General features: G+C 69.8%; 53 protein-coding genes (2 of these 53 cut by a window edge). 25 read left to right on the top strand and 28 right to left on the bottom strand.

All coding sequences use genetic code 11. The features are described from left to right. Positions 1-1,109: the 5' portion of a UDP-glucose dehydrogenase family protein gene (locus ACFWY5_RS08650; RefSeq protein WP_379630953.1), read on the bottom strand. It extends 205 nt beyond the left edge of the window; 1,109 of the gene's 1,314 nt are visible here — the first part of the coding sequence; the start codon lies at positions 1,107-1,109; the stop codon falls past the left edge of the window. A 124-nt stretch (positions 1,110-1,233) separates the two neighbouring features. On the opposite strand from ACFWY5_RS08650, the gene ACFWY5_RS08645 reads away from it, so the two are divergent. Both ACFWY5_RS08645 and ACFWY5_RS08640 read left to right on the top strand, forming a co-directional pair. Beyond that, positions 1,234-2,397: an acyl-CoA dehydrogenase family protein gene (locus tag ACFWY5_RS08645; RefSeq protein ID WP_379630952.1), complete on the top strand. Its 1,164-nt coding sequence runs from the start codon at positions 1,234-1,236 to the stop codon at positions 2,395-2,397. Positions 2,398-2,537: 140 nt separating this feature from the next. After that, positions 2,538-2,960, top strand: a complete 423-nt coding sequence (locus ACFWY5_RS08640) for an HIT family protein (protein ID WP_379609928.1) — start codon at positions 2,538-2,540, stop codon at positions 2,958-2,960. 6 nt (positions 2,961-2,966) lie between these two features. Here ACFWY5_RS08640 and ACFWY5_RS08635 read toward each other — a convergent pair whose 3' ends face one another. After that, on the bottom strand, positions 2,967-3,590 hold the full coding sequence (locus tag ACFWY5_RS08635) for a class I SAM-dependent methyltransferase (RefSeq protein ID WP_379630951.1): 624 nt from the start codon (positions 3,588-3,590) through the stop codon (positions 2,967-2,969). Then, positions 3,583-4,350 (bottom strand): hypothetical protein, encoded by a 768-nt coding sequence (locus ACFWY5_RS08630; protein WP_379609926.1) that lies wholly within the window; start codon positions 4,348-4,350, stop codon positions 3,583-3,585. The genes ACFWY5_RS08635 and ACFWY5_RS08630 overlap by 8 nt, the downstream gene beginning before the upstream one ends. A gap of 159 nt (positions 4,351-4,509) precedes the next feature. On the opposite strand from ACFWY5_RS08630, the gene ACFWY5_RS08625 reads away from it, so the two are divergent. Further along, positions 4,510-5,184 (top strand): HIT family protein, encoded by a 675-nt coding sequence (locus tag ACFWY5_RS08625; protein WP_379630950.1) that lies wholly within the window; start codon positions 4,510-4,512, stop codon positions 5,182-5,184. 24 nt (positions 5,185-5,208) lie between these two features. Further along, a complete protein-coding gene (locus ACFWY5_RS08620) occupies positions 5,209-6,267 on the top strand; it encodes a thiamine-monophosphate kinase (protein WP_379630949.1) in 1,059 nt (352 codons plus the stop codon). Positions 6,268-6,271: 4 nt separating this feature from the next. Here ACFWY5_RS08620 and ACFWY5_RS08615 read toward each other — a convergent pair whose 3' ends face one another. The 9 genes from ACFWY5_RS08615 to ACFWY5_RS08575 form a co-directional block, all read right to left on the bottom strand. Further along, complete coding sequence (locus ACFWY5_RS08615) at positions 6,272-6,703, bottom strand: hypothetical protein (protein ID WP_379630948.1); 432 nt, start codon at positions 6,701-6,703, stop codon at positions 6,272-6,274. A gap of 36 nt (positions 6,704-6,739) precedes the next feature. Next, complete coding sequence (locus ACFWY5_RS08610) at positions 6,740-7,171, bottom strand: nitroreductase/quinone reductase family protein (RefSeq protein WP_379630947.1); 432 nt, start codon at positions 7,169-7,171, stop codon at positions 6,740-6,742. Positions 7,172-7,206: 35 nt separating this feature from the next. Next, complete coding sequence (locus ACFWY5_RS08605) at positions 7,207-7,734, bottom strand: hypothetical protein (RefSeq protein WP_379630946.1); 528 nt, start codon at positions 7,732-7,734, stop codon at positions 7,207-7,209. Next, positions 7,731-8,288 carry a TetR/AcrR family transcriptional regulator gene (locus tag ACFWY5_RS08600; RefSeq protein WP_379609920.1) on the bottom strand — a complete coding sequence of 186 codons (558 nt, stop codon included), beginning with the start codon at positions 8,286-8,288 and terminating at the stop codon, positions 7,731-7,733. Before ACFWY5_RS08600 ends, ACFWY5_RS08605 begins: the two co-directional genes overlap by 4 nt. Before the next feature lie 21 nt (positions 8,289-8,309). Then, positions 8,310-9,029, bottom strand: coding sequence for a hypothetical protein (locus tag ACFWY5_RS08595; protein ID WP_379630945.1), 720 nt, complete (start codon positions 9,027-9,029; stop codon positions 8,310-8,312). Positions 9,030-9,105: 76 nt separating this feature from the next. Beyond that, positions 9,106-9,945 (bottom strand): LLM class flavin-dependent oxidoreductase, encoded by an 840-nt coding sequence (locus ACFWY5_RS08590; protein WP_379630944.1) that lies wholly within the window; start codon positions 9,943-9,945, stop codon positions 9,106-9,108. Then, positions 9,942-10,772, bottom strand: coding sequence for a GNAT family N-acetyltransferase (locus tag ACFWY5_RS08585; RefSeq protein ID WP_379609917.1), 831 nt, complete (start codon positions 10,770-10,772; stop codon positions 9,942-9,944). The genes ACFWY5_RS08590 and ACFWY5_RS08585 overlap by 4 nt, the downstream gene beginning before the upstream one ends. 38 nt (positions 10,773-10,810) lie before the next feature. Then, positions 10,811-11,158: an STAS domain-containing protein gene (locus tag ACFWY5_RS08580; protein ID WP_379609916.1), complete on the bottom strand. Its 348-nt coding sequence runs from the start codon at positions 11,156-11,158 to the stop codon at positions 10,811-10,813. 28 nt (positions 11,159-11,186) lie between these two features. Then, entirely contained in the window at positions 11,187-12,641 is a 1,455-nt protein-coding gene (locus ACFWY5_RS08575) for an LCP family protein (RefSeq protein WP_379630943.1), read from the bottom strand. Positions 12,642-12,723: 82 nt separating this feature from the next. On the opposite strand from ACFWY5_RS08575, the gene ACFWY5_RS08570 reads away from it, so the two are divergent. After that, positions 12,724-13,740, top strand: a complete 1,017-nt coding sequence (locus ACFWY5_RS08570; RefSeq protein WP_379630942.1) for a glycosyltransferase family 2 protein — start codon at positions 12,724-12,726, stop codon at positions 13,738-13,740. On the opposite strand, the gene ACFWY5_RS08565 is transcribed toward ACFWY5_RS08570, so the two are convergent. Further along, positions 13,703-15,430 (bottom strand): CDP-glycerol glycerophosphotransferase family protein, encoded by a 1,728-nt coding sequence (locus ACFWY5_RS08565; RefSeq protein WP_379630941.1) that lies wholly within the window; start codon positions 15,428-15,430, stop codon positions 13,703-13,705. The genes ACFWY5_RS08570 and ACFWY5_RS08565 overlap by 38 nt on opposite strands. Before the next feature lie 20 nt (positions 15,431-15,450). Continuing rightward, on the bottom strand, positions 15,451-16,842 hold the full coding sequence (locus tag ACFWY5_RS08560) for an SDR family NAD(P)-dependent oxidoreductase (protein WP_379630940.1): 1,392 nt from the start codon (positions 16,840-16,842) through the stop codon (positions 15,451-15,453). Positions 16,843-16,937: 95 nt separating this feature from the next. Here ACFWY5_RS08560 and ACFWY5_RS08555 point away from each other — a divergent pair, with 95 nt between their 5' ends. The 6 genes from ACFWY5_RS08555 (at position 16,938) to ACFWY5_RS08530 (ending at position 22,706) form a co-directional block, all read left to right on the top strand. After that, on the top strand, positions 16,938-18,392 hold the full coding sequence (locus ACFWY5_RS08555; protein WP_379630939.1) for a CDP-alcohol phosphatidyltransferase family protein: 1,455 nt from the start codon (positions 16,938-16,940) through the stop codon (positions 18,390-18,392). A gap of 11 nt (positions 18,393-18,403) precedes the next feature. Next, a complete protein-coding gene (locus tag ACFWY5_RS08550; RefSeq protein ID WP_379609910.1) occupies positions 18,404-19,012 on the top strand; it encodes a DUF5941 domain-containing protein in 609 nt (202 codons plus the stop codon). A 78-nt stretch (positions 19,013-19,090) separates the two neighbouring features. Then, the gene (locus ACFWY5_RS08545; RefSeq protein WP_379609909.1) at positions 19,091-19,822 is read left to right on the top strand and encodes a sugar phosphate nucleotidyltransferase; all 732 of its coding nucleotides are present in this window, start codon (positions 19,091-19,093) and stop codon (positions 19,820-19,822) included. 11 nt (positions 19,823-19,833) lie between these two features. Further along, on the top strand, positions 19,834-20,892 hold the full coding sequence (locus ACFWY5_RS08540) for an iron-containing alcohol dehydrogenase family protein (RefSeq protein WP_379609908.1): 1,059 nt from the start codon (positions 19,834-19,836) through the stop codon (positions 20,890-20,892). After that, positions 20,870-21,637, top strand: coding sequence for a CDP-alcohol phosphatidyltransferase family protein (locus tag ACFWY5_RS08535; RefSeq protein ID WP_379609907.1), 768 nt, complete (start codon positions 20,870-20,872; stop codon positions 21,635-21,637). The genes ACFWY5_RS08540 and ACFWY5_RS08535 overlap by 23 nt, the downstream gene beginning before the upstream one ends. Positions 21,638-21,824: 187 nt before the next feature. Continuing rightward, complete coding sequence (locus ACFWY5_RS08530) at positions 21,825-22,706, top strand: glycosyltransferase family 2 protein (RefSeq protein WP_379630938.1); 882 nt, start codon at positions 21,825-21,827, stop codon at positions 22,704-22,706. Here ACFWY5_RS08530 and ACFWY5_RS08525 read toward each other — a convergent pair. Further along, entirely contained in the window at positions 22,703-23,410 is a 708-nt protein-coding gene (locus tag ACFWY5_RS08525; RefSeq protein ID WP_379609905.1) for an acetoacetate decarboxylase family protein, read from the bottom strand. The genes ACFWY5_RS08530 and ACFWY5_RS08525 overlap by 4 nt on opposite strands. A gap of 89 nt (positions 23,411-23,499) precedes the next feature. On the opposite strand from ACFWY5_RS08525, the gene ACFWY5_RS08520 reads away from it, so the two are divergent. Both ACFWY5_RS08520 and ACFWY5_RS08515 read left to right on the top strand, forming a co-directional pair. Beyond that, a complete protein-coding gene (locus ACFWY5_RS08520; protein ID WP_379610118.1) occupies positions 23,500-23,955 on the top strand; it encodes an RNA polymerase sigma factor in 456 nt (151 codons plus the stop codon). Next, positions 23,955-24,872, top strand: a complete 918-nt coding sequence (locus ACFWY5_RS08515) for a hypothetical protein (RefSeq protein ID WP_379609904.1) — start codon at positions 23,955-23,957, stop codon at positions 24,870-24,872. The genes ACFWY5_RS08520 and ACFWY5_RS08515 overlap by 1 nt, the downstream gene beginning before the upstream one ends. On the opposite strand, the gene ACFWY5_RS08510 is transcribed toward ACFWY5_RS08515, so the two are convergent. The 4 genes from ACFWY5_RS08510 to ACFWY5_RS08495 all read right to left on the bottom strand — a co-directional run bounded on the left by ACFWY5_RS08510 (position 24,869) and on the right by ACFWY5_RS08495 (position 30,513). Continuing rightward, positions 24,869-25,777 carry a glycosyltransferase gene (locus tag ACFWY5_RS08510; RefSeq protein WP_379609903.1) on the bottom strand — a complete coding sequence of 303 codons (909 nt, stop codon included), beginning with the start codon at positions 25,775-25,777 and terminating at the stop codon, positions 24,869-24,871. The two genes, ACFWY5_RS08515 and ACFWY5_RS08510, sit on opposite strands and share 4 nt — an antisense overlap. 108 nt (positions 25,778-25,885) lie before the next feature. Further along, entirely contained in the window at positions 25,886-27,028 is a 1,143-nt protein-coding gene (locus ACFWY5_RS08505; RefSeq protein WP_379609902.1) for an acyltransferase family protein, read from the bottom strand. A gap of 171 nt (positions 27,029-27,199) precedes the next feature. Continuing rightward, positions 27,200-28,798: an LCP family protein gene (locus tag ACFWY5_RS08500; protein ID WP_379630937.1), complete on the bottom strand. Its 1,599-nt coding sequence runs from the start codon at positions 28,796-28,798 to the stop codon at positions 27,200-27,202. A 233-nt stretch (positions 28,799-29,031) separates the two neighbouring features. Continuing rightward, the gene (locus ACFWY5_RS08495; protein WP_379630936.1) at positions 29,032-30,513 is read right to left on the bottom strand and encodes a hypothetical protein; all 1,482 of its coding nucleotides are present in this window, start codon (positions 30,511-30,513) and stop codon (positions 29,032-29,034) included. 214 nt (positions 30,514-30,727) lie between these two features. Between ACFWY5_RS08495 and ACFWY5_RS08490 the strand changes: the two genes are divergently transcribed. Genes ACFWY5_RS08490 through ACFWY5_RS08475 form a run of 4 tightly spaced genes read left to right on the top strand, consistent with a single transcriptional unit; the run spans position 30,728 to position 36,059 of the window. Then, a complete protein-coding gene (locus ACFWY5_RS08490) occupies positions 30,728-33,136 on the top strand; it encodes a hypothetical protein (RefSeq protein WP_379630935.1) in 2,409 nt (802 codons plus the stop codon). A gap of 34 nt (positions 33,137-33,170) precedes the next feature. Further along, positions 33,171-34,031, top strand: coding sequence for a hypothetical protein (locus ACFWY5_RS08485; protein WP_379630934.1), 861 nt, complete (start codon positions 33,171-33,173; stop codon positions 34,029-34,031). A gap of 42 nt (positions 34,032-34,073) precedes the next feature. Next, positions 34,074-35,003, top strand: a complete 930-nt coding sequence (locus ACFWY5_RS08480; RefSeq protein ID WP_379609897.1) for a glycosyltransferase family 2 protein — start codon at positions 34,074-34,076, stop codon at positions 35,001-35,003. After that, the gene (locus ACFWY5_RS08475; protein ID WP_379630933.1) at positions 35,004-36,059 is read left to right on the top strand and encodes a glycosyltransferase family 4 protein; all 1,056 of its coding nucleotides are present in this window, start codon (positions 35,004-35,006) and stop codon (positions 36,057-36,059) included. Here the strand turns inward: ACFWY5_RS08475 and ACFWY5_RS08470 are convergent. From ACFWY5_RS08470 to ACFWY5_RS08460, 3 genes are read right to left on the bottom strand one after another with little or no spacing between them, the layout of a single operon-like run. Then, positions 35,966-36,919 carry a YbhN family protein gene (locus tag ACFWY5_RS08470; RefSeq protein ID WP_379630932.1) on the bottom strand — a complete coding sequence of 318 codons (954 nt, stop codon included), beginning with the start codon at positions 36,917-36,919 and terminating at the stop codon, positions 35,966-35,968. The genes ACFWY5_RS08475 and ACFWY5_RS08470 overlap by 94 nt on opposite strands. Before the next feature lie 9 nt (positions 36,920-36,928). Beyond that, the gene (locus tag ACFWY5_RS08465) at positions 36,929-37,999 is read right to left on the bottom strand and encodes a hypothetical protein (RefSeq protein WP_379630931.1); all 1,071 of its coding nucleotides are present in this window, start codon (positions 37,997-37,999) and stop codon (positions 36,929-36,931) included. A 20-nt stretch (positions 38,000-38,019) separates the two neighbouring features. Next, a complete protein-coding gene (locus tag ACFWY5_RS08460; RefSeq protein WP_379630930.1) occupies positions 38,020-39,096 on the bottom strand; it encodes an SPFH domain-containing protein in 1,077 nt (358 codons plus the stop codon). 175 nt (positions 39,097-39,271) lie between these two features. Here ACFWY5_RS08460 and ACFWY5_RS08455 point away from each other — a divergent pair, with 175 nt between their 5' ends. The 4 genes from ACFWY5_RS08455 (at position 39,272) to ACFWY5_RS08440 (ending at position 43,304) form a co-directional block, all read left to right on the top strand. Next, positions 39,272-40,087 (top strand): methyltransferase domain-containing protein, encoded by an 816-nt coding sequence (locus ACFWY5_RS08455; protein WP_379609892.1) that lies wholly within the window; start codon positions 39,272-39,274, stop codon positions 40,085-40,087. Next, positions 40,084-40,980, top strand: a complete 897-nt coding sequence (locus tag ACFWY5_RS08450; RefSeq protein WP_379609891.1) for a lysylphosphatidylglycerol synthase domain-containing protein — start codon at positions 40,084-40,086, stop codon at positions 40,978-40,980. Before ACFWY5_RS08455 ends, ACFWY5_RS08450 begins: the two co-directional genes overlap by 4 nt. A 93-nt stretch (positions 40,981-41,073) precedes the next feature. Further along, complete coding sequence (locus ACFWY5_RS08445) at positions 41,074-42,192, top strand: glycosyltransferase family 4 protein (protein ID WP_379609890.1); 1,119 nt, start codon at positions 41,074-41,076, stop codon at positions 42,190-42,192. A gap of 20 nt (positions 42,193-42,212) precedes the next feature. Next, positions 42,213-43,304 (top strand): sugar phosphate nucleotidyltransferase, encoded by a 1,092-nt coding sequence (locus ACFWY5_RS08440; RefSeq protein WP_379630929.1) that lies wholly within the window; start codon positions 42,213-42,215, stop codon positions 43,302-43,304. 229 nt (positions 43,305-43,533) lie between these two features. Here the strand turns inward: ACFWY5_RS08440 and ACFWY5_RS08435 are convergent, their stop codons facing one another. Next, complete coding sequence (locus tag ACFWY5_RS08435; RefSeq protein WP_379630928.1) at positions 43,534-44,430, bottom strand: DNA-3-methyladenine glycosylase family protein; 897 nt, start codon at positions 44,428-44,430, stop codon at positions 43,534-43,536. 73 nt (positions 44,431-44,503) lie between these two features. Continuing rightward, positions 44,504-46,030 (bottom strand): alpha/beta hydrolase, encoded by a 1,527-nt coding sequence (locus ACFWY5_RS08430; protein ID WP_379630927.1) that lies wholly within the window; start codon positions 46,028-46,030, stop codon positions 44,504-44,506. A 137-nt stretch (positions 46,031-46,167) separates the two neighbouring features. Here ACFWY5_RS08430 and ACFWY5_RS08425 point away from each other — a divergent pair, with 137 nt between their 5' ends. Beyond that, positions 46,168-48,714 carry a bifunctional FO biosynthesis protein CofGH gene (locus tag ACFWY5_RS08425; RefSeq protein ID WP_379630926.1) on the top strand — a complete coding sequence of 849 codons (2,547 nt, stop codon included), beginning with the start codon at positions 46,168-46,170 and terminating at the stop codon, positions 48,712-48,714. 81 nt (positions 48,715-48,795) lie between these two features. After that, the gene (locus ACFWY5_RS08420; RefSeq protein ID WP_379630925.1) at positions 48,796-50,523 is read left to right on the top strand and encodes a substrate-binding and VWA domain-containing protein; all 1,728 of its coding nucleotides are present in this window, start codon (positions 48,796-48,798) and stop codon (positions 50,521-50,523) included. A gap of 57 nt (positions 50,524-50,580) precedes the next feature. Here the strand turns inward: ACFWY5_RS08420 and ACFWY5_RS08415 are convergent, their stop codons facing one another. The 4 genes from ACFWY5_RS08415 to cofD form a co-directional block, all read right to left on the bottom strand. Further along, positions 50,581-51,036, bottom strand: coding sequence for a DoxX family protein (locus tag ACFWY5_RS08415; protein WP_379630924.1), 456 nt, complete (start codon positions 51,034-51,036; stop codon positions 50,581-50,583). Further along, positions 51,008-51,748, bottom strand: a complete 741-nt coding sequence (locus tag ACFWY5_RS08410) for a lytic polysaccharide monooxygenase (RefSeq protein WP_379609884.1) — start codon at positions 51,746-51,748, stop codon at positions 51,008-51,010. The genes ACFWY5_RS08415 and ACFWY5_RS08410 overlap by 29 nt, the downstream gene beginning before the upstream one ends. Positions 51,749-51,845: 97 nt before the next feature. Further along, positions 51,846-53,018, bottom strand: a complete 1,173-nt coding sequence (locus ACFWY5_RS08405; protein WP_379630923.1) for a coenzyme F420-0:L-glutamate ligase — start codon at positions 53,016-53,018, stop codon at positions 51,846-51,848. Then, positions 53,015-53,953: a 2-phospho-L-lactate transferase gene (gene cofD / locus ACFWY5_RS08400; protein WP_379630922.1), complete on the bottom strand. Its 939-nt coding sequence runs from the start codon at positions 53,951-53,953 to the stop codon at positions 53,015-53,017. The genes ACFWY5_RS08405 and cofD overlap by 4 nt, the downstream gene beginning before the upstream one ends. A 166-nt stretch (positions 53,954-54,119) precedes the next feature. Between cofD and ACFWY5_RS08395 the strand changes: the two genes are divergently transcribed. Together ACFWY5_RS08395 and ACFWY5_RS08390 are read left to right on the top strand one after the other, a co-directional pair. Then, the gene (locus ACFWY5_RS08395; protein ID WP_379630921.1) at positions 54,120-56,036 is read left to right on the top strand and encodes a hypothetical protein; all 1,917 of its coding nucleotides are present in this window, start codon (positions 54,120-54,122) and stop codon (positions 56,034-56,036) included. 317 nt (positions 56,037-56,353) lie between these two features. Continuing rightward, positions 56,354-56,463: the start of a WhiB family transcriptional regulator gene (locus ACFWY5_RS08390; protein WP_184957754.1), read on the top strand. 151 nt of this gene lie beyond the right edge of the window; the window shows 110 of its 261 coding nt (coding positions 1-110); it begins with the start codon at positions 56,354-56,356; the stop codon falls past the right edge of the window.

Genomic DNA, 56,463 nt, shown 5'->3' with positions numbered 1-56,463 from the left:
AGCTCGGGGTGGGCCTTGCGGGCGTTGTCGAGGGCGATCGGGTCGTAGACGGTGACGGCGCCGCCCTGCTCGCCGATCGTGACCGCGACGTCGAGCGCGGGGGAGTCGCGGATGTCGTCGGAGTTGGGCTTGAACGCGGCGCCCAGCACGCCGACCGTGCAGCCGCGGAACGAGCCGCCGGCCAGTTCGCGCGCCAGGTCCACCATGCGGGCCCGGCGCCGCATGTTGATCGCGTCGACCTCCCGCAGGAACGTCAGCGCCTGGTCGGCGCCCAGCTCGCCCGCGCGGGCCATGAACGCGCGGATGTCCTTGGGCAGGCAGCCGCCGCCGAACCCGAGCCCGGCGTTGAGGAACTTGCCGCCGATCCGGTCGTCGTAGGAGAGCGCGGTCGCCAGCTGCTGGACGTCCGCGTGGGCCGCCTCGCAGACCTCGGCCATCGCGTTGATGAAGGAGATCTTGGTGGCGAGGAACGAGTTCGCGGCGGCCTTGACCAGCTCGGAGGTGGCGAAGTCGGTGACGACCATGGGCACTTCGCCCAGCGGTTCGTAAACCTCGCGCAGGATCTTCTCGGCCCGCTCGGAGCGCACGCCGACGACGATGCGGTCGGGGTGCATCGTGTCCTGTACGGCGTGGCCCTCCCGCAAGAACTCGGGGTTCCAGGCCAGCTCCGCCTGGGCGCCGATCGGCGCGAGCCTGGCCAGCTTGTCGGCCAGCCGGGCGGCGGTGCCGACGGGCACGGTCGACTTGCCGACGATCAGGCAGTCCCGCGTGAGGTACGGCGCCAGCGACTCGACGGCCGCGTCGAGGTAGGAGGTGTCGGCCGCGTACTCGCCCTGCTTCTGCGGCGTGCCGAGGGCGAGGAAGTGCACGTCGCCGAACTCTCCGGCCTCCTCGTAGGAGGTCGTGAAGCGCAGCCGGCCGGATTCGAGCCCGCGGCGCAGGACGGGTTCCAGCCCGGGTTCGTGGATGGGAAGCTCACCGTTCTGGAGGCGGCGGATCTTGTCCGCGTCGATGTCTAGGCCCAGGACGTCGAATCCGAGGTCGGCCATGCACGCGGCATGCGTGACACCCAGGTATCCGGTCCCGATCACCGTGAGGCGATATGGCACGAGTGAGCTCCTTTCGATCGCCAGGCATGCTACCGGCCCTCACTACCTCGTCTGTGCCACCTGCATAAACCGGCAAACCGTACCCGCTGGTAACAAGTTGCTCGGACGTCCTAGTATTTGTGCTATGAGCTTCCCTCTCTACGCGCCGGCCGAAGAGCACGACATGCTTCGCGAGACCGTCCGCGCCCTGGCCGATGAGAAGATCGCCCCGCGTGCGGCGGAGGCCGACGAGAACGAGGAATTTCCCTGGGACGTCTACAAGGCGCTCGTGGCGGCCGACCTGCACGCCGTACACGTGCCCGAGGAGTACGGCGGAGCCGGCGCCGACGCCCTCGCCACGGTCATCGTCATCGAGGAGGTGGCCAGGGCCTGCGCGTCCTCGTCCCTGATCCCCGCGGTCAACAAGCTGGGCACCGTACCCCTGCTCCTGTCCGCGTCGGAGGACCTCAAGTCGCGCTACCTGGCCCCGGTGGCCACCGGTGAGGCGATGTTCTCCTACGCCCTGTCAGAGGCCGAGGCCGGCTCGGACGCCGCCGCCATGAAGACCAAGGCCGTGCTGGACGGCGACCACTACGTCCTCAACGGCGCCAAGATGTGGATCACCAACGCCGGCATCTCCGAGTACTACACGGTGATGGCTGTAACGTCCCCCGGCGAAGGCGCAAGAGGCATCTCCGCCTTCGTCGTAGAAAAGTCCGACGAAGGCGTCTCCTTCGGTCCCAAGGAGAAGAAGCTCGGCATCAAGGCCTCGCCCACCCGCCAGGTCATCCTGGACAACGTCCGCATCCCCGCGTCCCGCATGATCGGCGACCCCGGCACCGGCTTCAAAACCGCCCTGGCCACCCTGGACCACACCCGCATCACCATCGCCGCCCAGGCGCTCGGCATCGCCCAGGGCGCCCTGGACTTCGCCGTGGGCTACGTCAAGGACCGCAAGCAGTTCGGCAAGCCGATCGGGGACTTCCAGGGCGTCCAGTTCATGCTCGCCGACATGGCGATGAAGCTGGAGGCCGCCAGGCAGCTCACCTACCACGCGGCCGCCAAGTCCGAACTCGCCATGCACGGCACCCCCCAGAAGGACCTGACCTTCCTGTCCAGCGCCGCCAAGTGCGCCGCCTCGGACGCCGCCATGGAGATCACCACGGACGCCGTCCAGCTGCTGGGCGGATACGGCTACACGCGCGAGTTCCCGGTGGAGCGCATGATGCGCGACGCCAAGATCACCCAGATCTACGAGGGCACCAACCAGATCCAGCGCATGGTCATGGCCAGGCAGTTGCTCAAGTAGCGATTGACGCACCCGGTCCTCTCGTCGTGGGGACCGGGTGTGAAAGTCCCCGAATCGACGTCCCTCAGTATGCGTCAGCAGTACGGTAGTGGGCAGTTCGAAATATCTCGATGGCGCATATTATGGTGACAGGGGACGCAATGCTCATTGCGGACAGTTCAGGGGACGGCGCTAATGTCGACTGTATTTTCTGTAAGCCGGACGACCCCTCGCTCAATACAACTCTGTGTGAGAACGAGTTGTTCTATGCGCGGTTCGACAATTACCCCGCCAACCCCGGCCATGTCGAGGTCGTACCCAAACGACATGTCGAGTCCTTCTTCGAGCTCGATGAGCGAGAGATGCTCAGTGCCTATGCGCTGATGCGCGAAGCGAAGGACCTGCTCGACGACAAACATTTCCCCGAGGCGTACACGATCGGGATCAACGACGGAAAGGCCGCCGGCCGGACCATTGATCACCTGCACATTCACTTGATCCCCCGGCATCACGGCGACGTCGACGACCCCAGGGGCGGCATCCGCAGGGCCGCCCCGAACTGCGACCCGGACGCCTGGACGTAACGGGAACTATCGCTCACCCAGCGCCACATACCATCCCGAGCGGCCCGAGAATCGGACGCGGATATCGGAGAATCCCGCCGCCTCCATGTACCCGGTGAAGGTCTGCGGGCCGACGAACGTGAACCAGCGTTCCCCCTCCAGCGATCCGCCGTTCCGCCAGCCCTCGCCTTCGCCGTCGCGCATGCTGATCACGGTGATCCCGCCCGGAACCAGCACCCGGTACGCCTCGGCCAGCGCCCCGCCCATCAAGGCCAGCGGCAGGTGCAGGAGGGAACCCGAAGCCCACACGCCCGCGACACAGCGGTCGCGGAGAGGGAGCGAGAGCGCGTCCAGCCGAAGGAAACCCGACGAACCGGCCGAACGGCTCCGCGCCCAGGTGAGCATGCCAGCGGCGTAGTCGCCCGCGATCACCCGGCGACCCAGGGCCGCCAGCAGGCGGGTGTCGCGCCCGCCGCCGCATCCCAGGTCGAGGACGGGTGGGCCGTACGGCGCGCGGTCCGCGAAGCCGGCGACCTCCTGCCGGAGTCCGGGAAACCGGCCGTAGTCCTCGGAAATCTCACCATAGGCATCGGCATTGGCGTCATAAGTGGAGCAGGTGGCGCGGGTGATGTCACGGCGGAGATCAGGCATTTTCGAATCCGTCCTGCCCGAGAACGAAGCCCAGTGAATTCAGCACGTGCCAGACTCGCTGCACGTCCACGTCATGGTATCCGTGGGAGACGTCGATGCTCACGCAACCGATGAATTTTGAGTGGGAATTTCTGACCGGGCTGGAGAAGACCGCACCGCGATGGTTGTAACGCTGGAACTCCTCCCACGTGAATCCCATGACGGCATCCACGCCGGCCGTCCCTTTGAAGGCTTCGAACGCCGCTTTGTCGGTCAGATTCCGGGCGAGTTCCTCCACGTTGACGCTGGTCTCCTGATCGTGCTTCCAGCACAGTCCGACCACCCCGACCCCAGGCGTGGGACGGATTTTCCTGGTGGCCGGGGCCGAGCCGAGGCGATAGGTGGCGACGCGGGTGAGTTCTCCCCGAAGCGGATGTTGCACGGTGCGCTTCTTCTGCCAGATATGCAGCCCGAGGTCGCTCACGGAACTGGGCGGGTTGATGGCCCGGCAGATCTCCAGCAGTTGCCCGAATGCCGTGAGTATGTGCCGGCGCATGACCACGCGGCGTTCGATGCGCAGGCGTAGGGAGAAAGACTCGAAGGGCGTCGCCACGCCGAAGAATCCGGCGATGAGAATCAGGCCGATCAGGACGTGCGAATATTCACTTTCGAGGTTCTTCCAGATGGCGGCGGACGGAAATCCGTACTGCTTGCAGGCGAGTGTGACCGTCGCGGCGAGGATAACTCCACGGTCCAAGGCGCGAGCCGCCGACAGCTTCATCGGGAAATCACCCTGTCTCGACGACGCGTACTTGCCGAACAGTATCGTGCAGACTATACATGAACGGACAATTCTCTAACGGTCAGCTGCACTTGATCTGCTTTTCGGTCGCCCGACAGTCGTTGAATTGTGCCGACTGGATTGATGATGGGATGGTCAGTGCCTGAGCCAGCAGGGTTCTGCGTCGGCTCCGACTTCTGTCAGGAGCTCGGCGGGGCGGCGGACACCACCTTTCGCCGCGTCTATGGCGGGCGGCCCGCAGAAAGGGTCGTCAGCCAGGGCGCGACGGTCAGCCTGCTGGCCGACATGTCGCCGCTGACCTATGGACACCTGCTGCTGGTTTCCAATAGGCACTACGTCAGTTTCGGCGAGGTGATGGCGGAATGCGCGGAAGCGGTCACGCAGGCGCTCGGCGAGATTCTTCCGCAGTACCAGAAGAGCTTTGGCGAACCGGTCATCATGGAGCATGGTTCAACAAAGAGGATGAACGGCTCCGCCTGTATCACTCATGCTCACCTTCACCTGTTGCCGCTACGGTTCGCGCAGGTCGATGCGGTGATGAAACGGGACGGGCTCGCCTCGGCCCCGATAGACGGGATCGCCGGTCTGCGGCGGCTCGGGCTGGCCGGCCTGCCGTACTTCTATTGCGGGGACGGCGACACGCATCGGGTGTACGGTGTGGCACAGGCAACGCCGCGACAGTATCTCCGTTCAGTGGCTGGGCGATTACTCGGCATAGATGCTCCTGAATGGGATTACGCGGTCGTCGTCAGAAAGCATCTTCTCAGCGCGACCATAGAAGAGACGGCCGACTGGCTTGTTCCATTGCCGTGAAACGCCGACTGAGGGTGTGATCTCATGCAGGACGCCGGCACCACATCAGATGAGCCGACACGGCTGGCCAACATCATCGGTCCCATGTTCATCGGGCAGTCCGGCTGGACAAAGGAACTGCCTGGCGGCGCAAGGGTCGAACTCATCGCCGGCGCCGACGCGCAGGACGACTGCGCGGTCTTCCGGGTGGACGGGCCGATGGAAATTGTTCTCGGCTCGGATTATGTACGCGGGCCGAAATTCCATCTCTATGAACTGGGCCATCTGTCGAACTACGACATCGGCTATTACCTGGCGATGGCCAACCTCAGTGATGTCGCGGCCATGGGCGCTCTGCCGATCGCGCTCCTGTCGGTCATCAGGTATCCCAAGTCGCTCTCGGACGCGGATTTCGCCGTGGTCATGGAGGGCATCAGGGACGCCTGCCGCGAGGTCGGCACGCTGAACGTGGGCGGCGACATCGGCAGTGCGGAAAGGATCATTCTGTCCGCCTCGGCCGTGGGGATCGTCGAGCAGGGAGGGTCTCTCCTGCGGGGTGGCGCCCGGCCGGGTGATCGTCTCTGTGTCACCGGGCCGACGGGGATCGCGGCGTCGGCGCAGCGGTACTTCAGCGGTGACGGATCGACCAGGCTGTTGCCCGAGCAGGAGGAGCTGCTGATCTCCGCGTGGCGGCGGCCGCGGGCGCTGGTGGGGCACGGGCGCTGTCTCAGCAGGAGCGGTGTGGTGACGAGCTGCCAGGACACCTCCGACGGTCTGAAGGCGGGCGTTCAGTCGCTCGCGGCGGCCAGCGGGGTGGGGTTCGTGGTGGAGGAGGCGGAGCTGCCGGTCGCCGACATCGTGGCCAAGGTCGCCGCGCTCACGGGGGGCGAGGTCACCTCGACCGTGCTGGGGGACTCCGTGGACTTCCAACTGGTCTTCACCGTCGGGGAGGACGACGTGTTGCGGCTCGCCAAGCTCTTCGCCGACCAGGGCTTCCAGCTGTTCGACATCGGCTACGCCACCGAGGAGCGAGAAGTCCGCCTGCGCCGCGCCGACGGCACGGTCGAGGATCTTCCCGGCGTCCCCTGGCGACACGCCACCTGAAGGGTCAGGCCTGGTTGTCTCGGGTCCAGATCTGGGTGGCTCGGGGGAGGTCCTTGATGGTGCCGCCTTCCGGGATCATGCCCCAGAGGAAGGGGATCAGGTATTTGGGGGGTTCGCCCAGGTGGGTGGTGAGTTCGTCCTCGGTGAGCTTGAGGGTGAAGACCGGGCCGCGTTGAGTGGCGTTCCAGCCTTGTTTCACGGCCTGGCGGATGCAGCCGGCGACCAAACCAGGGCGGACCGCTATGGTGCGTTCGCCCACGTGGTTGTCCGGGCGGCCGCAGGGGAGTGACACCATCAGGACGCTGCCGGGGTTCTCGGCTCGCTCGACGGCGAAGGTCAGCGGGGCCCGGTCGTCGCCGGGCCGGTGGCTGAGCTGCCAGCGGAAACCGGTGCCGTCGACGGTGATCGGTCGCGAGCCCTTCTTCGACATGGTCATGGCCTCGGTCTCCGTCCTCTCGATCGGGGTCGGAGACTATCGGACGCGCTCAAGGACCACGATCGGGATCTCCTGGATCGCGGCGACGGCATAGGGACGGTACGCGGGGGCGACGGCGAGCATCATCGCCCACAAGCGGGCGCGTTCGGCGCCGGTGGTGGTTCTGGCGCGGGCTGTGAAGCGCTCGGCGAGGATCTGGACGTCCACCTCGGGGTTCGCCACCGTGTTCAGGTACCAGTCCGGGAGCGGCGCGCCGTAGGCGCTGCCCGACGCGACCAGCACGTAGGTGTCGCCGTCCCGTCCGAAGAACAGTCCGGTACGGCGCCGCACCCCGCTCTTCCTGCCCACGGTCGTCAGGACGAGGTTGGTCACGCCGCCTTCCATGTAGCCGTCCCGGCCGTCCGTCGCCAGGTAGCGGCGGACGTGCTCGGCGACGGATCGGTCCCTGCTGTCGGTGGTCTCGGTCATGCGGCCATGGTGCGCCCCGGAGCTTCGGATTTTCTTCAGATCGGTTGGAGGTGGGCGAGCAGCAGCTTGACGAACAGCACGGGCGCGAGCCACCCGATCGCCGCCGGGATCGCCAGCGGCAGTGCCAGCCCGATCGCGAGCACGGTGCAGCCGAAGGCGACCGGCCGCCGTATGTCCGCGGGCACGCTGACGGTGATGACGGCGCCCCCGAGGGCCAGCGCGTAGACGACGGCGGCCGCGGTCCACGTGAATCCCGGTACGACCAGGGCGAGCAGGAACGGCTGCACATGGATGGCGACAAATCCGACATGGTGCCGCCAGGTACGGCCCGGCCGGTGGAAGTGCCGCTTGGCGGCGGTGGTGGCGTTGACGGCGGCCCCGCCGTACAGGTCGAAGGCCACGATCGCGACCAGCACGAGCGGCAGCGCGGACAGCCCGGCGCCATAGGCGAGCGCGGTGGCGAGAACGGCACCGGCCACCGCGGTGGTGTAGACGACGGTGCGGTCGCGCGGGGTGGCGCCGGGGGCGATGAGGCGCTCGTCGAGCGTGCGGAGGGTGCTCATGCGCGCTCCCTCAGGCCCTCGACCACGACTTCCAGGACGGGTCCCGCCAGGTCGGCGATCGGTACCTCGGGGTCGACGAGCCACTGCAGCACCACGCCCTCGATGGCGCCGACGATGACGGTGGCGTGCGGCAGGCCGAGGCCAGGGCGGATCTGGCCGATCAGCTCGGCGATGGCCTCGCGGTAGGCCTTGTACGCGGGGCGCATGTGATCGGTCGCCCACAGGTCGAGCAGGGTTCTGGCCAGATCGGGCGCGCCGGCGATCACGTCGATGGTGCCGCGGACCAGCAGGCCCAGGCGTTCCAGCGGCGGATCCGTGCTGTTCAGGGCTTGGCGGAGGACGGCGTCGGCGTCGGCTGTGTACTGGGAGAAGGCGGCTTCGAGGAGGGCGTCGCGGCTGTCGAAGTACAGGTAGACGCTGCCCTTGGCGATGCCGGCCTCCTCGGCGACGTCGTCGATGCGCGAGGCGGCGAAGCCCTTGCGCGCGAAGACGCGGACGGCGGCGGCCAGGATCTCCTGCTTGCGGGCCGCCTTGTCCACTCGTTTCGGTGACATGAGCCTATTATGACTGACTGGTCAGTCACTGTAAAGGACTTTGATGTTGCCGCTTCCGCTTCTGGCCGTGATCGTGTCCGGGCCGTCGCCCTTCTTGACCTTGGTGCTGACCGAGCCGTCCTGGCTCTTGGCCACCACCTTGTACACCCCGTCGGGCACCGAGGTCACCACCCCGCCGTCCCGGGAAAGGACGTCCACGTTCGTCGGCCGTACCGCGAACTGCAGGTGGATGGCGCCGAAGTCGGTGCGCACGCGCACCCGGCCCGAACGCAGGCGCTCCCCGGTGACCGCGCCCTCGGTCCGCAGGCGCAGGGCGCCAGCCATGTCGATCACGCGGATCGTTTCCGTCGCCGCGATGTCGACGTCCTGCGACAGGCCGGTGGCGATCACCCCGTCGCTGCCCTCGACCACGAGCTTGATGTCGGGCGGCACCGTGATCAGGTAGCGCCCGCCGCAGTCGCCCATGACCATGTTGCAGTTGGCGCTGAGCCGCAGCACGTCCCCGGACAGCGACCAGGAGGAGTTGCCGGCTTCGGCCGCCTTGCCCTTGAGCCACCGGTCGACCTTGACCGCTCCGGGCGAGCCCTTCTCGACCCGGAGCCCGCCCAGCGACGACTTGATCGTGAGCGTGCCACCGGTGTGGGTGAACGTCTGTGCCGAATGCTGCTCGGGCGCATCGAGTTCCACGCCGCAGCCCGCGAGGAGCGCGATGCCCGCGGCCATCACCGCGATTCGTCTCATGGAAGAGATCGTCGCGCGGCCGCCGCCGCCCGCCATCGGCCGCGCGACCGACCCGGCATCGGCCGAACGGCCAGATTCACAGGGCCTTGAGAACCTCGTGCACGTGCCGCAGCGGGGAGGAGCCGACCGGGCGCAGCACGACGGTGTCCACGCCTGCCGACCACAGCGCCCGGATGTGGGCCACGGCCTGCTCGACGCCGCCGACCGCCATGGCCACCTCCTCCGGCGCCACCTTCAGGAACTCGCTGTACTCGGCCACGATCGGCCGCGCCACCTGCTCGGCGTCGTCGCCGACGTACAGGTGAGTGAAGGCGACCAGCTCGTGCGGCCCGTCCGCGGCGATCCGCGCGCGCACCCACGGCACCCGCGCCGCGCCGAAACCCTCGGGGATGATCGTCCCGTCGGCCACGCGCCCCGACAGCGCGAGCGACCGGGGGTTCAGCACCCCGGCCAGCACGGGCGGCGGCTCGGCGGGCGGGTGGACGAGGGAGACACCGTCGAGGTGGACGGTCTTGCCGTCCACGACCACGCTCTCGCCGCGCAGCAGCGCCCGCACGCTCGTGATCGTCTCCTCCAGCAAAGCCAGCGGAGACGGTACGGCCGCGCCGGCCTGCCGCATCCACGCCTGGACACCGTGCCCGACCCCCGCGGCCAGGCGACCGGGGTGGAGCCTGGCCAGGTTGCCGAACTCCATGGCCAGCAGGGCCGGGTTCCGCAACGGCGCGGGCGCGATGCCGAGCCCGACGCGCAAGCGCGAGGTGGCGGCCAGGGCGGTGGCGGCCGAGGAGATGCCGCCGGTCCAGCCGAGGTCCTCCACGACCCACAGGTCGTCCACGACGGTGGCGTCGAGCTCGCGGGCGAAGGGGACCAGCCGCTCGGGCGGCAGGTCGCGGTCGAACATCACGCCGAGTCTCACGGGGCCCTCCAGTAGTAGCGGAACAGCCTGCCGACCTCGGAGTACCCGGCCCGCAGGAAGGCGTTGGACGTGGGGGTGTTGGCCACGTCGGTGGCGGCCACGATGCGCTCGACCCCGGCCTCGGCGAGCGTGCGGGTGCCCTGGGCGAGCAGGTCGGAGACGTAGCCCTTGCCGCGGTGCTCGGGTACGACGCCGATGTAGGCGATGGAGTGGTCGTCGGGGGCGACCAGGCCGACGGGCTCCTCGGCCGCGTAGCCGATGACGAACCAGTCGGGCTTGCCCTTGCGGTTGATCAGGTCGTCGTACATGGACCTGGCCTCGTGCTCGGGGCCCGCGGTGGCCAGCTCGACCTGGGTGTCGTGGTCGAGTGAGCCTTCGGAGACGCGTACCAGCACGTCGAGCACCTCGCGCTCGGTGTGCTTGCGGGCGGGGCGGTAGGTGAGCCGGCCGGAGTCGGCGGGGATGTCGCTGCCCGAGCGCCATTCCAGCCGCACCCGCTCGACCTCCAGCGTGAAGCCGGCGCCCATCAGCGCGTCGTGCTCGACCGGCCGGTCCACGGTGGGGGTCATCCCGGGGGAGAGGGCGATGTCATGGAAGATCTTGGTGATGCCGACGCCGGCCAGGCCGCGCCGTAGCAGCGCCGCGCCGGTGGCCGGGTCGGGGCCGGGGGAGAAGTGCCACGTGATCACCGGCTCTGCGCCCCGGTAGGGGGCCCAGAAGCACACGCGAGCGTCGCCGTCGGTGAAGCACCACTCGGGCCTGACCTTGCCCTCGTCATGGGCGGCGATGAGCTGGGAGCGCGCGGGCTCGGGGAACTGATCGAACAATGCGAAAGCCTCCACGGACAAAGAACGTCAGTGGGAGCTTAGGCCGCTGTGGTCATCGTGGCGCGCGCGGCCGTGACGGTGGCGCTGGTCTCGAAGTGCCGGTCGAGGTTGGTGATGGTGAGCAGGTGTGTGATCATGCCGGGTTCCACGACCAGGACGAGCCGCCCCGACATCTCCCGCACGTGGTTGAGCGCGCCCACGAGCACGCCGAGTCCGACGGAGTCGCAGAACGGGACCTGTGTCAGGTCGATCACGAGATGTGGAGGATCGGCGCCGCTCCACACCGCGTCGAGGGCCTCGCTGAGACGGGGCGCCCCGGAGACGTCCAGATCTCCACGGGCTTGGACGACCGTACAGCCTTCCTCGTGCCAGGACCTGACCTCCATGCCCGTCACCTGCCCGGATTGCTGGCTCTTATGCTTGTTTCCGGCAGATGTTCTGGGATGCGGTCTTCGTCGTAGGGGTCACGGTGGAGCTCGGCTTGGGGCTCGGCTCGCCGGACGGCTTGAGCTTCTTGATCTTCGGCTGGTCCGCGCCGATGACCACTTCGATGCCCGGGATATCGGCCTCGCGCAGCTCGGCGCCGGGGATGGCCGCCGCCACCGTACGCGCGGAGTCGGCCCGGCCGGGGCCGTACCGGATGATCGTCTTCTTGTGGTCCTTCTTCGTCGTGTTGCCCGGCTCGCCCGGCACCTGGAAGCCCGACTCCTTCAGCGCGGTCTTGGTACGCGCGCCCAGGCCGGTGATCAGCGTGCCGTTGAGCACCTTGACCGAGATGCGCTCCGGCGGGACGGTCGTCGTGGCGGACGGCGTCGCGCTGGGCGTGGGCTTGGGCGTGGGCTTGGCGAGGTCCTCGTCGGCGGCGATGCGGCGGAACAGCTCCTTGGCCGCGTCCTTCTCCCACAGCACGGCAGACTCGCCGGTCGGCGTCTTGAAGTCGAGGTTGGCCAGAGGGACGGTGGCGAAGCGCACGTCGTCGAGCGACACGTCGCGCATCTGCGTGGCCAGCCCCAGCAGCCCGTCGTCCGGATCGATCTTGATGGTCCTGAGCGTGGAGTTGACGAACGCGGCCAGCCGCGCCGGGTTGCCCAGCGTGCCGGCGCTGAGCGCCTTGTTGAGCAGCGCCGAGATGACCTGCTGCTGGCGGTCGATGCGGTCGAGGTCGGAGCGGACGGTGGCGCGGGTGCGCGCGTAGCCGAGCGCCTGGGTTCCGGCCAGCTCGTGGGTGCCGGCGGCGAGGTCGAGCCCGGTCTTGGGGTCGTTGATCGGCACCGGTGTGCACACGGTCACGCCGCCGAGCGAGTCGACCACGTCGATGAAGCCGAGAACGTTGACCTCGATGTAGCGGTGGATCTTCAGCCCGGTCGCCTGTTGCACCGCCTTGACCGCCAGCGGCGCGCCGCCGAACTGGTAGGCGGAGTTGATCTTGTGCTGGCCCTTGCCGGGGATCTCGGTCCAGGTGTCGCGGGGGAGGCTGACCACGGTCACCTTGCGGTGGTCGGCCGACAGATGGATCACCATCATCGTGTCGGTGCGCTCGCCGCTCTCCCGGCCCAGTTTCAGCTGGTTCTGCTGGCGGCGGGTGAGGTTGTCGCGCTTGTCCACGCCGACCAGCAGGATGTTCATGGCGCTCGTGGGTGCGGACTCGGTGATGCCGGCGTCGACCCCGGCGATCTGGCGCGGCGTCGCCCACACCACACCGGTGCCGACCAGCACCGCCGTCGACAGCGCCCCCGCGATCAGCAGGTTGCGCCGCCGGGCCTTGGCGCTCTTGGGAGGCTTGCGCTTGCGGCCGCTCGCGAGCCTGACGCCGCCGTAGGCGTCGCCGCCCACATGCACTCCCGCGTCCTCCTCGCCCGGCCCGCCCATGCACTGCCCCCTTTATCCTGCCGGAGGGATCTGGCTTTCGATTGCCTTCCTCCCCTGCTCGTACAGTAGCGTGAGGCCCGCCATGAAGCAGTTGCCCGACTCGCCGCACGCGCACGCGGATACGCGCGCCTGGCCACCCATCTCCGTCGTCATGCCCATCCTCAACGAGGAGCGGCACCTCCAAGAGGCCGTCGACATGATCCTGTCCCAGCGATACCCGGGCGAGATCGAGGTCGTGCTGGCCGTAGGACCCTCCCATGACCGGACGCAGGAGGTCGCCGACGCCATCGCGGCGGCCGACCGGCGGATCACGGTCGTCCCCAACCCCACCGGGCGCACCCCCAACGCGCTCAACGCCGCCATCGGCGCCTCCCGCAACAAGATCATCGCCAGGGTCGACGGGCACGCCATGCTGCCCGACGACTACCTGCGCGTGGCCGTGGAGACGCTGGAGGAGACCGGCGCCGACAACGTCGGCGGCATCATGGCCGCCGAAGGGATCACGCCGTTCGAGCAGGCCGTCGCGTGCGCGATGACCTCCAAGATCGGCGTCGGCGCCGCCGCCTTCCACGTCGGCGGTACGGCCGGCCCCGCCGACACCGTCTACCTGGGCGTCTTCCGCAGGGAGGCGCTGGAGCGGGTCGGCGGCTACGACGAGCACTTCCAGCGTGCCCAGGACTGGGAGATGAACCACCGCATCCGCCAGACCGGCGGGCTCGTGTGGTTCCAGCCCAGGATGCGGGTCTCCTACCGGCCGAGGCCCAACGTGAAGGCCCTGGCCAAGCAGTACTTCCACTACGGCCGCTGGCGCCGGGTGGTCTCCCGCACCCACGAGGGCACGATCAACCTGCGCTACCTCGCCCCGCCCTTCGCGGTGCTGGCGATGGCGCTCGGGCTGATCGTCTCGCCGTTCTTCCCCCTGGCGCTGATCGTCCCCGGCGGCTACGCGCTGGCCATCGTGGCCGGCTCCGCGCTGACCGGCAGCGGCCTGCCCGGGGCGGCCAAGCTCAGGCTCCCGGTGGTCTACGCGACCATGCACGTCTCCTGGGGCTGGGGCTTCCTCACGAGCCCGAGAAAGCTCGCTCGACCGCAGCGTTGAACCGCGTGCGGGCATCCGGCTCGTCCGGGCCCAGCAGGTAGGCGCGCAGCTTCCGCCGCGCGCCCGCCAGCGCGTCCTCCCCGTCCAAGAACCCGGCCAGGGCCGCGAGGTCCTGGCCAAGCAACACCCCGGCGCCGGTCGTCGGATAGCGCTCGTGGAAGGCCTTCTCCGCCATCCCCGACACGTTCGTCACCGCGTACGGCTTGCCGCTGGCCAGGAAGTCGGCCACCACGCTGGAGATGTCGGTGATCATCATGTCCGCCTGGTTGAAGCACGCGTACAGGTCCGGCTTCGTCACCACGAGGTGCTTGACCGGCGCCCTGGTCGTCCCGCCCGACGGGTGCCTGGCCTTCGACCTGGCCAGTTCGGCGGCGTCCAGCATCGCCACGATCTCCGCGTGGGCCCGCGCGGCCGCCTGGTCCCGGTGCCCGGTCAGCGGATGCGGCTTGTAGATCACCCGCAGCTCCGGCTGGTGGTCGAGCAGCGCCCGCACGATCCGCGGCCCCATCGTGGTCAGCGAGGTGTGGTGCAGGTCGTCCGTCCATCCCTCCCAGGTCGGCGCGTACAGCACCGTCCGGTACGGCAGGCCGGGCCCCTCGGCCGAGATCCCCTCCAGCTGGGGCCGCCCCACCTCGTGCACGTTCTCGTCCCGTACCCCGACCCTGGCCCGCCGGTACCGGTCGCGCCCGGCGGGACCGGCCACCCACACCTCGTCGTAGACCCGCGAGAACGGGTTGAACGACGCCTCCTTGTCGCTGTCGCCGTGCCCGACGAAGACGCTGCGCAGGCCGGGGATGCGCAGCATGTGGATGTTCTTGCCGACGTTGGCCACGTACAGGCACACCCGGGCGCTGCCCAGCGCGTGGAAGCCCATGAGGTCGGCCGACGACGGGATGCACAGGACCGGCAGCGTGGTCTGGCCCAGCCGGTCGGCCAGGCCGCGCTCGCGCAGGACCACGATGGCCCGGCGGTCGATCCGCTCCAGCGTGGCCAGCCACATCCTGGCCTGGTAGGCGGCCTCGTTGGCGCCGCTGAAGTAGAGGATGACCTCGGGGTGGTAGTCCCTGACCTGCTTGCCGACGACGGCCAGGATGCGGGGGGCGTCGGTCAGCGGGGCGGCCCGCCGTACGTAGGGGATGAGGAGCAGCACTCCGGCGCAGCCCAGCAGCAGGCCGAGACCCGCGCCCGCGGCGGCGGCCAGCCCGCCCAGGGCGGCGCCGAGCACGGGCAGGACGTCGAGGTAGAGGAAGCGCACGCCGCGGTAGTTGGTGAGGAACCCGGGCGGCGTCTTGGGGAGGTTGAGCGCGGTGACGTCCAGGTGGCGGGTGGTGACCGGCATGGTGGCGACGGTCTGGCGCAGGCGGATGGCCAGGCTCGTCTGCACCGCCCGGACCCCGTGCATCGCGAACAGCCCGGCGGCCAGCGCCGCGAGCCACGGCGAGCCCGGGGCCGTGGTCTTGGCCACGAGGATCACCGCGGCCATCTCCCTGATCACGAAGCGCACCGTGACGCCCAGGTGCACCCGCGAGAGCATGTCCACGAACGGCCTGGCGACCCGGGCCGCGAGGTGCTCGGCGAGGTAGGAGAGCACGGCCACGGCGGCGAACAGCAGCGGGTGCGGCCACAGGGCGGCCAGCAGCAGGACCGGGTAGCTGCCCAGAAGCACGGCCTTGACACAGAGTCTCCGCATGCGTTCGGACAGTAACAGCTTTAGGTCCCGTCGAGCCGGACGTCGATCACCTGGCCCGTCAGATCGGAAATCAGCACGTCGAGTGAGGTCTGGGCGACGGCGCGCGGAGACAGCAGGGTGTGGGCGGGTTCCTCCCCGAAGGCGCGCTCGCGCATGGGCGTGCTGGTGCGCTCCGGGTTGACGCAGTTGACCCGGATGCCGTCGTCCGCCCACTCGTCGGCCAGCGCCTGGGTCAGGTTGACCACCGCCGCCTTCGTCGAGGAGTAGAGGCTGTAGTCGGCGCGGCCCCTGGTGTAGCTGGAGGAGGTGTAGAGCAGCAGGCAGCCGTTGCTGTCGCGCAGGTACGGGTAGGCGGCGCGGGCCACGTTGACCGGGCCCAGGTAGTTGACCCCGACCGTCTCGGCGATCGTCTCGTCGGTGACCTCGGCCAGCTTGCCCATGTGCAGCACGCCCGCGGTGTTGACCACGTAGTCGACCCTGCCGACCTGGGCCAGCGCCTTGGCCACCGAGGCGAGGTCCTCGACCCGCACGCCGTTCTGGGTGCGCGAGAAGGAGTGCACGTCGGCGCCGTGGCCGCGCGCGAGGTCCACCACGTCGGCGCCGATGCCGTAGCTGCCGCCGAAGACGACCACGCTCCGCCCGGACAGCGCCTCGCGGTAGTCGCGCGGCTGCGGCGCCGGCGCGCCGGCCGCGGCGAGCTGGAAGAGCTTGTCTGCGATGTACACGTCGACCGGGTGCGTCACCTTCATGTTGTGCTCGCTGCCCGGCACGATGTAGATCGGCACGTCCGGCAGGTAACGCAGCACCACGCCGCAGTCGTCGGTGGCCGGCTGCTTGTCGAAGTCGGGGTCGGCGAAGGCCCGCTCGTACGCCTCGCGGATCACCGACAGCCGGAAGCACTGAGGCGTCTGCCCGCGCCGCAGCCGCGACCGGTCGGGGATGTCGCGGATGATCTCCCCGCGCGGTCCCGGCACCGCCACGACGACCGTGTCGGAGCTCGGGATGGCCACGTCCACGGCCGAATACGTCTCCAGGGCCCGAACACACTCGGTGAGGATCCGGGGCTCCAGGAGCGGTCTCACAGCGTCGTGCAGGAGCACGTTGCACTCCTGCGGGCCGAGCGCCTTCAGCGCCCGCCACGTCGTCTCCGTACGGCTGGCGCCACCCTCAATGATCTTGCTGACCTTGCCGTAGCGACCCCGTGCCACGATCTCCTCGACCTGGTCGGTGAAGCCGGGAGTCATCAGCACCACGATCTCGTCGATCTCCGGCGCGGAGTCGAACAAGGCCAGCGTGTGCTCCAGGATCGTCCGCCCGGCGATCTTGATCAGCTGTTTGGGCGTGTTCAGCCCGACACGCTGACCGACCCCGCCGGCGAGAACCACCCCTACAGAGCGCAACCGAGAGTCCATGCCGCGAGCGTAACGGTCTTGTTCCGTGATATCGCGTCGTCAGGTCGCTACGCTGTGTCCACGCACTCCCTCGCGACTGGGAGGAGACCTGCGCTTTGCCCGATTCACTCACGCGAGAGACCACCGCCGCATCCGTGGTCGTACTCGCCACGACACCGGCCGCCACGCTCTCCTGCGCCGACGGAACCCTGCTCGACCGGATCAGCGACCAACTCGTCACGTTGCCCGTGCGCGACGTGCAGGTGCTGTCGTCCGGCAACGGGCTCAGCTCCGACCTGCGCGGCGTGGCCAAGCTGGCGCGCGTCTCCACCGGTCCCGTCGCGGTGCTGCCCGCCGACCTGGTCGCCCACACCGAGGCGCTCGCCCTGGTGCTCGAACATCCGGCCCGCGACTCGGCGGCGCTGGTCAGCCACGACCCGTCCGCCGCGCCCATGCGCCCGCCCGTGCGCGTCGAGGGCGGCAAGGTCGTGGCCGCGGGCAGTTCCTTCCACCTCGTCCCCGAGGCCAACGCCACCTTCCGCGGCGTCCTTCAGGCCGGCGAGGCCGACCTCGGCTGCCTGGCCGAGGTCGCGGAGGAGCTCGCGGAACTGGCCGAGACCGGCAGGCTCGGCCCGGTCAGCCCCGTCGAGGCGATCGACCTGCTGCTGGTCGGGCTGGTCCGCTACGGCGTGCGGATGCGCGCGGCGGCGATCGGCCCGCTGCACAGCGATCGGGTCACCGCGCAGTCCTCGGCCGACAGCGCCATCGAACGGCTGTCGGAGGTGGACGAGTCGCGGGTGCGGCTCAACTTCGCGGTCAAGGACGACGACGGCTTCTTCTCCACCCACTTCGTCTCCGTCTGGTCGCGCTACCTCATCAGGCCCGCGGCCCGGCTCCGGCTCACGCCCAACGCCATCACCGGGATCTCGATCGGGCTGGCCGTACTGGCCGCCGTGTGGTTCTCGGCGGGCACGCGTGAGGCGCAGGTCGCCGGAGCGGTGCTGCTCTACCTCTCGTTCGTGCTCGACTGCCTCGACGGGCAGGTGGCCCGCTACACGCGCACCTTCTCGCCGCTCGGCTCGTGGGTCGACGCGATGGCCGACCGGCTGAAGGAGTACGTCGTCTATGTCGGGCTGGCCATCGGGTACGCGGCCGGGCTGCCCTGGACCGGCGGCCCCGGCGGCATCTGGTACCTGGCGGCGGCCGCGATGATCCTCCAGGTGGTCAGGCACACCATCGACTTCGCCTTCGGCGGCGCGGTCTCCGACGCCGCGCGGATCGGCTCGTCCTTCGCCCGCCCGGCGCGCTCGCTGCTGGAGTCGGCCGACGGCGGGCGCTACGCCGTGCCCAAGCAGGGGGTGCTCGGCCTGGCCCAGCGCATGGAGCGGGAGAGCGTCCTGCGCTGGCTGAAGAAGATCATCGTCCTGCCGATCGGGGAGCGGATGGCGCTGATCGCGATCACCGCCGCGGTGTTCAACGCCCGCGTCACCTTCCTCTGCCTGCTCCTGTGGGGCGGCGTGGCCGCCCTCTACTCGCTCGCCGGGCGGATCGCGAGGTCGATGGCGAAGTGATCACCATTCACATGACCAGGGTTCCCGCCAGCACCGTCGTCGCCTACCGCGACGACGGGCCGCTCTCGCGCGGCATGGGCGCGCTCGTCGCCGGGCAGCTGCCGCCCCTGCCGCCGCTCATCGCCGGCGCCTTCGTCACCGGCATCCTGCTGGTGGTCGGCGTCGGCGGCGCCAACGGTCTCGCGGTGTTCGCGCCGGCGGTCACGCTGCTGCTGGCCGGCCCCGGCAGCAGCGCGCCGCACGACGGCCGGCTCGACTGGCTGTGCCCGCCGATCCTGCGGGTCATCGAATACGCCTTCGTGGCCAGCTGCGGGTTCGGCCACGGGGTCCACCCCGTGCTGATCTTCATGCTGCTGGGCGCGATGGCCTTCCACCACTACGACCTGGTCTACCGGATCAGGCAGCGGGTATATCCGCCGCCTTGGCTGACGACCTTCGGCCTCGGCTGGGACGGGCGGATGATCGCCGTCTCGCTGGCCGTACTCGTGTCGCTGCCGACGGCGGGGTTCGCGCTGCTGGCCGTCTATCTCTGGTTGCTGTTCGGCTGGGAAAGCGTGACCTGCTGGCTCGCCGCGCCCCGGTCTGGGGTGGAGGCAACGGATATGGGAACACAGGACTAAGAGCGGATTACCCTCGCAGGGCGAAAAGGCAACTAACCTTTGGGGCCTGGAGAATCACGCTCGACTGAGGAGTGCACGTTGCTGGGAATGGTGCTGGCCGCTGGAGCCGGACGACGCCTGCGCCCGTACACCGACACGTTGCCTAAAGCGCTCGTGCCGGTCGACGGTGAGACCACGATCATGGACATCTCGCTGCGCAACCTCGCCGAGGTGGGACTGCGCGACGTCGTGGTGATCATCGGTTACGCGGCAGGGGCGGTCGAGGAGCGCAAGGCCGCGCTGGAGGAACGCCACGGCGTCAACCTCACGCTCGTGTACAACGACAAGGCCGAGGAGTGGAACAACGCCTACTCCCTGTGGTGCGCGCGCGACTACTTCGCGCAGGGCGCGCTGCTGGTCAACGGCGACACCGTCCACCCCGTCTCGGTCGAGAAGACGCTGCTGTCCGCGCCGGAGACCAGCGACATCCTGCTGGCCGTCGACGACGTGAAGAAGCTGGCCGACGAGGAGATGAAGGTCATCCTGGAGGGCGGCTCGCTCAAGCGCATCACCAAGCTGATGGACCCCGCCGAGGCCTACGGCGAGTACATCGGCGCCACGCTGATCCGCCCCGCCGCCGCCGACCGCCTGGCCGACGCGCTCAAGACCACCTTCGAGCGCGACCCGCAGCTCTACTACGAGGACGGCTACCAAGAGATGGTCAACCGCGGCGAGCAGATCCACGCCGCGCCCATCGGCGAGGTCGACTGGGTCGAAGTGGACAACCACGACGACCTGGCCAAGGCTCGCACCATAGCCGTCAATTACTGAGGGAGGCGCAGATGCCGCTTCTCGCGAGGATGCTGCCCGCGCCGCTCACCATGGAGGTACGGCGCGGCGCGGTCGCCCAGCTGGGCGCGCTGCTCAACGACAGCCGGGTGGCCACCTCCGGCAGGGTCGCGGTCGCCGTCGGCCCCGGCCAGGGCGACCACATCGAGGGCCTGATCGCCCCCACGCTGGATCAGGCCGAGGTCTTCCGCGTGGCCGACGGCTCCGTAGACGCGGCCGTCTCGCTCGGCGCCGACCTGCGCAAGGGCGCCTACGAGGTGGTCGTGGGCGTCGGCGGCGGACGCACGATCGACGCCACGAAGTACGCCGCGTCGCTGGCCGGCATCCCCATGGTCGCGGTGGCCACGAACCTCTCGCACGACGGCATCTGCTCGCCCACCGCCTCGCTGGTCTACGAGGGCGGCAAGGGGTCGTTCGGCGTGCCGATGCCGCTGGCGATCCTGGTCGACCTGGACTTCGTCCACGCCGCGCCCGAGTCGCTGGTGCGCTCGGGGGTGGGCGACGTGATCAGCAACCTGTCGGCGATCGACGACTGGCAACTGGCCAACGTCGAGCGCGGCGAGCCGATCGACGGGCTGGCGTGCTCGATGGCGCGTACCGCGGCGGAGGCTCTGATCGGGCGTAGAGACTCCATCGAGACCGACGCCTTCCTGACGGTTCTGGCCGAATCCTTGATCTTGTCGGGCATGTCGATGGTAATCGCAGGGTCATCCCGTCCTTCCAGTGGCGGGGATCATGAGATCCTTCATGCCGTGGATCAGCTTTTCCCCGGCACTTCCAATCACGGCGAGCTCGCCGGGATCGGCACCGCGTTCTGTTATTTCCTGCGGGATGACGCCGGCCGACTCCAGCAGGTCGTCGACTGCCTGCGGCAGCACCGGTTGCCCGTCACGCCCGGTGACATCGGGCTGAGCGCTGAGCAGTTCACCGAGGCCGTCATGCTGGCGCCCTCCACCCGCCCGGGTCGCTACACGATCCTGGAGCACATGCGGCTGTCGGAATCCGAGGTGCGTGGACGGGTGGCGGACTATGTCCGGGCCTTCGGTAGCTGAGCTGCGCGCGGTAGCCCAGCCGGAGGGCCACCTCGACCGCAAGAACGGCGAGCACTGGGCGGGCGTGCTCTACATGCGCGCGATCTCGATCCGGGTCACCTGGCTGCTGGCCAAGACCCGGGTCACGCCGAACCAGCTCACCTGGGTGATGACGATCGCCGGCGTGCTGGCGGGCTTCGCGATGGCCCTGCCCGGGATCTGGGGGGCCTTCCTGGCCGCCCTGCTCGTGCAGGTGTACCTGCTGCTCGACTGCTCCGACGGCGAGCTGGCCCGCTGGACCGGCAAGACCTCGCTGACCGGCGTCTACCTCGACCGGGTCGGCGCCTACTTCACCGAGGCGGCCGTGCTGGCCGGCCTGGGCTGGCGGGCCTCCGAGGTGCTGCCCGACTGGTACACCGTGATGGGCTTCGCCGCCGCCCTCGGCGCGATCCTCATCAAGGCCGAGACCGACCTGGTCGACGTGGCCCGTGCCAAGGGCGGGCTGGATTCGGCCAGTGAGGCGTCGGTGGGGCAGTTCCGCTCGGGGCTGCTCGGGCTGGGCCGGCGCATCCTGTCGGCCACGAAGTTTCACCGGATCGTGCAGCCGATCGAGCTGTCCCTGCTCGCGCTGGGCACCGCCGTGATCGACCAACTGGCGGGAAACCTGACGGCGACCCGTGTACTCACCGTAGCCTGCCTGATAGCCGCGGGACTCCAGATGGTGTTGCACCTGGTGAGCATCTTGGCATCGAGGCGGCTTGCGTGAGCCCCCTTCGGAACCGCTCAGGCTCGGCGTCCGTCGTATTGATCGGACGTCCGCCGTTCGGTGGGGGTTCACCCACGGTTCCGATACGCTTAGCTCCACCAATATCAGGAAATATGCATACCAGCAGACTCGGTGATCATGAAAGAATGCTCCGCTCGTGCTCTCAACGCGTCAAGGTGATGACCCGTTGAAGATCTCGTGCGTCATCCTCACCATGGGCAACCGGGTCGCGGAGCTGAACCGGGCGGTCGATTCCGCGCTCAACCAGGTCGACGGCGACGTCGAGGTGGTGATCGTGGGCAACGGGGCCGACGTGCCCGAGGTGACGGCGACGCCACCCGAGGGCTCGGCCGCGATCGTGAAAGCGATCCGCCTGGAGCACAACACCGGCATCCCGGCCGGACGTAACCGGGGCGTCGAGGAGTGCTCGGGCGACGTCGTGCTGTTCCTCGACGACGACGGCTGGTACGCCAACCAGAAAGTCGTCGCCCACGTACGCGACCGCTTCGCCACCGAACCCGATCTGGCCGTCATCTCCTTCCGCGTCATGGACCCGGAAGGCGGCGTCGGCCAGCGCCGCCACGTGCCGCGCCTGCGCGCCGGTGACCCGCAGCGCTCCTCGCCGGTCACCACGTTCCTGGGGGGCGCCTCGGCCATCCGCCGTTCCGCCTTCCTCCAGGTGGGCGGGCTGCCCGAGCGCTTCTTCTACGCGCACGAGGAGACCGACCTGGCCTGGCGGCTGCTCGGCGAGGGCTACCGGATCGAGTACGACGCCGAGACCGTCATGTACCACCCGCAGGTGCCGCCGACCCGCCACGCCGACTTCTACCGGCTCAACGCGCGCAACCGCGTGTGGCTGGCCCGGCGCAACCTGCCCTGGCCGCTGGCCGCCCTCTACCTGGTCAACTGGGTCGTGCTCACGCTGGTGCGCGAACGCTCCGGCACGGCCCTGAAGGCGTGGTTCACCGGCTTCCTTGAGGGCCTGCGCACCCCCGCGGGCGAACGCCGCCCGATGGCGTGGAAGACCGCCTGGCGCATGGTGAAGCTGGGCCGCCCGCCCATCGTCTAGAGGTCCACCGCGGCTCCGAACGACATGCTCGCCCGCTCCACCGTCGTGCTCAGCAGCGCCCGTTTCGGCAGGCCCAGCTCGCTCAGCTCCTTGGCGATCGGGTGGTTGCCCAGCCTGACCAGGGCGCCTCCCGGCCGCAGCCGTACGCCCCTCGCCGACATCTCTGCGGGGATCTTCCTCGTGACGCCGTCGCGGTGGGTGTAGGCGGTCAGGGGTACGGCCGGCCTCGGCACCGGGAAACCCGGCTTCAGCAGCAGGTCGATGACCAGGCGGCCGTCCTTGCGGACGATGCAGCGCTTGTAGGGGGAGGACAACCTCAGGTCGATCTCGGCCAGCTCCTTGGGGAATCCCCACATCGAACGGCCGGCCTCCATCGTGAACGACTGGTCCACGGGTAGCCAGTGGATGAACGCCGCGGCGTTCCGCAGATCGGACAGGCCCGCCGCGCCCGCCGTACCTGGTTGGCGGACCAGGAACGCCACCCCGAACTCGTGGTAGGTGTCCAGGTCGCCGTCACGGTAGTCGACGAAGATCAGCGTGCAGATGGCCTTGCCGGGGAAGACCTCGGCCACGTCCAGTCCCGAGTAGGCGATCACCGCGCGGGCGGCGTCGGCGCGTACCGGGTACATCGTGCTGCAGACCGTCGCGTCTCTCACCCGGACGGGCAGAATCACCGTTCGGCCCTGGATCAGATGCGATGCCATGCCTCCAGTACATCAATCACGAAGCGATGTGACCATTCCTGTCCGGATCCCGTCTGGTGTGATGTGACTGTCCCAGGAACGCGGAGGCCATCATCATCGAGGAGCTCTATCGCGAGCACTGGCCGCTCGTGTGCGGGTTCCTGCTGCGCCGGACCCGCGACCCCCACCTGGCCGAGGACCTCGCCCAGGAGACCTTCGTCAAGGCCACCCGGGCGATGCTCGGCTGGCGCGGCGAGAACCCGGCGGCCTGGCTGCTGGTCATCGCCCGCAACGTCCTGCTCGACCACGTGCGCCGCAGGCGGGTCGAGCTGGCCTTACCCGATCCGGACGAGCTCGGCGTCCCCTCCATCGGGTCCCGCGCCCTGGAGGTACGCGACGCCCTCGACCGCCTTCCGCCCCAGCATCGGAGGCTGCTGGAGCTGGTCTACCTGGAGGGCTTCTCCATGGTCGAGGTGGCGGCGATGACCGGCAAGAAGCACAACACGATCAAGACAGCGGTGTGGCGGGCCCGGGCGGCCTTCGCCGAGATCTACGGAGCCCCCTGATGAGCGAGCTGGACCTGCCCGACTTCGACCCCAAGGCCACCAGGAAGGCGGTGCGGCGCGGGCTGGTCAAGACGGCCTCGCTCGTACTGGCCGGGCTGCTCGCGCTGACGCTGGTGCTGGTGGTGGCGCCGATCCTGGTGCAGAAGAGCGGCGGGCGCGAGGACCGAATCTATGACGTGTACGGCACCGCGTTCAAGATGTACAACCCCGGCTACCGGATCGAGCTCGGCGAGTGCTGCGACACGACGCCCTGGTCGTCGAGCCTCCCGCTCGTGGCCAGCCAGCTCAGGGCCCAAGGCGGGTTCAACAGCAGGGTGGAGGTGCCCTACAAGATCACGACGAATCTCTTCGGCGGGCTGGAGCGCCTGCCCCTGGGCAACTCCGCCAACACCTCGGTGTCCACGGCGCTGAGCATGGTCGGCCACAGGTCGCCCATCGACAAGGACGGCGCCCGCGAGGTCCTCGCCGGGCTGCCGAAGAGCATGCGGGTCATGGCCCTCGTGGAGTTCAACCAGCCCGCCACGGCGGAGCAACTGGTCGCCTTCGGCAAGGCATACCAGACCTGCCCCGAGAAGATCGTCTACGAGGCCCGGCCCGGATCCGTGCCGATCACCTTTGGGTCGATCATGTGGGATCGCACGCCGGTCCCGCAGAAGTCGGGCATGTGCTATGACATCCCGCCGGACGTCCTGGCGGAGTTCCGCTCCTGGGACAAGATCCTCCGCGACTCCGACGCGGCCGACCTGCGTGCCTTCGACCTCACCCTCGAACGCGTCCGCAAGGCCGCCAAGGACGGGCTCGCCTACGCCTACATCGACGGTGGCGTGCCGGTCGAACGCCTGCGCAAGCTGCTGGAAGATCCCCGGGTGCGCGCGGTGGGGCTCATCGACGCGACCTTCGACATCGTCCGTTTCTAGACCGCCAGAGAGTGCGCCACCCCTGCCAGCGACTCCATGCGGGCCACGAAGGCCGGGGCGTGGTCGGGCCAGTGGTGGTGCAGGCGGGCGTAGGTGTGGCCGCGGGCGCCCATGTTGGCCCTGCGGTCGGGGTCTTCCTTGAGGTCGAGTACGGCATGCCGTACCGAGTCCACGTCAAAAGGGACGACGAGCCCGCAGCGAGCGGTCTGCACCAGCGTGCCCGACTGAGGCGTGGTGATGACGGGCACGCCACGCCCCATGTAGTCCAGCACCTTGGTCGGTACGCCCGTGACGTCGGCGGGCGCCAGGGAGATGCCGGCCAGGGCGCCCTCGACCATGCGCAGCGCGTGGCGGTTGGGCACATGGCCGTACCAGTCGAGCAGGCCGACCCGCTGGGCGTCGCGCAGCAGCACCCGCGCCTCGCGGTCGGCCTGGCCGATGAGGTCGAGGCGGATGCCGTGCGGCACCAGACGTTCGGCGAGTGCGATGAGCTCGGCGGCGCCGCGCTCGGCCGTCAGGCGACCGAGGTGGACCACCCTGGTGTCGCCGGGAGGGGGAGGGGCGGGCGACACCAGAGTGGCCTCTGGCACCACGGATGGCGAGATCACGTGGTGGCGGCGCTCCGCGCGTGCGGCCCGCCGGGAGTCGGCCGGTTCGCGTACGTCCCAGACCACCGGCGGATGCCGGTAGGGCAGGGCGCGCAGCAGGTCGGCGTCATGCACGAGAAGCAGGTCCGCGCCTCTGACACCGCGGCGCAGGGCGGCCCGCGCCCTGCCGTGCCCGGCGCCGCGCGGTACGTCGATCGCGGTGATCGGCTGCGGTGGTGTCACGTTGAAGTAGGTGAACGGCGCCACGTACGTGATGTCGTGGTCCGCATCGAGGAGTGCGCGGATCTGCCGATGCATGATCCTGGCATCCTCGGGATGATGGTCAATCGTCGCGACACATACCCGCATGTCTTTGATGCTGAGGTTTGCCCGGGTCAGTCAGGTGAAGGGCGGTGGAACTGACGATTAACTTCCGGAGGGACGGCGGTATAGCCAGGTCAAGCGTGGCTCAAGGACCCACTTGAAGACCGTCCGCGTCTCGGGCAGGCACAGGACGATGGCCAGGGCGAACGCGCTGGAGGCGATCGCGAGCACGCCCAGCGGTCCCTGCAGCCAGGGCAGGTCGAGCCAGCCCTGGTCCTTGGCGATCAGCACGGGGATGCCGTGGAGCAGATAGGCGTAGAGCGTGCGGGTGCCGAGGTCGGAGTACCAGGTCTCGCCGCGCGGGACCAGCGACAGTACGGCGAAGCACATCGCCAGCGAGCAGGCCAGCAGTCCGGTGCGCACGCCGAGGCCCATCCACCACGACAGGTCCATGTCCTGGTAGCTGTGCTTGAAGTAGAACGGCTTGAGCGTGGGATCGAACCGGGCCACCAGGATCGCGCTGGCCGCGGCGCCGACCAGCGTGACCGCCGAGACGATCTTGATCCACCTGCGGTTGAGCAGCTCGAAGTGCTCGGGCTGCATGACCAGGCCGATCACGAAGAAGGGCAGCAGGCCGAAGAAGCGGTCCATGCTGAAGTCGCCGCTGATCTGGGAGAACCCGGCGAACAGGTAGATCGCGATGGCGACCGGGATGGGGAACTTCATCCGCTTCCACACCGGCGTCGACAGCCGCCAGAACAGCAGCGCCAGCAGGTACCAGTTGAGCCACGCCGGATCGATGATCGTCAGGCTCCACTTCTGCCCGACGGCGGTGCGGAGCACGGCGTAGCCGACCTCGACGATCACGTACGGGATGACGAACGTGTCGACGAGCTTGTTGGTCTTGGCGTTGGAGTTCCAGAAGTTACGCGACAGGTAGCCGCTGATCAGCACGAACAGCGGCATGTGGAACATGTAGATGAAGATGTACAGCGACCGCGAGGAGTCGGTGTTGAGCGTCGGCACCAGCGAGTGGCCGACGACGACCAGCGCGATGAGCACGAACTTGACGTTGTCGAGATACGGGTCGCGCTTCTTGGCCGGCGGCGGCGCCGGCTCCTGCTCGTCCTTCTCCTGGCCCCAGAAACCCGCGTCCTGCCCCGGCAGCGGCCACCGGTTCTTGGCGTCGGTGCTGTCCTGCTGCTCGATGGTGGTGGCAGGGACGGAGGACCGGGTGTCAGTCACGTGGCAGACGCTCAGTTCGTTCGGGGTCGGGGGAACGCGACCGCCTGTCTCGACTGACGCCTGGACGACGTCGTACGAGCGCAGTCGCCGACCTGACAACTTTAGCGCCGCGGGACACTCCTGTCTCTGAAGGAGCGCCAAGAAACCCCGTATCCACAGGGAACTTGGAGGTTAGGTGCACACGTTGGACTGGTTTGCACTCACAGTGTTCTGCTTGACGTCTTCGGAGACCTTTGTCACCTTTACGCCCTTCCAGTCGTCGCCGACGATCAGCTGGATCACCGGCGGCTTCGCACCGCCGACGGGCTTCGCGGGCGGGACGGTGGAGGTGTAGGGCTCGGTGGTCAGCGGCTTCACGCCGCCCTTGGCCGGGGTGACGGCCGGTGAGGTCGCCTTGCCCACGACGCCGGCGTAGTCCTCGCCGTTGGTGGCCTTCTTGCCGTAGCGCAACTCGGTCTTGGCCACGCTGCCGGTCGCGGGCTTGTAGTTGCCCAGGCTGACGACCCGGAAGCCCTCCTTGGTGAGCTGGTCGGCGACCTCCCTGGCCTTGCCCTGGGTGGCGGTGCCGTTGAGTACCTGGACCTCGACCTGCTCGGGCTTGACCGTGATCTTCGGCTTGGCCGAGCCGGTGGGGGTGGGCTCGGGCACCGCGATGTCGACGTCGGTCTTGATCATGTTGAAGAGCTCGTTGGCGGCGGGCTGCTTCCAGACCACGCGGTTGGGGTCGGTGGGGTCGGCCCCCCACGGCACCGTGATGAACTTGACGTCGCCCGCGGTCATCTTCGCCGCGCTCTGCGCGATCTGGATGAGCTTCTCCGGGTCGTCGGCCAGGCCCGGGTCCATGGTGACCGACTTGCCGGCCGCCTTCACGAAGGCGGACAGCGCGGGCACGTTCGTCAGCAGCTCGCTGCTGGTGGCCTTGGCGACGACCTTGCCGAGGAAGAGCTGCTGGCGGCGGATGCGCTGGATGTCGCTGCCGTCGCCGTAGTTGCGCAGGCGGACGAAGCCGAGCGCCTTCTCGCCGTCGAGCATGCTCTTGCCCGGCGGCAGCACGAGCTTGGACTTCTTGTCGTTGACGCCGCTCTTGAGGCAGATCTCGATGCCGCCCAGGGCGTCGACGATGTTCTTGAACCCGCTGAAGTCGACCTCGGCGAAGTGCTGGATGCGGATGCCGGTCAGCGTCTCCAGGGTGGTCATCGTGCAGGCGATGCCGCCGGAGTTGTAGGCCGCGTTGATCATGTCCCGGTGAGGCGGCATGATCGCGCCGGTGGTCTCGTTCTCACAGCGCGGGATGTCGACCATCGAGTCGCGCGGGAAGCTGATGAGCTTGGCGCCGTCGCGGTTGGGCGAGATGTGCATCAGGATGATCGTGTCGGTGCGCTTGCCCGCGCCTCTGCGGGCGTCGAGCTGGCCGTAGCGGGCGTTGCCCTGGCCGTCGCGGGTGTCGGAGCCGACCAGGAGGATGTTGAGCGCCCCGGAGGAGTTGGCCGGGCGGGCGTTGAGGATCTTGTCGTCGACGCTCTTCTTCTGGATGGCGCCGATCGCGTCGCGATAGATGGTGTAGCCGGTCAGTGAGCCGGCCACGACCACGCCGGTGAGCCCGATGCTGACCCAGGCCAGGATGCGCATCTTGTTGGGCCCGCCGCCGCCCTTGGCGCGGCGGCCGCGGGGCGGCTGGTCGTCGGGGGGCGGAGGCGGGGACGCCGCGCGACGCGGGCCGCGCATGCCGCCCGGGTCGGTCTGAGCGTTCCTTCTGTCCTGGACGGACACACTCCGATGGTCACTCATACGCCCCCCTCAGCTCCAACACGGCCCTCCTCTGTTCGAAGAATTCGCCAGGCCGTATCCAGCTGGCTCGGTCGCACACTTGCGGCACGAGACTAGGTCACGTACGGCGTGCCAGGAGCCATGAATGACCGAATCGGTCGTGACCCCAGCGTGATGTTACAGGGCCAAAGCATACTCAGACCTGGACATTTCGTGGAATATCAGCGTGAAAGTCTTTACTGTTTTGCCAGGTCGGAGCGGCTGCGAAGGGCCAGGGCAAGACATGCCAGCGGTACGGCCGGCAGCACGTACCGGTAGTCGAATTCGGCCACCGCAGCCGGGACCACGAGCAGCGCCACCGCCGTTGACCAGGGCACGAGCCACTCCAGTTCCGGTCGGCGCCGGATTACGGACAGGGCGGGCGGCACGAGCAGCACCACCAGCAGGACGATCCCCGGCAACCGCGCCACATCCTGGTAGGCCCGCAACCACCCCGCGTACGGCTCCACCACCCGGGTCGCGATCGGCCCGCCCTCGTAGCGCTCGGCCAGCTGGGCGCCCAGTTGCGCCGCGTGCCTGCCCGGCGGGCCCGGCTCCCGCGACGGGAACTCGTAGTAGTCGTAGATCTCCTGGTCGGGGTAGACCGGGCGGCCCCAGGTGAACGTACGGGCCAGCTCGGAGGCGATCGAGGCGGCGTAGTCGAGCGGCTGCGAACCGATGGCCAGCAGGGCGAACCGCCCCGCCAGGGCGTCGTTGGCCCGCGAGAACGTGATGCCGGGCAGCCTGACCAGCGGGGTGTCCTGCGACCAGACGTACTCCTGCGAGGGCGGGCGGCGGTCCGGCGGGCGGGGGTCGCAGAGCACGCGCAGGTCGGGCGGCGGGTCCATCTTCTGACAGTCGGCGAACGACTGCGTCCTGGCGTAGAGGAAGACGCCGTTGGCGCCGACCAGGCCGACGCGGTCGTAGGTGGCGTAGAACCAGCCCATGTACGCCATGACCGGCACCAGGGCGGCGGCCAGCAGGACGCCGGTCAGGGCGAGCTGCCTGCGGATCAGGAACCAGCAGGCCAGCAGCACGACCAGGGGCTGGCCGATCGTCCTGGTCAGGGTGGCGGCGGCCAGGAGAAGACCGACGGCGGTGGCCGTGCGCCAGGTCATCCGATCCCGGATCGCCAGCACGACGGCGGCGGTGACCAGGAACATGAACAGGGTGTCGGAGACCAGCAGATGTTCCAGCTCGATCTGGTACGCGTCCAGGAGGACCGGGACCGTCGCCAGCGTCCTGATCCAGGGGCGGGCCCTCCTGGCGGCCAGGTAGATCATGACCGCTACCGCGAGGCCCATGAGGTGCTGCACCGCTGTGACGGCGGCGAAACTGCCGAACGGTTCCAGGAGCTTGAGGAACATGGAGTACCCGGCCGGGCGTACCAGGTCGGGGCGGGGGCGGAAGACGGTGACGATGTAGGTGTAGGAGTCGGGGAACCACAGGGCCGGACGGAAGCCGAGCATCGCCAGCAGGCGCAGGACGGCTCCTGCGGCGAACAGGCCCACGAACCAGCGGTGCTGCTTGGCGGCGGCCCGGACGGCGATGTTCGTGGCGCGGCTGAGGACCGCGGCCGCGGCCTTGGCGGCGGGCCTGCCGAGACCGGATTCTTCCTGCGCCCGATCCGCTGCTTCTTCCGGCGCCTGAGCCGTTGCCTTTTCGGATGCCCGAGCCACTGCTTCTTCGGGTGCCCGAGTTGCTGCCTTTTCGGGCGTCTGAGCCGCATCTTCTTCCGGCGTCTTAGCCGCTGCGCCGGGTTGGTCCGGTGTCGCCTCCTTCAACGGCCCTCCCCTGTTCACCGCCGTCCGGCCGTACGCTACCGGCTTCCATACGTATCGCGATCTCACGCGGGCGTGTTGTCGGCCTCGTTGGATACCCTCGCGATCAGCGATGGCACCCTCCTGGCTGCGGCCCGACGAGACGCGGAGGCCGTCGGCGGGCCGGGTGCTCGCCACGGCCTCGCTGCTGCCTGCCCTGGCGGTGGCGGGCTGGCTGCTGGCCGGGCTGCCGCTGCTGATGGCGGGGGCGTTCCGGCCGGTGTTCACGGTGGTGCTTGCGCTGCCGGTCATCGCGCTGTTGTGCTGGGCGGGGCTGCGGCGCCTGCCCGAGGCGGTGGAGGCCACCGGGCGGCAGACGGCCGGGGTGCTGGCGATCGCGGTGGGCTCCGGGGTCTTCAACGCGATCTTCCACAGCGAACAGCTCATCGTCCGCCGCGACCCGGCCACCTACGCGCAGTACACCGCCTGGATCGCCGAGCACGGCTCACTGCCCATCCCGTACCAGGAGCAGGCCTTCGGCGGCCCCGACCCGGCGCTCGTCTTCGACAGCGTCGGCTTCTTCGACTTCGGCGGGGCGGTGGTGCCGCAGTTCATGCCGGGCCCGCCCATGCTCTTCTCGGCGGCCGACTGGCTCGGCGGGATGCTGCTCGGGCCTCCGGTGCTGGGGGCGCTGGCGGTGCTCACGGTCGGCGGGGTGGCGGCCCGGCTGGCGGGCGGACGGTGGGCGCCGGTGGCGGCGCTGGCGTTCGCGGTGAGCCTGCCGATCCTCTACACCTCGCGGACCACGTTCAGCGAGATCCCGTCACTGATCCTCCTGTTCGGCGGCCTCTCCCTGGCCCACGACGCCCTGACCCGCATCTGGACCCCCCACCCGGCGGACACGACCGGCCGGCCACGCGTCCTCGGGGCAAGGGCGACGACCCGCCGAACCACCGCCACGCACGTCCTGCCCGGGCAGGACGACCCGGCCGTTCCCGGCAGCGCGAGCGCCGCGAGCGCGACGCCCGGGGATGCCAAGACCCTCACGAGCGAAGAAGCCGCTCCGGAGCTCAGCACCGCAGCGCACGGGCCCGGCACCGCAGGAGCGGTGGCCGGTGGGGAAGGCGCTGATGCCGCCGGAACCGGAACCGGAGCCGGTGGTGCGGGTTCGGCGAGCGATGGGAGCCCGGCGGGGGTGGGTGCGCGGGCTGGGGGTGGTGTAGCCGGGCCGGAGGGTGGGGTTCGGTGGGTTGCCGGGTTGGCGGGGCTGGTGTTCGGGCTGGCCACTCTGGTGCGGATCGACGGGTTGCGGGACGTGCTGCCCGTGCTGGCGTTCGCGGGTCTGCTGGTCGCCATGAGCCGGTTCCGGCGGCCGGTCGGCGTGCTGGGGCTGCCGCTGCTCGGAGGGCTAACGGTGGGAGTCGGGCTGGGGTTTCTGGCGGCCTACACGTTCGCGCGGCCGTACCTGGCCTATCTGTCGCGTTCGGTGGTGCCGCTGCTGCTGATCTGCGGTGTCGTCCTGGTTCTGACGCTCGTGGGTACGGCCGCCGCCCCCCGCCTGGCCCGGATCCGGCTGCCCCGGCGGCTGCCCGAGATCGGCGCGGCGCTGGTGGCCCTGGTGATGGTCGGCTTCGCGGTGCGGCCTTGGGTGCAGACGGTGCATCGGGAGCCGGTGAGCAGGGACGACGTGCGGACGGCCCGGTTCATCGAGGAGACGCAGAAGGCCAACGGCCTGCCGGTCGATGGAACCCGGCTGTACTTCGACGAGTCGCTCTACTGGGTGATCTGGTACGTGGGCGTCCCGGTCGTGGTGCTGGCCACGGTGGCGGCCGCCGTTCTGGTGCGCAGGCTGCTGCGCAACGCCGCCGCGTTCGAGTGGCTGCTGCCGCTGGCCGTCATCGGCTGGACCACCGTCACCACGCTGCTGCGTCCCGAGATCACGCCGGACCAGCCGTGGGCCGCGCGCCGCCTGGTCCCGGTGGTGATACCGGGGCTGATCGTGCTGGCGGTGTGGGGGCTCGACTGGGTGCGTGACAAGACCCGCAGGCTCGGGTACGGCTCGCGGGTCCAGGCCTGGACGGCCGGCGTCGGGACGGTTCTCATCCTGGTCCCGCCGGTCATCACGTCCATCGGCACCGCGTTCACCCCGATCGAGCGGGGCGAGCGCGCGGCCGTGGAGGCGATGTGCCGGGCGATCCCGCGCGACGCCTCCGTCCTGATCATCGAGCGGGTGACGGCCGACCGCTTCACCCAGGTGGTGCGGGGCATGTGCGGCGTCCCGGCCGCCGACGTGCGCCGGGAGGGGAGCTCGGACACGGCCAGGAGAGAAGACGTCGACCGCCTGATCGCCGGGGTCGAACGGGCCGGCCGTACCCCCGTGATCCTCGCGGCGAGCGCGGACCAGGTGCGTTTCTACGGCCCGTTCGAGCAGGTCATGGCCCTGGCCACCCGCCAGGACGAACGGTCGCTGACCGAACCGCCCAACGGCACCTGGAGCCTGCGGATCAACGTCTGGATGTCCCACCCCAAAAACCCCATTTGACCTAGATCATGGGTGATCGCGATTATGTGTCGCCATGAGGCGTACGTGGGTGGTCGCGGCGTTAACGACGGCGCTGGCGACCAGTGGAATGGGCTCGGCCGCGGCCGACAACCCGGCGGACAGCACGCTGGGCGAGACCTCGCTGAACGAGGCTCAGGAGAACAGGGACGCCGAGCCGGGCGCCGGCGACGTGAGCGTCGAGCCCGGGAGCGGCGCGGACGGCGTGGTCGCGGTCGCGGTCTCGCCGCTCCCGACCCCCAAGGCCGCCTGGCCGACGACGGGCCGCCTGACGGTCTACCTGTGCTCCAAGGCCAGTCTCCAGAAGAAGTGCGACGGCCGCGGACCTGGTGACGAGCAGAAGCGGAAGATCGAGCGGCTGCTGAAGCGGCTGTCCGGGCTGTCCGGCGTGCGGTACGTCTCCGAGGACGAGGCCTACCGCAACGCCCGCGAGGACGGCCTGCGCGTGCGGAAGGGCGCCATCCCGGCTTCCTTCCGGGCGGAGGTCAAGGTCCCGAACGTGAACCTGGGCCCGAAGCTGGAGAAGCTGCCCGGGATCACCACGGCCAGGGTCTGGCGGACGGACTTCTGGGCCGGGAGGGCGCAGGCGAAGGTCGAGCTCTGCGGTCCGGCCAACTGCCCGGGGCGCGGCGCGATCACCGACCACGAGCGGGACGCGGTCTTCGAGGCGCTGCGCACGCTGCAGGGCGTGAAGAAGGTCTACCTGGAGTCGCGCCGGCACGCGATCGACAACTGGCGGCGCGTCACCTACGAGAACCGGACGCCCGCCGTGGGCGAGTACTTCCATCTCGTGCTGACGGACTCGTCGGTGTTCGAGCAGATTCGGCCTGCTCTGCGGGGTCTTCCGGGGGTGGATCAGGTTTCCCGGCATCGCTGATGTGGACGCCGCGTTCCGTTGGGCAGAGTAACCTCGACCCACGTGAGCACGCCTGAGACCCCCCAGAGTGGACCCGCCGTGGAAGAAGCGCCGTACGTCACGATCGTCCTGCCTTGCTACAACGAGCAGGATCATGTCATCGACGAGGTCGAGCGAATCACCGAGGCGATGGACTCCAGCGGCTACACCTACGAGCTCGTGGCCGTCGACGACTGCTCGACGGACGCGACGCTGGCGAAGCTGCAGGAGGCCGCCCCGCGATTCCCGAACATGCGGATCCGGGCGTTCCACCGTAACGGGGGATCGGGCACCGTACGCAGGATCGGCACCCAGGAGGCGCGCGGCGAGATCGTCGTGTGGACCGACGCCGACATGACCTACCCGAACGAGCGCATCCCCGACCTGGTCCAGATTCTGGAGAAGGACCTGACGATCGACCAGGTCGTGGGCGCGCGCACGTCGGAGGAGGGCTCGCACAAGCTGCTGCGGGTGCCGGCCAAGTGGGTGATCAGGAAGGTCGCCGAGAAGCTCGCCGGGCAGAAGATCCCGGATCTCAACTCCGGTCTGCGGGCCTTCCGCAAGTCGGTGGCGCGGCCGTACCTGCGGCTGCTGCCGCCCGGGTTCTCGTGTGTCACGACGATCACGCTGTCGTTCCTGTCGAACCAGCACGACGTCTACTACCTGCCGATCGGCTACGCCAAGCGGGCGGGCAAGTCGAAGTTCAGCTTCGTCTCCGACGCCTACCGCTACATCCTGCAGGTCCTGCGGATGATCATGTACTTCAACCCGCTGAAGGTCCTGATGCCGCCGGCGTTGTGGCTGGTCGGCATCGGGTTCGTCAAGGGCGTGTGGGACATGGTCCAGCATCCCTTCTACTTCCCGGCCAACACCGTGATGATCTTCCTGTCGGGCATGCTGATCGGCGCCGTCGCGCTGCTGGCCGACCTGATCGTGCGGAGCAGGGGAGAGTAGGTGCGGATCGCGATCGTCGGCCCGACGTACCCGTACAAGGGCGGCGGGGCGCAGCACACCACCGAGCTGGCGCACCGGCTGAGCGCGCTGGGGCACGACGTGGTGATCGAGTCGTGGAAGGCCCAGTATCCGGGCTTTCTTTACCCCGGTCAGCAGACGATCTCGGCTCCTGAGGGCCGGCCGTACCCGAAGACGCTGCGCAGGCTCGACTGGCGGCGGCCGGACGGATGGGTGGCGTGCGGACGGCGGTTGCGCGGCGCTGACCTGGTGATTTTCGCGGTGCTCAGCCCTGTGCAGGTGCCTGCTTATTTGGGGATTTTGTACGGCATGGCGGGCAAGACCACGGCGGTGGCGCTGTGCCACAACGTGTTGCCGCACGAGCGCAAGCCGTATGACAGGCCGCTGATGAAGGCGCTGCTCAAGCGGGTCGACAGGGTGCTCACACACTCGGATCAGCAGGCCGCGCTGGCAAGAGAGCTCACGGCCAAGCCGGTCCGGGTGGCTGCGATGGCACCCCACCTTCCCTCGAAAAATGCCGAAAAATCGGGGCAAGTCCACAACAATCTGCTCTTCTTTGGGATCGTCCGGCCGTACAAAGGGCTGGATCTCCTGCTCAGGGCGTTGCCGGACGGGGTCGGGCTGACCGTCGCCGGGGAGTTCTGGGGCGGGCTGGAGGAGACCGAGCGGCTCATCTCCGAGCTGGGCATCGGCGACCGGGTGGAACTGCGGCCCGGGTATGTGGCCGCCGATGACGTGCCGGAGCTCTTCGCCCGCGCCGACGCCCTGGTCCTGCCCTACCGCAACGCCACCGCCAGCCAGAACGTGTGGCTCGGCCACGAGCACGGCGTCCCGGTGATCGCCACCCGCGTGGGCGCGCTCGCCGACCACATCACCGACGGCGTGGACGGCCTGCTGGTCGAGCCGGAGGACGTCGAAGGGCTCAGGAAGGCGATCGAGCGGCTCTACGCCGACCCGGTCGGGTTGCGCTCCGGGGTCAAGTCGGTGGACCCGGAGCCGTTCTGGTCGGCGTACGCGGCGGCCTTGCTGGAGTCCTGACGGCCCAGCAGGAAGGCGACTCCGGCCGCGACGGCGTCGGCCAGCGTGAAGGCCACGCGCGACAGCAGCGCCACCGCGAAGGCGGCGCCCGTGCCGATCAGCGGAGTGAACACCAGCACCAGCGCGCCCTCGCGCACGCCCACCCCGGCCGGCACCACGAACGTCAGCAGCCCGGTCGCCCAGGCGAAGGCGTAGGCGCCGGTCGCCAGCACGTAGAGGTCCCACCGGCCGGCCAGCAGCATGGTGTGCACGCCGTAGATCAGCCAGCCGAGCGCCGTCCACGCCACGGCCACCAGCACGGTACGGCCCGGCAGCACGCTCTCCAGCGGCTCCTTGCGCGCCAGCCGCAACGCAAGATTGAGCCCCCAGGTCAGCACCTTGGGATGCAGGCAGACCACGATGACCGGGACGATGAGCAGCAGGTACCAGGCCTTGCGCAGCGCCTCGTGCGTGGCCAGGGTGGCCGCGGCGATCGTCAGCGCCACCCCGAGGTTGATCACCAGCGCGAGCGAGATGCACGCGAACGTACGCCGCGGCGGGCTGCCGTGGTCGCGCCCGAGATCCATCATGGCCGCGTAGGCCCAGACCGAGCCCGGGATGTACTTGCCCAGCTGGCCCACGAACATGATCCGCCCGCTCACCCGCAACGACAGCGGCGAGCCCAGCCCGGCCAGCACCTCCCGCCAGGCCACCAGCATGCAGAACTGCCCGGCCAGGACCGCGGCGAACGCCCCCGCCAGCGCCCAGGGCGACAGGCCGGACAGCGCGGCCGTGGTCTCACCCCAGTTCTTGGCCAGGCCGTACCCGAGAAATCCGAGCGCGACCAGGGCGAGCAGGACACGCAGCAGGCGGCGGAGCATTCGCCAAATCTACGCGCGGTTGGCGATGATTAGCCAGACGACGAGCCCGATGAGCGCGGCGGCCGCCAGCGCGGTAAGGGTGATTTTGACCCAGCTGTAGGGGCGCTGGCCCTGAACCTCCCCGGTGACGCCGTTGATGAGCACCTGGTAGGTCTTGCCGCCGAACAGGTAGCAGCCGATCCACACCGGCAGCAGCAGGAGCTTGAACCTGACATCGGTGTACGTCGTGTCGACCGTGCTCACGCGCTGCTCGTCGCCGCCGATGTCCCGGCGGCAGTCCTGCTCGATGACCTCGGCCATCTCCTGCTTGGCGGCCTCGATGCCCTGTTCCGGCTCGACCTCGTAGCGCAGGGTGTGGTGGCCGGAGATGTAGGCGGGCTCGAAGGGGAGGGCCTGGCCGGTGGGCCACGGTTCCAGCTCGGCCAGTTGCTCGGGGGTGACCCGGTGGGTCGCGGGCACGAGCACGTCGTCGAAGTGGCGCGAGACCGTGCCGGAGGCCGGCCACCAGCGGGTCTTGCGCACCCGGCGGGTCTTGGTCTGGCCGTTCTCCGTGTAGGTCTGGGTGACGTAGTAGTGCTCGCCGCGCGAGCCGGTGTAGTCGGAGGTGGTGCCGGAGTCGAAGGTCCAGTGCGGGACATACGTGGACTTCATCGACTCCGCCTCGCTGACCTTCTTGAGGCGGTTCGGGGCGAACCAGCGGGACTTCACCCAGCCGCGCAGGGCCGTGCGCGAGCCGTTCTTGTCCAGCGCGAACGGGACCACGGCCTCGGGCGCGATCTGGTCGCCCGCCGTCGTGTCCGCGACCAGCGCGGCGCCGCAGAACTGGCAGCTCTTCGACAGCGCGTCGCTCTCCGTGCGCGCGCCGCACCCTGGACAGGCACTCTGGTGTACGGCTACCGCCGCCACCCGCGGCTTGGCCAGGAAGGCGGCGTAGTCGTGCTCGCGCACGGCCCGTTCCGGGGCGGCGATGCGCTGCTCGAAGCCGCAGTACGGGCAGCGCTGGACGCTGGTGCCCGGGGCGTAGGCGACGCTCGCGCCACAGCCCGAGCACGGATGGGTGGTCGGTGCGGGGGAGGACAAATCCGGAGCCTTTCTGCGGTTCAGGCGGGCGGCAGCGGCGGGGGCGTCTGGGCGAGCAGCCCGGCGAGTTCGGGGACGTCGCGGGCGGGCGACCACTGCGCCATCCCGGCCTTCCACACCAGCGTCTCGGGGGTGAGGCCGGAGAGTGCTTCCTGGTCGTAGGGGCCCTTGCGCTCGCCGCCGACGCCGACGTACCACTGCGCGGACGGCAGGGGCGGCGGCGTGGCGCGCGGTGGTGCGGCGGCCGGTGGTGCGGCGGGCGGTGCGAAGGCCGAGGCGGCGGCCTGGCCCGCCACCATGCCGACTCCGAGTCCCATGGCGCCGTTGGGGTTCTCCGCGGCGGCCTCCACCGCGTTGGCCGCCTGGAACTGGGAGTAACGTCCCAGGTCGCCGACGATGCCCATCTGGGTGCGCTTGTCCAGCGCCTGCTCGACCTCGGGCGGCAGCGAGATGTTCTCGATGCTGAAGTTCGGGATCGAGATGCCCACCCCCGCCAGGTCGGCGCTGAGCACCTCGGCCAGGCGGCGGCCCATCTCGTGCTGCTTGGCGGCCAGGTCGAGCACGGGCATCCCGGCCGTGGCCAGCGCGGGCGCGAGCCGGCTGACGATCATTTGGCGGAGGTAGCCCTCGACCTCCTCGGTCCTGAACTGCTGGTCGGTCCCGGCCAGCTCGGTCAGCAGCTTCCTGGCGTCGATGACGCGGGCGGAGTAGGCGCCGAAGGCGCGCAGCCGGATGGGGCCGAACTCGGCGTCCCTGATCATGACGGGGTTCTGGGTGCCCCACTTGAAGTCGCTGAACTGGCGGGTGCCGACGAAGTACACCTCGGCCTTGAAGGGGGAGTGGAAGCCGTGCTTCCAGCCCTTGAGCGTGGACAGGATCGGCAGGTTCTGGGTTTCCAGCGTGTACGTGCCGGGCGGGAAGATGTCGGCGATCTGGCCCTCGTTGACGAAGACCGCGACCTGCGACTCGCGCACGACCAGGCGCGCGCCCATCTTGATCTCGTTCTCGTAGCGGGGGAAACGCCAGACGATGGTGTCGCGGCTGTCGTCGAGCCATTCGACGATGTCGACGAACTCGCCCCGGATCTTGTCGAACACGCCCACATTTCCCCCAACGGTCGGAAATAACTGGCGGGCACGCTACCAAAGGGCGTTTGACAACTGGTTAACGCGCGAGCCCGGTACCCTTGGGCAGCATGGCCGGGACTGAGCCCGGCGCACGGAGCGGAGTGAACGAGCGCCCGCGCGGCGGTGGAGGAACGGCTAGCGACCCATGAGCAGGCAACAGCAGCTCGAATACTCCGAGTTCCAGGCGGCGATGCTCGACGAGGGCAAGCGCCGCCGCAAGGCCGCGAAGATCATCGCGGTGCTGGAGCACTTCCACGGGCCGCTGGCGGGGCTCACCGTGGGCGACGTGGGCTGTTCGGCCGGATTCATCGCCGACGAACTGGCCGACGCCGGCGCCAAGCACACGCTGGGCATCGACATCGACGTGCCCGGCCTGCGCAAGGCCGCCGACCGCTTCGGCGAGCGGGTGGCGTTCGTCTGCGGTGACGGCACGGCGCTGCCGTTCCCCGACCGCTCGGTTGACGTGCTGGTCTTCAACCACATCTACGAGCACGTGGTCGACCCCGACGCGGTCGTCGCCGAGATGCACCGGGTCCTGGCCGACGACGGCGTCCTCTACCTCGGCCTCGGCAACCGGCTCGGCATCATGGAACCGCACTACAAGCTGCCGTTCCTGTCCTACCTGCCGCCGTCGCTGGCCGACCGCTACGTGCGCGCCTTCGGCCGCGCCGACCACTACTACGAGCGCTTCCGCACCCGGCGCGGGCTCAAGCGCATGCTGCGCGCCTTCCACGTCTGGGACTACACCTTTCCCGTGCTGGCCACGCCGACCCGCTTCGCCGGTGGGGAACTGTTCCCCGGTGTGCTGGGCAAGGTGGTGCGGGCCGTACTGGCGAAAACCCCCCGTGAGGTGCTCAAGCTGCTCCTCCCGGTCGTGCCGACCTACCTGTGGGTGGCCACCAAGACGCCGCGCCGTCCGCGCGGCGCCGCACTCCCGCAGCCGCCGGAAAGAGTGCATTGAGTACGGCGGAGCCGCGCACGGCACGCCGCTCCGTGGTGAAGAAGGTGGTCAGGTTCGGCTTCCTGGCCATCGCCCTGGGCTTCGGCACCTGGGCGGTCGCCTCCCAGTGGGACGCCGTGACCGCCGGGTTCGCGAAGCTGTCGTGGCCCATGGTCGCCGCCTCGCTGGTCGCGGTCGTCGCGGCGCTGCTGGGCGCGATGCTCACGTGGCGCACGCTCCTCGCCGACCTGGGCTCGCCGCTGCCTTTCAGGTCCGCGGCCAAGGTCTTCTTCGTGGGCCAGCTCGGCAAGTACATTCCCGGCGCGGTCTGGCCGGTGATCGCACAGATGGAGATGGGCCGCGACCTCGGTGTGCCCCGGTCGCGCAGCGCCGCGGCGTTCTTCCTGATGATGCCGATCCAGCTGGCCACCGGCCTGCTCGTCACGCTCGGCACCCTCGGCTGGGACCGCTACGGCTGGCTGCTGCTGGTCCTCCCGGTGATCCTCGTGCTGCTGGAGCCCAAGGTCATCAACGCGGTGATCGGGTTCGGGCTGCGCAGGCTCAAGCGCGAGCCGCTCGAACGCCCGCTCACCCGGCGCGGCATGCTGACCGCGCTCGGCTGGGCGCTGGCCGGGTGGGCCGCCTACGGGGTGCACCTGTACTTCGTCGCGCCGCAGACCGGGCTGCTCTTCGCGATCGGCGCGTTCGCGCTGTCGTGGTGCCTGGGCATCCTGACGTTCGTCGTGCCCGCGGGGGCGGGGGTGCGCGAGGTGGCCATGGTGGCGGTGCTGTCACCGGTCATGGATCGGGGCTCGGCGATCGCCGTGGCCCTTGTGTCGCGGATTGTCATCATCGTCGGTGATCTGATCTGCGCGGGTATCGCCGGATTCGTTGCGCGTCGCGACCGTGTGTGATTTGGACCACGTTTTTGGGGACGCTGGTCTTAGGCTGAACAAGAGAGGGGGACAACCGGTCCCACGTTGATCTTGAGGGGAGAAGATCTTCGTATGCCTCGTGTGCTTGTCGACGCCGCCGCGGTCCCCGCTGACCGCGGTGCGTTGATCCGATATGTAGACGGCCTCATCGGCGCCCTTCACCGGGCCGGGGCCGACCTCGCGGTGGTCTGCCAGCGTTCCGACGCGGAGCGTTACGCCAGGCTGGCGCCCTCGGCGCGGATCCTGCCCGGACCCGTCGCCATCACCAACCGGGCCACCAGGCTCGCCTGGGAGCAGACCGGGGTACCCCTGCTCGCCCGGCAGGCCGGTGCCGACGTGATCCACGCGCCCTACTACTCCATCCCGCTGCGCTCCGGCCTGCCGACGGTGGTGACCGTCCACGACGTCACCTGGTTCACCGAGCCCGACCAGCACGGCACGGTCAAAGCGTCCTTCTTCCGCTCGGCCACCCGCACCGCCGTGCGACACGCCCGGCGGGTCATCGTGCCCTCCAAGGCCACCCGCGACGAACTCGTCCGCGTCCTGGCCGCCGACCCCACTCGCATCGACGTCGCCTACCACGGCGTCGACCAGGAGATCTTCCACCCGCCGACCGAGGAGGAGACCCGGCGCGCGGCCGAGCGGTGCGGACTGCACGACCAGCGCTACGTGGCCTTCCTCGGCGCGCTGGAACCGCGTAAGAACGTTCCCAACCTCATCCGCGGCTTCGCCATGGCCGTCAAGAGCCTGCCCGACCCGCCCGCGCTGGTGATCGGCGGCGGCGTGCACGAGGACGACGTCGACGCCGCCTGCCGCGAGGTCGAGGCCACGGTCAGGGTCATCCGCCCCGGCTACCTGCGCAGCCCCGACCTGCGCGGGTTCCTCGGCGGCGCGCTGGTGGTGGCCTTCCCGTCGAAGGGCGAGGGCTTCGGGCTCCCGGTGCTGGAGGCGATGGCCTGCGGCACGCCCGTGCTGACCACCCACCGCACCTCGCTGCCCGAAGTGGGCGGGGACGCGGTGGCGTACAGCGAGCCGGACGCCGACAGCATCGCCACGGCGCTCGGCCAGCTCCTGGCCTCCTCCGAACGGCGGGCGCAGCTCCACCGGGCCGGGCTGGCGCGGGCCCGCGAGTTCACCTGGGACGCCTCGGCCGAGGCGCATCTCAGCTCCTATCAACGGGCGGTCGAATAGTTGGATAACCTCGCGGAGTGATGGAGAGCTCTTTGCCAGGCCTCGAGGCGATCCTCCTGGTCGGGGGCCAGGGCACGCGCCTGCGCCCGCTGACACTGGGCACGCCCAAGCCGCTGCTGCCGACCGCCGGTGTGCCGTTCCTGGCGCACCAGCTCGCGCGCGCCCGCTCGTTCGGGGTGCGCCGCATCGTGTTCGCCACCTCCTACAAGGCGTCGATGTTCGAGCCGGTCTTCGGCGACGGCGCCGACTTCGGGCTCAAGCTGGAGTACATGACCGAGGAGACGCCCCTCGGCACCGGCGGCGCCATCCGCAACGCCGCCCAAGCCCTGACCGTCTCCTCCGACGCGCCCGTCCTCGTGCTCAACGGCGACATCCTGTCCGGCCACGACATCGGCGACCAGATACGCGCTCACGTGGACCGGCAGGCCGCCGTCACCCTCCATCTCACCGAGGTCGACGACCCGACCCGGTTCGGCTGCGTGCCCACCGACTCCACGGGCCGGGTCACCGCCTTCCTGGAGAAGACCCCCAACCCGGTCACCAACCGCATCAACGCGGGCTGCTACGTCTTCACCCGGTCGGTGATCGACTCGATTCCCGCCGGGGAGGTCGTGTCCGTCGAACGGCAGACCTTCCCCGGGCTCATCGAGTCGGGCGAACTCGTGCTCGGTTACGCCGACCGTACGTACTGGCTGGACGTCGGCACACCGGCGGCGCTCGTCCAGGGCTCGCGCGACCTCGTACTCGGCAAGCTCGCCTCACCCGCGCTACCCGGCCCGACCGGCGAGCACCTGGCATTGCCCGGCGCCCTCCTGTCTCCGGAGGCCAAGGCGGTGGGCGGCACCGTCGTGGGCGCCGGGGCCCGGGTCGAGGCGGGTGCCACGGTGACCGGCAGCATCCTGCTGGACGACTGCGTGGTCGGCGCCGGCGCCACGGTGACCGACTCGGTGGTGGGCGCGGGAGCCCGGATCGCCGCCGGCGCGGTGGTACGCGACGCGCTGATCGGCGACCGGGCGGTGGTGGGAGCGGGCAACGAACTGCAGGCGGGCATCCGGGTATGGCCCGACATCCAGCTCCCGGACTGCGCCGTCCGCTACTCCAGCGACGTCTAACCCCACCCAAACACGCGCCCCCGGGCACGCGGGCGCCCCGGGCACGGGCTGTCTGTGTGCTTGGGTGCCCCAAGCTTGGGGTGGCCTCCGCTCCGGGGTTCCGCGGGCTGTCCGGGGATGCCCGAGGGGCGCTGCTGTGGTCCCCCGGCAGGGAGTTGCCGGAAGGTGGTGCGGGGGCTTGGCGTGTGGTGATGCGGGTTCTGGCGTGAGGAGTCTGGGCGAGGTGAGGCTAGAAGGTGCGGTAGTCGCGGATGGGCATGCGGGGGCCTCGGGGTGGGGGGCGGAGGCCGGTTAGGCCGATCAGGACGGTTGCGCGGTGGCGGTGGCCGGTGTAGGGCTCCAGGAGGCGCATCATGCCGGGGTCGTCCGTCTTTTCGCCGGTCAGTGCGTAGCCGACGATTTTGGCCAGGTGGAAGTCGCCGATGCTGACGGCGTCCGGGTCGCCGAAGGCGCGCTGGCGGACTTCGGCGGAGGTCCACACGCCGATGCCGGGGAGGGTGCGCAGGAGGCGGTCGGCTTCGGCGCTGGTCTTCGCGGATTCTAGTTTTGTCGCGTGCCAGGCCGCCGTCGCGATGGTTTTCGCGCGTACGGCTTCCGCCCCCGACCGGTGCCACGCCCAGGCGGGGATCTCGCGCCAGACGGCGGGTTCCGGCACTACGCGCATGCCTTCTGGGGCCGGGCCGGGGGCCGGTTCGCCGTAGCGGTTGAGTAGCCAGCGCCAGGCCCGCCACGCCTCGCGGCCGACGACCTTCTGCTCCAGGACGGCGGGCACGAGGGCTTCCATGACGCGGCCGGTACGCCCGATCCGCAATCCCCGGTGTTTGCGGAAAACGTCCTCCAACACCGCATGTTTTACGGTAAATCCGGAAATGTCGTCGTCGGCCCCTACCAACCCGGGCAACGATTCCAGCAGCCAGTCCGCTCCGGGGCCCCAGGCGTGGCCGTACACGGTGGCGGATGTGAGGGAGACGCGCAGGGTGCCGGGGCCGGCGGGCGTGCGGGACGTGCGCCAGATCGCGCCGTCGCGCCCCTGCCGCCAGGTGGGGTCGCCGCCGCCGTGCCGGTGCGGGCCCACGACGAGGCCCACGTCAACGGGCTCGTCCGGCGTCCACGCTCGCTCTTTCACGTCTCCAGTGTGCCCGTACCCGCGCGGCCTGGACGACCGCGCGGGTCAAGGGGACGGCGTCAGCCGTACCGGATCAGGAAGGGAAACCCCATCCGGGGGTGCCGGGCTTCGGCGGCGTGAACTCCCGCAGAGACCTGACCTCGGACGGCGGCACCGCGGGACAGCGGGCGCCGGGCGCGGGCAGGCGCTGGGAGAGCAGGTACGCGTCGATCGTCCCGGTCGCGCAGGCGCCGCGGCCGTAGACGATGTGGCCCCAGCCTTCGTAGGTGAGCAGCCGGCCCGAGCGGCCGAGCTGCCGCGCGGTGCCGAGCGCCCACGGGTAGACCGTGGCCGGGTCGTGCAGCGAGTTGGCCACCAGCAGCGGGGTCTTGGTGCGGACCTTCAGGTCGTGCTGCGGGTTGGGGATCGGGGCGGGCTGGCCAAGGCAGGAGACGACCGGGAAGATCGCCAGGCTGCTGTAGCGCATGTCGGGCGCGATCTTGCTCTGGCGGCGGACGTGTGAGTTCCACTCGCGGTAGTCGCGCACGGGCAGGCGGAAATCCAGGCAGAAGATCTGGAACGGGTTCGGCTGGACCTCCTGTGTACGGTCGACGGCCGGGGTCAGGGCGCCGTCCCTCAGCGTCCCGGTGCTGAGCAGCTCGTCGATGCCCTGGGAGAGCCGCGGCCAGCCGCGCGGGTCGTAGAAGTTGCCGACCGCGAAGGAGATGATCTCGAAGGCGGTGACCTTCACGTCGGGCTGTCCCGGCGGGTGGATCTCGCCGCGGTCGGCGCGGGCCAGGAGGTCCTTCCAGATCGCCCGCAGGTCCTTGCCGTGCTGCAGGCAGGAGGCCTCACGCTCGCACCAGGCGGCGAACTCGTCGAACGCGTCCTGCGCGCCCCACGTCTCGGTGTCCATGAAGCCGCGGGTGCCGAGGCTGTGGTCCATGGTGCTGTCGAGCGTCAGCGCGCGTACACGCTGGGGGAAGTTCTCGGCGTAGAGCTGGCCGAGCAGGGTGCCGTAGGAACCGCCCCAGTAGGTGATCTGACGCTCGCCGAGCGCGGCGCGGAAGGCGTCGAGGTCCTTGGCGGTGCTGAGCGAGTCGACGTGGTCGAAGACCGGGCCGGTGCGGGCCCGGCAGTCGGCGCGCAGCCGCTCGTTGTAGGCCAGCCGCTTGTCGAAGTCGGCCTGGTTCCGCATCAGCGGGTGGGGCGACTCGGCCAGCACCGAGGTGGAGCACACCACCGGGTTGCTGCGGTTGGTGCCGCGCGGGTCGAGGCCGACGACGTCGAAGCGGCGCAGGAGCGCGGGGCTGAGGTACTGCGGGGCGAAAAGCACCTCTTCCACTCCGGACCCGCCGGGCCCGCCGGCACCCAGCACGAACGCGCCGATCCTGGCGGCCGGGTCGGTGGCCTTGCGCCGCGCCACGCCGACGTTGAAGGTGCCGCTCGCCGGGTTGTTCCAATCCACGGGTACGGCCAGCGTCCCGCACTCCACGGCCGGATCCTCCGGGCACGGAGCCCAGGCGATGGACGGCTTGGCCGGCGTCGCGGCCGAGGCCGTGGGCGCCAGAAGGGACAGGGGAACCAACAGCCCTGTTAAAAGGGCGGCGAATCTTCGCATGACTTGATCATCAGTTGCGGAACCCGGTCAGGGAAAGGGACTTGAGGAGGGTTGGAGGAGTAGGCCCTAGGGAGGAGTGGGCGTCATACCGAGGGCTGGGTGCGCTCCAGAGACTCAGAGGGTCGTATCGTGCCGCTATGACTGTGGTCAGTGATTCCGCTCTGCGCCGGGCGCTCGCCCGCGCCCGCGATGGCAAGGCACTCGACGTCACCGAGGCGACCGTTCTGCTGCACGCCCGCGACGGGCACCTCGACACTTTGCTCGAACACGCCGGACGGGTGCGTGACGCCGGGCTGCGCAACGCCGGGCGGGACGGGGTGATCACGTACAGCAAGAACGTGTTCATCCCGCTGAGCCGGTTGTGCCGCGACCGCTGCGGCTATTGCACGTTCGCGACGGCCCCGCACAAGCTGCCCGCGCCGTTCCTCAGCCCCGACGAGGTGCTGGAGATCGCCCGGCAGGGCGCCGCCTTGGGATGCAAGGAAGCGTTGTTCACGCTCGGCGACCGTCCCGAGGACCGCTGGCACCAGGCGCGCGAGTGGCTGGACGCGCACGGCTACGACGACACGATCTCCTACGTCCGCGCGATGGCGATCCGGGTGCTGGAGGAGACCGGCCTGCTGCCGCACCTGAACCCGGGCGCGCTCACCTGGCGCGACTTCCAGCGGCTGAAGCCGGTCGCCGGGTCGATGGGGATGATGCTGGAGACCACCTCCACGCGGTTGTTCACCGAGAAGGGCGAGGCCCACTACGGCTCGCCGGACAAGGACCCCGCGGTGCGGCTGCGGGTGCTGGAGGACGCCGGCCGGTCGAACGTGCCGTTCACGACCGGCGTGCTGATCGGCATCGGCGAGACCGTCCAGGACCGCGCCGAGTCGATCTTCGCGATCAGGAAGGTCGCCCGCGAGTACGGCGGCGTCCAGGAGGTCATCGTCCAGAACTTCCGCGCCAAGCCGGACACGGCGATGCGCGGCATGCCCGACGCCGACCTGCGCGAACTGGCGGCGACCATTGCCGTCGCGCGGCTGGTGCTCGGCCCGAGGATGCGCATCCAGGCGCCCCCGAACCTCATCGGCGGCGAGTTCGAGCTGATGGTCAGGGCCGGCATCGACGACTGGGGCGGCGTCTCGCCGGTGACCCCCGACCACGTCAGCCCCGAGCAGCCGTGGCCGCAGATCGACGACCTGGCCGAGCGCACCGCCGCCGCCGGGTACGGCATGCGCGAGCGCCTGACCCTCTACCCCGAGTACGTGCTGGCCGGCGAGCCCTGGATCGACCCCCGCGTGATGGCGCACATCAGCGCGCTGGCCGACCCGGAGACCGGCCTGGCCAAGGAGGACGCGGTCCTGAAGGGCATCCCCTGGCAGGAGCCGGACGGCGGCTTCTCCGCCTCCGGCCGGGTGGATCTGCACACCGCCGTGGACACCGAGGGCCGGACGAACGATCGCCGCGACGACTTCGACAACGTCTACGGCGACTGGGACGCGCTGCGCGAGCGGCTGCCCGCCGCCGCGCCCGCGGCGATCCTGGGCGACCTGAGCCAGGCGCTGCGCCGCGCCGAGTCCGACCCGGCCGGGCTGAGCGACGCCGAGGCGGTGGCGCTGCTCGGCGCCGACGGCCCGGCCCTCGACGAGCTGGCCCGCATCGCCGACGACCTGCGCCGCGAGGCCGCCGGGGACGACGTGACCTTCGTGGTCAACCGGAACATCAACTTCACCAACGTCTGCTACACCGGCTGCCGCTTCTGCGCCTTCGCCCAGCGGCGTACCGACGCCGACGCCTACACGCTCAGCCTCGACCAGGTCGCCGACCGGGCCGCCGAGGCGTGGCAGGCGGGCGCGACCGAGGTGTGCATGCAGGGCGGCATCCACCCCGACCTGCCGGGCACCGCCTACTTCGACATCGCCAAGGCGGTCAAGGCGCGTACCCCGGACATGCACGTGCACGCGTTCTCGCCGATGGAGGTGGTCAACGGGGCCAGCCGTACCAACCTGTCGATCGAGGACTGGCTGCACGCGGCCAAGGAGGCCGGGGTCGACTCGCTGCCCGGCACCGCCGCGGAGATCCTTGACGACGACGTGCGCTGGGTCCTGACCAAGGGCAAGCTGCCGACCAGGGAGTGGGTCGAGGTGATCACCACCGCGCACAAGGTCGGCCTGCCGACGACCTCCACGATGATGTACGGCCACGTCGACAACCACCTGCACTGGGTCAAGCACATCAAGCTGATCAGGAGCCTGCAGCAGGAGACCGGCGGCTTCTCGGAGTTCGTGCTGCTGCCGTTCGTGCACCACAGCGCCCCGATCTACCTGGCCGGCATCGCCCGGCCCGGCCCGACCGCGCAGGAGAACCGCGCCGTGCACGCGCTGGCCAGAATCCTCCTGCACGGCTCGATCAAGAACATCCAGTGCTCGTGGGTGAAGCTCCAGGACGACCTGTGCCGGCAGGTGCTCCAGGGCGGCGTCAACGACCTGGGCGGCACGCTGATGGAGGAGACGATCAGCCGCATGGCCGGTTCCGAGAACGGCTCCTACAAGACGATCACGGAGATCGGCGAGATGGTCGCGCCGACCGGCCGTCCGCTCCACCAGCGCACCACCGGGTACGGCCGGCCGGACGCGGAAAGGCTGGCCGCTTCGGCCAAGAGCGACGGCGTCTGCCGTAGCGTCCTGCGGATCGTTTAGTTATAACAAGTTCTACCTGACCTTGCGCCGCCCCCGGGCGGCGCTGGGAGAATCGTCACTCCCGAATGGAGAGGTAGCACCGTGCGGTTGGCTCGACACCGCGCCGCTCCGGCGCCTGAGCAGCGGCGGAGGCAGGCGCTCGGCCGGGGCGTGCTGGCGGGGCTGGCGGCCGTGGCCGTTCTGGTCGCCGGTTTCGTGGTCGTCTTCGGCGGTGGCGGACCCCTGTGCTCGACACGAGAGCCTGTTCTGGTCAGTGTGGCTGCCGCGGTGGATGTGGCGCCTGTGGCGATGCTGGCGGCCGAGCGCTTCAACGAGACGAAGACGGCCACGGGCGGGCGCTGCGTCCTCGTCCAGGTGACCGAGCAGCCGCCCGCGACCGTGCTGCGCACGCTGATCGGCGACCGCGCCGGCGTGCTGCGCCAGCGGCCCGACGGCTGGATCGCCGACTCCTCCGCCTGGATCCGGCTGGCCCGCAAGCAGGGCGCCAGCGCGCTGCCTGCCGGGCAGAGTACGGTGGCGACCTCGCCGCTGGTCTTCGCCACCCGCCAGTCGCTGGCCGAACGCTTCGCGGTGGGCAGGACCGAGATGAACTGGCGCATGGTCTTCCCCTCGACCGTACGCGGGCGGCTGCGCCCCAACGAGAACGAGCCCGACGTGGTACGCGTGCCCGACCCCTCGCTGGCCGGAGCGGGCATCGCCACCGTCGCCGCGGCCAGGGACGTCGTCGGCACCGGCGCCTCCGCCGACCGGGCGCTGACCGCGTTCGTCCGCTGGGCGCAGGCCGGCTCGGCCCCCGACTACCGCTCGATGCTCGCGGCGGTGGACGACCGGGCGTTCTGGCAGCGGCCGGTGGTGATCGTCCCCGAGCAGTCGGTGCGCGAGCACAACCGGCGGCCCTCCGCCGATCCGGTGGTCGCCTTACACCCGCGTGAGGGCACGATCAGCCTCGACTACCCCTACGTCGTCACCGCCACCGACCCCGAGGTGGCCGAGGCCTCCGCGGTCTTCGCCGACTGGCTGCGCGGCGACGAGGCGCAGGAACTCGTGCGCCGGGCCGGGTTCCGCTCCGGTGACGGCACGCTCGGGCCGATCTCGCCCGGCCCGCAGATCCCCGCCGAGACGCCGCGCACCCGGCCGTCCATCTCGCCGACGGAGATCGACGCGGCGCTGCAGGCCTGGAGCAGGCTGGCGCCGCCGACCAACATCCTGGTGCTGGCCGACACCTCCAAGCACATGACCGACCGGCTCGGCACCGCGCTGGCAGCGGCGAAGATCGGGCTGCAGCTCTTCCCCGACTCGACGCACATGGGGATGTGGGAGTTCGCGGACACGCTGGGCCGTACCAAGGGATATCGCGAGCGCGTGGGCCTCGGCCCGATCAACGAGCCGGAGTCCGGCCAGGTCGTACGGCGCGGCCGGCTCGACGAGCTGACCTCGGCCATCACCGTCCACCCCGGCCTGGACAGTTCGCTGCACGACGCGATCCTGAGCGGCTTTCGCGAGGTCGGCGGCGAGTTCCGCGAGGAGATGAACAACACGCTCCTCGTCATCACCGCGGGCAGGGACGACGGCAAGGGCCTGACCCGCCGTCAGCTGCTCGACCGCCTGCGCGCTGAGTGGGACCCCGACAAGCCTGTGCAGATCGTCGTCATCGCCTTCGGTTCGGGCGTGGACCGCGCGGGTCTGTCGGAGATCACCACCGCCACCAACGGCTCGCTGCACGTCGCGCAGGAGCCGGGGGAGATCATCGAGGTGTTCCTGGCCGCGCTGGCGCGCCGCCTGTGCCACCCCACCTGCAAGGCCACCTGAGGGGCCGCGGGCACCCGCCACCCGCCGCACGGAGCGGGTGCCCGTCCACAAAGACCGCTAGGGGCCTTGGGGAACTTTCATGCGGCGGCGGAGGTGTGCCACCACCGTGTCCAGCGACCACGAGCCGCTCCCGATGAGAACGAGAATCAGGAACGACCAGCAGAAGAGGGCGGCGAGCTCACCGCCGTTGATGAGGGGAAACAGCCCCTTGGGTTGGTGGACGGTGAAATAGGCGTAAGCCATCTCACCGGCGGCGAGGAACGCCGCCGCCCGGGTGGCCAGTCCCAGCAGGACCAGGCCACCCGCGACGAGTTCGATCACCGCAGCCCACCAGGACGGCCATTCGAGAAAGGCCGGTGGAGTGCCGCCACGAGGTCCGCCGAGCACGCCGAAGAGCTTGGCGGCACCGTGACAGGCGAACAGCAGCCCGACCACGATGCGGAACAGTGACACACCCGCGTCACGAACTTGCTGCTGCATGGATTCAGACCCGCTGCCAAAGAGCCGGGACATTGGGCGGTTCCCATCCCGCTATCGCGGTGTGCGACTGGAGGCAACGGTAGGACTGTCCGGCGTAGGTGACGGTGTTGCCCGGTGCGTAGGCGGTGCCTGCCGCCCAGGTGCCACCGGGGTTGGTGGCGGTGGGAGTCGGTGTGGGAGTGGTGGGGGTCGGTGTCGGAGTGGGGGTGGGAGTGGGGGTGGGCTGGCCGGGGCCGCCGCCGATGTTGACGTCGACGCAGGCGTAGAACGCCATGGCGGTGTCGGCGATGTTCCAGATGGCCAGGACCTTCTGGCGGCCGCTGAAGCCGGACAGGTTCACGTTGTGCGTGACCGTGGCTCCCGGTTGCTGGCCGTTTCCTGCGACGTAGCCGACGCGGGTGCTACCGATGTAGTACTCGTACGACAGCGTCGCGTGGCGGGCGGTGAACGTCCAGCTGAAGCTGGTGGACGAGCCTACGTTCGTCACCGGCCACGGCTTGCTCTCGTCGCTGAGCGGAGCCCAGCGGGAGTCGCCCGCGTGGCAGTTGCGCTGACCCTTGGCGCCTTCGACGCTCTGCGGCTCCCAGACGATGGGTCCGCAGTTCTGCACCTTGCCGAGCTTGCAGTTGTACTGCCGGCTCGGGGGCGAGTTGACGTAGCCGTGGGCGAGCGCCGGGGAAGCGACGAAGATCGTGGCGGATATCGCCACGAGCATCGCGCTGGCTAACGTGAGCACCCTTCTCATAAAAATGCTCCTCTACATGGGGGGATACCCCGAACATAAAGGAAAGTTTCCTAAGGGTAAATGCCTGCTTTACCCCTAAGTGCTGGGAAGAGTCAGATCAGCGCAGCACGATGCGGGCCGCAAAATCTTGGGGCTCCCGGTCCGCGGGGGTCTCGGCGGGATGGCCCACCGCCACCAGACCGATCGGCCGCCAGCCGCCGGGAAGATCCAGAATCTCCTCCGCGCCCCCCGGCGGCAGCCACGCCGAGCCGAGGCCCTCCATCGCGAGCTGGATCAACAGGTTCTGCACGGCCGCGCCCGCCCTGGCCGCCGCCTGTTCGCCCGGCACGGTCACACAGGGCACCACCAGGTACGGGGCCATCACCAGCTTCTCGCGTACGGCCGGCGACTCCACCAGGGCGAACCGGGTGTGCTCGGCGCCCGGGGCGGTGAAGGCGGCTTCGACGGCCTGCCGTACCAGCGACGGGTCGACCGGGTCGCCGGTGAAGTCGCGGACGGTGCGGCGGGCGGGGACCACGTCGCGGGAGCCGTAGCGGAAGAGGTCCTCGTCGGCGGGGCGGATGAGCGGGCGCACGCCGGGACCGTCCTGCGCGGTCACCAGGTGCGCCAGGCCGCGCACCACCGCGACCGGGACGCCCGCCAGCTTGCCCTTGACCAGTTCCGCCGCCGCGGCGATCTCGTCGGCCAGGGCGGTGACGGTGGCGTTGAGCGGGTTGCCGTAGGCGTCCTCGCCGCCGCGGAAGTCCTCCAGGGGGAGCACGCCGGCGGCGCCGATGGCCACGTCGGTGAGGCCGTTGCGCCACGGGCGGCCGAACGTGTCGGAGATGATCACGCCCACGCCGTGGGGGAGGCCGGCGCGGATGCGGCGGGCGGAGGCGTCGCTGTCCTCGGGCAGGAGCAGGACCGTGCCGGGGGCGACGTTGGAGTTGTCGACGCCCGCGGCGGCCATGACGAAGCCGTGGCGGGTCTGGGCGATGACCATGTCACCGCGCCTGGCCACGACGCGCTCGGTCTCCTCCTCGATGGCGGCGGTACGGTCGGGGGCGTGCCGGAGGCGGTTCTCGGCCTTGCTGACGATCTTCGAGGTGATGACCACGATGTCACCGGGCCGCAGCTCCGCCCCCTTGAGCAACCCGGCCAGATCGTCACCGGGCCGCACATCGGGCAACCCCAGAACCGGCACCACCCGAACCTCTCCGGAAACACCCCCTTCCGGTTCGGGGGCAGCGTCTTCGGGGGTGGGCCCATCTGGGGTTTCTGGGGTGGTCATCGGTTGAGGTCCAGGGCGAGGTCGAGGGCGGCGCGGGCGATGTCGGCGGCCGCGTCGGCGTCGTGCATGATCAGGGGGCGGGACTCGACCCGGATGCCGTCCACGGCCACCCCGTCGTCCTCCGGCGCGACCAGCCAGCCGTCGATCAGCTCCGGGCCGTAGAGCTCCAGCACCGCCTGGGCGCTGGTCTCCACCCCGATCGCGGTCAGGCACGCGTCGGCCATGCCGCGCACGGGCGCGCCGCCGATGATCGGGGAGACGCCCACCACGGTCTTGGCCAGCAGCGCGTCCCTGATGCCGGGTACCTGGAGAATCGTGCCGATGCTCACGACCGGGTTCGACGGCGGGAGGATCACCACGTCGGCCTCCTCGATCGCCTCCAGCACGCCGGGCGCGGGCCGGGCGGTGTCGGCGCCGATCAGGGCGATCGACTCGGCCGGGATCGAGGCGCGCAGCCTGACCCACCACTCCTGGAAGTGGATCGCCCGCCGCCCCTGCTCGTCGGTGATCACGACGTGGGTCTCGCAGCGGTCGTCGCTCATGGGCAGCAGCCGTACCCCGGGGCGCCAGCGCGCGCACAGCGCCTCGGTGATCTGTGAGAGCGGGTAGCCCGCCTCCATCATCTGCGAGCGCACGATGTGGGTGGCGAAGTCACGGTCGCCGAGCCCGAACCACTGCGGCTCCACGCCGTACGCGGCCAGCTCCTCCTTGACCGTGTGCGTCTCCTTCTCCCGGCCCCAGCCCTGCTCCTCGTTGATGCCGCCGCCCAGCGTGTACATCACGGTGTCCAGGTCGGGGCAGACCCGCAGGCCGAAGAGGGTGATGTCGTCGCCGGTGTTGCCGATGACGGTGATCTGGGCGTCGGGGGCGGTGGCGCGCAGGCCGCGCAGGAAACGGGCGCCGCCGATGCCGCCGGCGAGGGACACGATGTGCATGTCACCCAGTCTTCCATCTGTCCCAGAGGTCAGTCTTACCCCTCCCCATGCCAGAAAAATCCTCGCAATGAGGGACATGTGAGGAATGAGCCTCCTGGGTTCCCCGCCGCGTAAGTCGGTCATGTGGCAAACTCACTGCGGGCCAAAGGGCTCGATGGGGGTAGTTGTGAGCAAACTTGACGTCGCCCGGCTGAAAGAGCCGGCTGCCTGGATCATGCTGGCTGCCGGCGTCACGTCCACGCTGGTGGCCGTGGGCCGGTTTCTGATCGGCGGAGACGGTGCCTACGGATCGAGCATCGGTCTCACCGAGCGCGGCGCCATCTACTTCTCGAGCCTGACCAGCCCGGTCACGATCGCGCTGCTGGTCGGCGCGGTGCTGCTGCTGACCAAGGTCGGCCCGCCGGCCAAGTCGGCGGGGCCGGTCACGATGGCCGCGGCGATCACGCTGTCGGGTATGGCGCTGTTCGGGGTCCTGGCGCTGTTCGTCGCCCTTTTCGCGGGCAACGGCTTCCGCTCCATCGTCGAACTCCTCCTGACCGGCCTGCCCACCCTCGCCCTGACCGTTCTGGCGGCCCTCTACCTCATGCCGCAGGCCCTGCCCGCGCGCCGTCCGGTGACGACGTTCTCGCCGCAGCCCGGCTTCGGCCAGCCTCAGGGGTACGGCCAGCAGAGCTTCGCCCAGCAGCCCGGCTACACTCCGCAGCCCGGTTTCGGCCAGCCCGAATACGGTCAGCAGCCCGAGTACGCCCAGCAGCCCGCCTCCGGCCAGGCCTTCGCCCAGCCCGCCCCGGGCCAGACGTTCGGCCAGCAGCCCCCGTCGGGCCAGCAGCCCGCGTACGCCCAGCCCGGATACGGCCAGAGCCAGCCCGGCACCGGCCAGCAGGGCTTCGGCCAGCCGGGCTTCGCCGGCGCCGACCCCGGCCAGCAGCCCGGCTACGCCCAGCCCGACCCCGGCCAGCAGTACGGCCAGCCGCCCTTCGCCCAGTCCGAGCCCGGTCAGCCCGGTCAGCCCTTCGGCCAGCACGGATTCGGGGCCGAGCAGGAGGCGTACCAGGGCTTCCAGCAGCCCGCAGCCCCCGAGCCGCCCGCGCCGCAGCCCAGGGCCGCGCTCCCCGCCGCCCCCGAGCCCCAGCAGTACGCGCAGCCCGAGCCCGAGCAGTACAGCCAAGACCCCCAGCCCTACAGCCAGGAGTCACAGCAGTACGGCCAGGAGCCCCAATACGCCCAGCCCGCCCAGAGCGGCGCGTACACCACGCCCGGCTACTCCTCGCAGGACACCCCCAACGTCTACGCGCCGGAGCCGCCCCCCGCCCAGAGCGGCTACAGCACGGTCGACACCGCGCCCCCCGCCGCCGGCTACGCCCCCGCCGACACGGTGCCCCCGTCGGGCGGCTACACGCCGTCGGAGACGATGCCCGACTCCGGCTACACCCCGGCCCCCTACGTCCCGGCCGACAGCCAGCCGGACGTCTACCGCCAGCAGCCCCAGTCCGGCGCGTACACGGCTCCCGACCCCAACCCGTACGCCCCGCCGCAGAACCACGACGCCTATGCCACCCCGAGCTCCTTCGCCCCGGCGGCCGACGCGCCCAACCCGTACGCGCCGCCCCAGGACGGTCAGGCGGGCACGCCGTACTACGAGCGCCCGCCCGCCTTCGAGCAGCAGGGCCAGCCGTTCACCGGCGTGTCGGGCCAGGAGTACGCCCAGCCGCAGCACTACCAGGAGCCGGACCCGCCCGTCGACCCGCGCTCCCAGCAGTTGCTCGACGCCTACCAGCAGGCCGAGCACTACCAGCACTCCACCGCCGGCACCGCACCCGACCTGCGCGTGCCGGACTACACGGGACAGGCGGGCCCCTACGACGACCCGTTCGGGCACCCCCAGCAGCAACCCCCGGCACCCCAGCAGCCGCAGCAGGCCTACCAGCCCGGCTGGAACGGCGGCGAGTCGCCGGCCGAGTCGACCGTCCGGCTTGACCAGTCGATGTTCCGCGGCGGCGACGCGCTGAACGACCCGCCCAGGCAGGGGGACGACCCGATCGACCCCACCGCCATATACACCCCCAACGAGCCTCGCAGGTAATGAACTGGCTAAGCACGGCTAGAGAGAAGGTGGGCCACGGGCGGGGGTCAATCCCGCCCTGGTACGGTTTCGACCGCTGAGAGCGCGGAACACGCCAGGTCAAGGCCATGGTTCATGGAAACCGCCGGGCGCGAACATCACATGCCAAACACACCGGGGCGAGATCTGGTCTTTCCCCGGATACCGGCATGCCGCTTGACGTCACGTACGGCACGCGCGTGTAATTACAACCATGTTGTTACGCCTTCCTGTGGGTGGGTAATAAGGAAGGCGTTCATGGGGGGCTCCATTGCGGGCGGGCGGCAGGGAGGTGCGCAGTGACCGATCTGGTCATCGCACAGGACCAGCTTGATGCGGAAGAACTCGGCTGGCAGGAGCGCGCACTGTGTGCGCAGACGGATCCGGAGGCGTTCTTCCCGGAGAAGGG

Origin of the sequence: Nonomuraea sp. NPDC059007 (assembly GCF_042740555.1) — a bacterium.
Lineage (GTDB): Bacteria > Actinomycetota > Actinomycetes > Streptosporangiales > Streptosporangiaceae > Nonomuraea.
The sequence above is the reverse complement of the archived record's forward strand: the minus strand, read 5'-3'. Positions and strand labels throughout refer to the sequence as shown.

Bases quoted from the DNA above. Each gene is read 5' to 3' on its own strand.
- ACFWY5_RS08570 (WP_379630942.1), top strand. From the start codon at position 12,724: ATGAAGCAGTTGCCCGACTCGCCGCACGCGCACGCGGATACGCGCGCC.
- ACFWY5_RS08470 (WP_379630932.1), bottom strand. From the start codon at position 36,919: ATGCTCCGCCGCCTGCTGCGTGTCCTGCTCGCCCTGGTCGCGCTCGGA.
- ACFWY5_RS08455 (WP_379609892.1), top strand. From the start codon at position 39,272: ATGAGCAGGCAACAGCAGCTCGAATACTCCGAGTTCCAGGCGGCGATG.
- ACFWY5_RS08630 (WP_379609926.1), bottom strand. From the start codon at position 4,350: ATGAAGCTGTCGGCGGCTCGCGCCTTGGACCGTGGAGTTATCCTCGCC.
- ACFWY5_RS08485 (WP_379630934.1), top strand. From the start codon at position 33,171: ATGAGGCGTACGTGGGTGGTCGCGGCGTTAACGACGGCGCTGGCGACC.
- ACFWY5_RS08620 (WP_379630949.1), top strand. From the start codon at position 5,209: ATGCAGGACGCCGGCACCACATCAGATGAGCCGACACGGCTGGCCAAC.
- ACFWY5_RS08565 (WP_379630941.1), bottom strand. From the start codon at position 15,430: ATGCGGAGACTCTGTGTCAAGGCCGTGCTTCTGGGCAGCTACCCGGTC.
- ACFWY5_RS08595 (WP_379630945.1), bottom strand. From the start codon at position 9,029: ATGAGACGAATCGCGGTGATGGCCGCGGGCATCGCGCTCCTCGCGGGC.
- ACFWY5_RS08640 (WP_379609928.1), top strand. From the start codon at position 2,538: ATGCTCATTGCGGACAGTTCAGGGGACGGCGCTAATGTCGACTGTATT.
- ACFWY5_RS08635 (WP_379630951.1), bottom strand. From the start codon at position 3,590: ATGCCTGATCTCCGCCGTGACATCACCCGCGCCACCTGCTCCACTTAT.
- ACFWY5_RS08610 (WP_379630947.1), bottom strand. From the start codon at position 7,171: ATGACCGAGACCACCGACAGCAGGGACCGATCCGTCGCCGAGCACGTC.
- ACFWY5_RS08430 (WP_379630927.1), bottom strand. From the start codon at position 46,030: ATGCGAAGATTCGCCGCCCTTTTAACAGGGCTGTTGGTTCCCCTGTCC.
- ACFWY5_RS08605 (WP_379630946.1), bottom strand. From the start codon at position 7,734: ATGAGCACCCTCCGCACGCTCGACGAGCGCCTCATCGCCCCCGGCGCC.
- ACFWY5_RS08540 (WP_379609908.1), top strand. From the start codon at position 19,834: ATGCCGCTTCTCGCGAGGATGCTGCCCGCGCCGCTCACCATGGAGGTA.
- ACFWY5_RS08410 (WP_379609884.1), bottom strand. From the start codon at position 51,748: ATGAGAAGGGTGCTCACGTTAGCCAGCGCGATGCTCGTGGCGATATCC.
- ACFWY5_RS08525 (WP_379609905.1), bottom strand. From the start codon at position 23,410: ATGGCATCGCATCTGATCCAGGGCCGAACGGTGATTCTGCCCGTCCGG.
- ACFWY5_RS08600 (WP_379609920.1), bottom strand. From the start codon at position 8,288: ATGTCACCGAAACGAGTGGACAAGGCGGCCCGCAAGCAGGAGATCCTG.
- ACFWY5_RS08580 (WP_379609916.1), bottom strand. From the start codon at position 11,158: ATGGAGGTCAGGTCCTGGCACGAGGAAGGCTGTACGGTCGTCCAAGCC.
- ACFWY5_RS08490 (WP_379630935.1), top strand. From the start codon at position 30,728: ATGGCACCCTCCTGGCTGCGGCCCGACGAGACGCGGAGGCCGTCGGCG.
- ACFWY5_RS08615 (WP_379630948.1), bottom strand. From the start codon at position 6,703: ATGACCATGTCGAAGAAGGGCTCGCGACCGATCACCGTCGACGGCACC.
- ACFWY5_RS08425 (WP_379630926.1), top strand. From the start codon at position 46,168: ATGACTGTGGTCAGTGATTCCGCTCTGCGCCGGGCGCTCGCCCGCGCC.
- ACFWY5_RS08405 (WP_379630923.1), bottom strand. From the start codon at position 53,018: ATGACCACCCCAGAAACCCCAGATGGGCCCACCCCCGAAGACGCTGCC.
- ACFWY5_RS08535 (WP_379609907.1), top strand. From the start codon at position 20,870: ATGTCCGGGCCTTCGGTAGCTGAGCTGCGCGCGGTAGCCCAGCCGGAG.
- ACFWY5_RS08445 (WP_379609890.1), top strand. From the start codon at position 41,074: ATGCCTCGTGTGCTTGTCGACGCCGCCGCGGTCCCCGCTGACCGCGGT.
- ACFWY5_RS08415 (WP_379630924.1), bottom strand. From the start codon at position 51,036: ATGTCCCGGCTCTTTGGCAGCGGGTCTGAATCCATGCAGCAGCAAGTT.
- ACFWY5_RS08575 (WP_379630943.1), bottom strand. From the start codon at position 12,641: ATGGGCGGGCCGGGCGAGGAGGACGCGGGAGTGCATGTGGGCGGCGAC.
- ACFWY5_RS08440 (WP_379630929.1), top strand. From the start codon at position 42,213: ATGGAGAGCTCTTTGCCAGGCCTCGAGGCGATCCTCCTGGTCGGGGGC.
- ACFWY5_RS08510 (WP_379609903.1), bottom strand. From the start codon at position 25,777: ATGCATCGGCAGATCCGCGCACTCCTCGATGCGGACCACGACATCACG.
- ACFWY5_RS08645 (WP_379630952.1), top strand. From the start codon at position 1,234: ATGAGCTTCCCTCTCTACGCGCCGGCCGAAGAGCACGACATGCTTCGC.
- cofD (WP_379630922.1), bottom strand. From the start codon at position 53,953: ATGCACATCGTGTCCCTCGCCGGCGGCATCGGCGGCGCCCGTTTCCTG.
- ACFWY5_RS08515 (WP_379609904.1), top strand. From the start codon at position 23,955: ATGAGCGAGCTGGACCTGCCCGACTTCGACCCCAAGGCCACCAGGAAG.
- ACFWY5_RS08560 (WP_379630940.1), bottom strand. From the start codon at position 16,842: ATGGACTCTCGGTTGCGCTCTGTAGGGGTGGTTCTCGCCGGCGGGGTC.
- ACFWY5_RS08550 (WP_379609910.1), top strand. From the start codon at position 18,404: ATGACCAGGGTTCCCGCCAGCACCGTCGTCGCCTACCGCGACGACGGG.